Below are 57,422 nucleotides of genomic sequence, written 5' to 3'. Positions count from 1 at the left end.
CCACGCCCTGCACGAACTGCGTCTTGCCCGCGCCGAGGTCGCCCGACAGCACGATGACGTCGCCGGCGCGCAGGTAAGGCGCGAGCGTGGACGCCAGCTGCTTGGTCGCCTCGGGCGAGGTGGTCTTGCGCAGGTATGTCAGTCCGGTTCCCATGGCCCGTATGATACGCCAATCGGGCGGGCGCGCGGCCCTCTTCCCGAATTTCCCCGTATCTGACGCCCCTCTGGCGAACGAACGCGAGCGTCGGAACGCGTTAAACCAAGATTGGCAGAGCGCTGGATGGGATCCTTCGACTCCGCTCCCTTCGGTCGCTGCGCTCGGATGGCAAAGCGCACATTGACCTGCGGGAGATCAGAGGCTACTTGCCGCCGAACAGGCCGCCCAGCTTGCCCAGGATGTCGCCGTCGCTCAAGAAGTCGCCGACGACCTCCATGACCTTGTCCATGTTGAGGCCCTCGCCCTCGAGCATGGGCTCGACGGCGGCCACCACGTCCTTGATCTCCTCGTCGTTCAGATCGAGTCCCGTGGCGTTCTTGATGGCGGCGCTCGGATCCACGCCGAACGACTTCAGCTGCGACGGATCCTCCGCCGCCGACTTCATGAGCTGGCTCACGATCTCCTGCACGTCCATTTCGCGCTCCTCATCCCCGCGCGCTCGGCACTATCCTTCAACTAAAGGTTGATCAGGGCCGATCGCTTCCTCATACCGTCCCGCGTACCTTATCATATCGATGTGTTTTTCACCGAGCATCCTTCAGAAGGATCCGCACGGGTCAAAGGATGGTTGAAACGTCGGCAATAGAAGGGGACGATGCGTTCATGACGACGGACAAGCAGGCTGGCGAGCACGACGACAAGAAGCGTCCGGCCGCGAAGAGCCACGCGAAGAAGGCCGCCGAGCCGAAGGCGGCCGCCGAGCCGAAGAAGGCCGAGGAGAAGGCCGAGGAGAAGCCGGCCGAAGAGGAGCCGAAGCCGGCTCCCGAGAAGAAGGAGCCGAAGGAGCGCCACTTCGTCGACGCGAAAACCGGCAAGACCATCGAACACGCGAAGCAGGGCGGCACGGGTGCGGCCACCAAGGCCGTGCGCGAGGAGATGCACGCGGAGCGCAAGGGCAACGCGCTGCCGTTCCGCATCGGGGCAATCGTGCTGTGGGTGCTGGGCATCGTGGCCGAGGTGTTCGCCATCCTCACCATCAACGGCACGCTGTATCTGCCGAAGTTCCCGGCGATGACCTGGGGCATCATCTTTCTGGTCATCGACTTGATCGTGGTCGTGATAGGCTCGCAGCTGTGGAAGCGCGCCAACCACATCAACCCGGCGTCCAAGGAGAACAAGCTGGCGTACTGGGTGCAGACCGACCTGGGCATCATCGTCGCGGTGATCGCGTTCGCGCCGGTGATCATCCTCATGCTGTCGAATAAGAACCTGGACAAGAAGACGAAGCAGGTATGCTCCATCGTGGCCGGCATCGCGCTGGTCGTGGCGGTGGGCAGCGGCATCGACTACCACCCCACCACGCAGGAGGACAAGGACGCGGCCGAGGCGGGCGCCGCGGTGCTCTCCGACGACGGCCTGGCGTACTGGACGCCGTTCGGCGAGGTGTACCACTTCAATCCCGATTGCCAGTACATCAAGAACTCCGGCACCATCTACTCGGGCACCATCCAGGACGCGCTTGAGGCCGGGCGCAACCGCGCCTGCTCCGGCTGCGCGGTTGAGGACGGCACCGACGTGCTGGCGAACGCCGACCCCGCCGCCGTGGAGGCTGCGGTCGAGAACGTGGTGAGCGTGATCGAAGGCGGCGCCGGCGGCGAGGACGGCACGGAGGCCGAGGACCAGCAGGAGGAGCTGCCCAAGGCTGCGTGATCGTTCGTCCGCATCCGTTCGCAGCAGTGGAGGGCCGGCGCAGACGCGTCGGCCCTCTTGCGTTGCGCGAGTGGTATCATCGCTGCGAACAATCGATCACGACAGGAGAAGCATATGTTCGAAGAGCGTCTTGAAACCGTCATGGACAACCTGGCCGCGCGAGGGCTCTCGCAGATGCTCGTGTGCGACCCGCGCTCCATCCAGTACCTCGTCGGCGCTTACGTGGAACCGGGCGAGCGCTTCCTGGGCCTGGTGCTTCGCGCGGGCGAGCAGCCGACGCTCGTGCTGAACGAGCTGTTCGCGGTGCCGGCCGACCTGCTCTGCCGCGTTGCGTCGTACCGGGACGGCGGCGACCCCCTGGCGCTCGTCGCCGACGCGCTCGATGCCGCTGCGGCGCTCGGCTGCGACAAGAACCTGGCCGCGCGCTTTCTGCTGCCGCTCATGGAGCGCGACGCGGCGAGCGGCTTCCAGCTGGCGTCCGAGGCCGTCGACGACGCGCGCGCCCACAAGGACGACGCCGAGCGCGCCGCCATGCGCGCCGCCTCGGCCACGAACGACGCGGCTATGGCGCGCTTCCGCGAGCTGGTGCGCGAGGGCGTGACCGAGGCCGAGGTGGCCGGCCAGCTGGAGGGCATCTACCGCGAGCTGGGCGCGCAGGGGCATTCGTTCTCCCCCATCGTGAGCTTCGGGGCGAACGCGGCCGACCCGCACCACGAGCCCGACGGCACGCGCCTGGCCCCCGGCGACGTGGTGCTGTTCGACGTGGGCTGCCGCCAGGACGAATACTGCGCCGACATGACGCGCACCTTCGTCTTCGGCGAGCCCACCGAGCGCCAGCGCGAGGTGCACGACGCGGTGCGGCGCGCCAACGAGGCGGCCCGAGCGCTGGTGGCCCCCGGCGTGCGCTTCTGCGACCTGGACCGCGCCGCGCGCGAGGTCATCGAAGAGGCCGGCTACGGCGCGTACTTCACGCACCGGCTGGGGCACCAGATAGGCCTGGACGTGCACGAGCCCGGCGACGTGTCCGCCGTGCACGACGCGCCGGTGGAACCCGGCATGTGCTTCTCCATCGAGCCCGGCATCTACCTCCCCGGCGAGTTCGGCGTCCGCATCGAGGATTTGGTGCTCGTCACCGAAGACGGCTGCGAAGTGCTCAACAGCTACCCCCGCGAGATCGAGGTTCTGGCGTAGCTGAAAATGTCCCAAATGGGGACAGTCCCCATTTGGGACATTTATGCCAATCGTCTCATCCCGGCGCGACGGCCGGCGGCTTTGGCGTCGTGGAGGCGCTTGCAGTCGGGGCAGATGCCGGTGAGGGCCAGGGCGCGGGCGGCGTCGGCGTGCTCATCCTGCTCGAGCAGGGCGTTCGCGAATGCTATCTCCTTGTTCGTAGCGTAGTAGCGCCCGCACGATTCGCACTCGGCCAGCGTGAACAGGCAGCGTTTGGGCAGCTCGGGCTCGTCGGCGAAGTCGGCCCCTTCGATGACGTCCATGGCCCCCGTGGGGCACACGGGCACGCAGCGGCCGCAGTGCGTGCAGTCGAACAGGTCGAGCGTCCACACGAGCAGCCCCTCGTCCTCGTCGATGAAGATGCGGATGGCGTTCGCGTCGCACGCAGCCGCGCAGGCGGCGCACGCGATGCAGGCGGAGAAGTCGTGGCGCGGCTTGCCCTCCACCACGCTCGAGACGCGCCGCGCCCCCGCCGCGCGGTCGCGGGCGGAGATGGGATTCGACGTGCGAGGCTTCACGGCCATCAGCGATCGACCTCCTCGAACAGATCGAACATGCCAGCGAAGGCGTCGTCGGGCAGGTCGGCGCGCATGGCGGCATCGGCCCGCACGGCGGCCTCGATGCGGCGGCTCTTCCCCAGCGCCTCGAGCATGTCCTCGTCCACGAGCTCGAGTGCCTTGGTCGGGCAAGCCTGCACGCAGCGCGGGCCGTCGGGCGACTTCGCGCACAGGTCGCACACCACCACGCTCGTGTACGCGCCCGTCTCCTTCTGGCGCAGAAGCCCCGATGAGCGCGCCGACGACGCGCGGCTGTACGGCGCGGCCTTCACGTGCGCGGTGGACGGCGCGGAAGGATAGATGGCGCCGAACGGGCACGCGAGCGCGCACAGGAGGCAGCCCGTGCAACGGCCCTCGTCCACTTGCAGACGGTCGCGCTCCTGGTAGATGGCCCCTTCCGGGCACACCGACAGGCAGGGCGAGCCCTCGCACTGATGGCAGGTGACCGCAGCCGACACCTCGCGCGTCTTCACGAGCGAGATGCGCGCTGCCGGGCGCAGCGCGCGCTTGCGGTGCGCCTCGCTGCACGTCACGCGGCACGCTCCGCAGCCGATGCAGCGCGCGGGATCGGACACGACGAAGCGGTTCATACGAGCGTCTCCTCCTCGCCGTTGGCGTAGAGGGCGCGGCCGGCGATCTCGGCCTCGTGGGGGGCGAAGGCGATGGCGGGGGCGGAGGCTGGGGCGTTGTCGGCTGACGCCGCGGGGGATCCTTCGACTGCGCTCACTTCGTTCGCTCCGCTCAGGATGACAGAGGGGGCGCTGCCTTCGCCGCCTTCGCTCAGGATGACAGGAGGCTCGGGCTCGGGCGGGTTTTGGCGGTCGGCTTCGGCGGCGAGTTCGGCCTTCAAGGCGGCGTAGCGTTCCACCAGGTAGTCCTCTGCCCAGCGCTGGTCGGCGATTGCCTCCACCTCGCAGGCGCTGTACTTGTCCTCGGGCGTGCCCGACTCGCCGTCCACGGCGTGCAGCGTGAGCTCGTTGCATTTGCCGATCCACCACTGGTAGGTCATGTACACCACGCCGTCGTTCACGCGGTCGTCCACCTCCGCGCGCGCGAGCACCTTGCCGCGGCGCGAGCGCACCCACACGAGTTCCTCCTGGTCGATGCCGCGCGCGTCCGCGTCGTCGGGGCTGATGCTCACGTAGCCCGGCTCGTCGGCCAGCACGGCCAGCGCCTTGCAGTTGCCGGTCATCGAGCGACACGAGTAGTGCCCCACCTCGCGCACCGTGCACAGCACGAGCGGGAACGCGTCGTCGGGCTTCTCGGTGGGGGGACGCCAATGCGCCGCCATCAGGCGTCCCTTGCCGTCAGGCGTGGTGAACGCCCCGCCGACGAACAGCTCGGGCGTGCCGCGGTCCTCGGGATCGTCGGCCGCCTCGGCGAAGATGGGCCACTGTGCCCAGCCCGTGCCCGCCATCTTCTCGTAGGTTGCGCCGGCGAACTGCGGGCATAGCGCGCGCACCTCGTCCCAGATCTCGCGCGTGCTCTCGTAGCGCATCGGGTAGCCCATGCGCGTCGAGAGGCCGGCGAAGATCTCCCAGTCGTGGCGGCACTCCCCCTTCGGCGGCAGCGCGGCCGTCGTTAGCTGGAACGAGCGGTCCGACGCGGTGTACACGGCGTCGTGCTCGGCCCACGACGTGGCAGGCAGCACCACGTCGGCGAGCGCCGTGGTCTGCGTCATGAAGATGTCCTGGCTGATCAGCAGGTCGAGGTTCTCCAGCGTGCGCCGCATCTGCGCCGTGTCGGGCTCCGTTTGCAGCGGATCCTCGCCGAAGTTGTAGAACGCGCGAATCCTGCCCTCCTCCACCGCGTGCGGCAGGTCGGTGAGCTTCCAGCCGGGTTTGAGCGACAGCTTCTCCTCGGGAATGCCCCAGGCGGCGGCGAACTTCGCGCGCACGGCGGGGTCGTCCACGCGCTGGTAGCCGGGATAGAGGCTCGGCCACATGCCCATGTCGCAGCTGCCCTGCACGTTGTTCTGCCCGCGCACGGGCGCAAGGCCGCTTCGGGGACGGCCGATGTGCCCGGTGATCAGCGCCAACGCCGCGATGGCGCGCACCGTCTGCACGCCCTGCGCGTGCTGGGTGACGCCCATACCCCAGCCCACCACCGCCGTCTCGGCCGTGGCGTAGCGGCGCGCAGCCTGGCGGATGAGCTCGGCGGGAAGCCCGGTCACGTCTTCCACGTCCTCGGGCGCGTAGTCCTGCACGACGTCCCACCAGTCGTCGAAGCCCTCGGTGCGCTCGTCGATGAAGTCGAAGTCGGCCAGCTCCTCATCGATGATGGTGTAGGCCAGCGCGTTCACGAGCGCGAGGTTCGAACCGTTCCGCAGCGGCAGGTAGAGGTCGGCGATGCGGGCGCTCTCGATGATGCGCGGGTCGCACACGATGAGCTGGGCGCCGCGCTCCTTCGCGCGCACGATGCGGCGCGCCACGATGGGGTGGCTCGCCGCCGGGTTGTAGCCGATGAGCAGGATGCAGTCCGTCTCCTCGAGCGTCGGGATGCTCACGCTCATCGCGCCCGAGCCCACGCACTCCATGAGGCCGATGACGCTGGCCGCGTGGCAGGTGCGCGCGCAGTTGTCGATGTTGTTCGTTCCCAGGCAGGCGCGCGTGAACTTCTGCATGACGAAGTTGGCCTCGTTGCCCGCGCCGCGCGAGGAGCCGGTGAGCATGACGGCCTCGGGGCCGCTCTCCTCGATGATGGCGCGCAGGCGGCTGGCCGTGAAGTCGAGCGCCTCATCCCAGGTCACGCGCTCAAGCGGCGCGCCCTTGGTGCGGCGGATCATCGGATGGTAGATGCGCGGCGTGAGGATTTTCGTGTCGTTGACGAAGTCGTAGCCGTAGAGGCCCTTGAGGCACAGCTCGCCCTCGTTCGTGACGCCGGGCAGGCCTTCCACGTCGATGACCCGGCCGTTCTCCACCATCAGGTTCATCTTGCAGCCGGCGCCGCAGTACGGGCACACCGCCATATGCTTCTCCATGAGGCTACTCCCCCTCGTCCAGGTCTGCGTTGAGCTTCATGCGGGCGAACGACGCCGTGGCGCGAGCGGCCGCCTTGCGCTTGCTCTGCCGCGCGCGCTCCATGAACTGCGCGTCTATCAGGCGCAGCGCGTCGGTCGGACACGCCTTCGCGCACGCCGGGCCGCCGGAGCATCCGATGCACAGGTCGCACTTGACCACCGTCGACCGCGTGCGCTTGCGCTTCTTCGCCCGAGCCCGCGCCCGCGCGCCCTTGGCGGCCTTGTCGTCTTTGGCCGCCGTCTCGGCTGCGGCCGCCTCCTCGGGCGAGGGCTCCGGTTCGGGCGGCAGCTTCTCGGTCACTATCTCCACGGCGCCGTAGGGGCAGGCCAGCACGCAGTTGCGGCAGCCGATGCACTTCTCGGGATGCACGCCCACGTGCTCGTCGTCGCTGAACAGGCAGCCCGTGGGGCACGCGTCCACGCACGGGGCCTCGGCGCAGTGGTGGCACCCGACGGGCGCCGAGATGGTGCGCGTCGTGACCAGCGTGAGGCGCGGCACGGCCACGTCGCCGGGCACGTCGTGGCGCATGAGGCAGGCCGCCATGCATGTCTTGCAGCCGATGCAGACGGACGGATCGGCGATGATGAACTTCCTGCCGGCGGGCGTTGCAGCGCGCAAGCTTACCGCCCTCCCGCGCTTGCTGCGAGCGCGGCCTCGGCGGCGGCCACGGTGTGGGCCATCGTGATGCTGGTGGTCACCGTGCCCAGGCCGCGCGGCACGGGCGTGACGGCGTCCAACACCGGCTCGGCCGCCTCAAAATCCACGTCGCCGCAGAGGTTCCCCTCGGCGTCGAAGTTGATGCCCACGTCGAGCACCGTCTGCCCGGGGCGGAAGAACTCCGCGCCGAACATGCGGGCGCGCCCGGTGGCGCAGATCACGACGTCGGCCTCGCGCACGACGTCCGCCAGGTTCTCGGTCCTGCTGTGACAGAGCGTCACGGTGGCGTTGCGGCGCAGCAGCATCATGGACACGGGCTTGCCCACCACCAGGCTGCGGCCGACCACGGCCACGCGCTTGCCCTCGAGCGGCACCTCGTAGTGCTCCAGCAGCTCGAGGCACGCGGCGGCTGTCGAGGGCGGGAAGCCCGTGGTGCCGTCGGTGAACACCGAGGCCAGCGAGGCGAGCGTGATGCCGTCGATGTCCTTCTCGGGAGCCAAAAGCTCGCAGGCGCGCGCCTCGTCGATGTGCGCGGGCAGCGGGCGGAACAGCAGGCAACCGTGGATGGAGGCGTCGGCGTTCACCTCGCGCAATGCCTCTTCGAGGGCCTCCTGCGGGGCATCCTCGGGCAGGACGAACGGGCGCACGGCGATGCCAAGCGATTCGGCGCGTTTCTGGGCGGTGCGCTCGTAGGATAGGTCGTCGGGGCGCTCGCCCATGCGCACGATGGCGAGCGCGGGCACGATGCCGGCGCGCCCGAGCGCCTCGATGCGCGGCGCGAGCTCCTGCGCCAGGCGGTCGACGACGGGCTTTCCGGTGAGGAGGGTGGCCATGGGGGTGATTCGCTCCTTCGGGAGTTTACGAGACGGATGTTTTCACGAAGTCGAACAGCTCGTCGCAGCGCTCGCGCGTGCGCGCGGCCAGCGACTCGGTCTCGCCGCGGTAGCGCGCGGCCTGGGCCGCGTCGTCCATGGAGGCGGCGTTGATGAAGATATTGAGGCTCGCACCATCGGAAGCGGCCCGGGCGAAGGCGGCTGCCACGCCCGCGTCGGAGCGCGCCATCTTGGAGCCGTGATGGGCCAGGTAGTCGGCCTCGTCCACCACCTCGGCCACGACGCGCATGATGGCGAGGGGAATGTCGCTCGCGCCGATGAGCGCCTGCTGGAGCGCCGCGTTCTTGACGGCCTGCTCCTCCGGCGTGGCCTTGGGCAGGCGGTAGGCGGCGGCCAGGGGCTCGAACGCGCGGGCGTCTTCGTCCACGAGCGCGATGAGGCGGGAGCGCAGCGCGTCGAGACGATCGAGCGAGGCGCGCACCTCGTCCTCCACATCGGCGTAGGTCTTCTTGCCCACCGTGAGGTTGCCCACCATGGAGGCGAGCGCCGCGGCGAGCGCGCCCGCATAGGCCGAGGCCCCGCCGCCGCCCGGCGTGGGCGCCGCGCTGGCCAGCTCGTCGATGAATGAGGTGTCGTACATGGCGCCTCCCTTTGCGCGAGCGTCAAGTGTGATCGGGATGGCCGGCCGCCGCGGACATGCCGCGCGCCGGCATTCCGTATGATAGCCCACCGCCCGCAATAACCCCATACGCCCCGCGAAACATGCACGAACCCTCGACGTGCGGCCGGAGCGCCGCCGTTCCCCGATCTTCGCCCCAAAACAACGCCTCGTGCGCTGAGGCGTGCTCTTGGGGCGAAAATGCGTCAAAAGACCGGGATGTCGCCTTGGTACGCGCAGGCCTTCTCCACGAGCGGGCCTTTGGCTCCCATAGTGAAGGCGATGTCGCTGCTGCGGATGCACAACAGCACATCGCCCGGCACGATACCGAGAAAGGCCAGCATGTCTTTCGTCAGGGTGATCTTCCCGTCCTCGGACATATCGGTCCAGTAATAGGAGCGGCCCTTATACTTCAAGAACCGCCCACACGCGGATGCGTAATCGCGCAGCTCGGGAACCTCTGCCAGGATGTGGCCGAGCTTGGACGGCTCCAGCAACCCTCGACGCGTCACGCAGAAGCCGCATGCTCTTGCTTCCGGTGAAGAGGTACACCTTGCCTTCGTCGGCGATGCGGTACTCGTCCGCCGCCTGAGGAGGAATGCGCACCGTGCCGTCCTCGCGCACGATGGATGTTCCGAACACGAACTTCCCGCCCTTGCTGATCTGCGGCATGTCGCACCCCTCCTCGCCTTAGCGTGTCTTTCGCTCGATGATCAGCCCTTGGCGCATGCGAAGCAGGGCCGCAAGCCCCTACTCCGCCGCCCCATCCCGCAGCCAGTCGACTACGTTCACGATGCGAATGCCCTCCTCGGTCGTTCCCACGCGCAAGCGGTCGGACGTGAGGACGATACGCGGGAAGGCGTCTTCGAGCGAGCGAAGGGGCTCGAGCTCGCGCTCGTATGTCGCAGGATCAGCCAGCGAGTCGACCACTTGGATGTAGCGTCGCATGTCGCGCTTCTGGGCGACGAAATCCACCTCGCCCCGCTCAAGCGCGCCAACCGACACTTTGAACCCGCGCCTGAGCAGCTCCAAATACACGACGTTCTCCAGCTGAAAGCCCACGTCCCGACCCGAGAATCCCCCGGGAAGGTTGCGCAGGCCCGTGTCGACAGGGTAGAACTTCCTCAACGGCCGGAGCAGCTGCTTGCCCTGCACGCCCACTTGAGGAGCACCATGCAGGATGAGGGCCTGCTCCAGCGCGTGCAGGTATCCATCGATCGTCTCGTAGGACGCCTTCATGCCCGCGCTTTTCAAGTAATTCATGATGCTTTTGACGGAGAACAGGTTGCCGGACGTCGAGAACACATAGGCGACCAGCCGCTCGAGCAGAGCGTAATCGCGAATCTGATACCGCTGCGCCACGTCGTTCACGATGACGGAGTTGAATATGCCGGCGAGCTCGCGTGCGATGTCTTCCTCGCGAGGCTCTTTGAGCGCGAAGAGGCTGGGCATCCCCCCGTAGCGCAGATACTCGGCGAACAGGGCGTCCGCGTTGCCGCTCGCCTTTTCTCGAAGCCTCGAGGAGAACTCAGCATATTCGCAGAACGACAGCGGGTACACGGGTATCTCCACCGAGCGCCCGGCAAGCAGCGTCGCGAGATCGGAGGATAACAGGTAAGCGTTCGACCCGGTCAGGTACACATCTACTCCGGATCGCGTTTGGAGACCCCGCACAACCCGCTCCCACTCAGGCACCATCTGGACCTCGTCAAGAACGACGTAGAACATGTGGGAAGAATCGGACGCTGCGAGCTCGACCGCGATTTCCGCCTGAAGGTCTTCCGCAGTCGGGTTGAGCGGCAATCCGAACTCGTCGAAGCGCTTGCGAAACACGTTCGACTCCGGAACACCTTGGTCGCGCAGATCCTCGATGAACAGGTCGAGCAATGTGGATTTGCCGCAGCGGCGCACGCCCGTGAGAACTTTGACGAACTCCGTATCGCGATATCGTTCAAGCAACTGCTGATAATACGGCCTCGGCACACGGTTGTTCATGCCAGCTCCTTCCATTTAGTCGATTATACTCTATGATATAGCTAATTTCAAGAGTATCGTAGAGTATAATCGACTAAATGTTACCGTCGCTCACGGGCGGCCGCAGCATGTCGGGTGGTTCCGGCGGTCGGCAGACCGCCGGAACATGTTAGAACAATCCCGAAATCTTGCCATCCTCGTCGACGTCGATCTTGAACGCGGCCGGGGTCTTGCCGAGGCCGGGCATCGTCATGATGGAGCCCGTGAGTGCCACCACGAAGCCGGCGCCGGCCGACACCTTCACCTGGCGCACGGTCACGGTGAAACCGCGCGGAGCGCCGAGCTTGGCAGCGTCGTCGCTGAAGGAATACTGCGTCTTGGCCATGCACACCGGCATACCGCCGAAGCCGAGCGCCTCAAGCTGCGCGAGCTCCTTCTTCGCGGCGGGCTCGAACGTCACACCGTCGGCATGGTAGATGCGCTTCGCGATGGCCTCGATCTTCTCGGCGAGCGAAAGGTCATCCTCATAGGAGAACGCGAACGTCGCGGCGCTGCGGCCATCGGCGTCGCCCGCCGCACACAGGCGCGCCACCTCGGTGGCCAGCGCCTGGCCGCCCTCGCCGCCCTTGGCCCACACCTCGGACAGCGCCACGTTCACGCCCAGCTCGCGGCACTTGGCCTCCACCAGGTCGAGCTCGGCCTTCGTGTCGGTGGGAAACGCGTTGATGGCCACCACGCACGGCAGCCGGTACACCTGCGTGATGTTCTCCACGTGCTGCAACAGGTTCGGCAGACCGGCCTCCAGCGCCTCGAGGTTCTCCTCGTTGAGGTCGGCCTTCGCCACGCCGCCGTGGTTCTTCAAAGCGCGCACCGTGGCCACCACCACCACCGCGTCGGGCTTCAGGCCCGCCAGGCGGCACTTGATGTCGAGGAACTTCTCCGCGCCCAGGTCGGCGCCGAAGCCGGCCTCGGTCACGCAGTAGTCGCCGAGCGCCATGGCCATGCGCGTGGCCATGATGGAGTTGCAGCCGTGCGCGATGTTGGCGAAGGGACCGCCGTGCACGAACGCCGGCGTTCCTTCGAGCGTCTGCACGAGGTTCGGCTTCAGGGCGTCCTTCAAAAGGGCCGTCATGGCGCCTTCGGCATGCAGGTCGTGCGCCGTGACCGGCTTGTCGTCGAAGGTGTAGCCCACCACAATGCGTCCCAAGCGCTCCTTCAAGTCGGTAATGCTCGTGGCCAGGCAGAAGATGGCCATGACCTCGGAGGCCACCGTGATGTCGAAGCCGTCCTCGCGCGGCACGCCGTGGGCCTTGCCGCCCAGGCCGTCCACGATGTTGCGCAGCTGGCGGTCGTTCATGTCCACCACGCGCTTCCACGTGATCTTGCGTACGTCGATGCCCAGCTCGTTGCCGTTCTGGATGTGCGCGTCCAGCAGGGCCGCCAGTAGGTTGTTGGCCGCGCCGATGGCGTGGAAGTCGCCCGTGAAGTGCAGGTTGATGTCCTCCATGGGGATGACCTGGGCGTACCCGCCGCCGGCCGCGCCGCCCTTGATGCCGAACACGGGGCCGAGCGACGGCTCGCGCAGGGCCACGACCACGTTCTTGCCCTGCTTCGCTAGCGCGTCGGCCAGGCCCACCGTGGTGGTGGTCTTGCCCTCGCCGGCGGGCGTGGGGTTGATGGCCGTGACCAGGATGAGCTTGCCCGGCGTGTGCTCTACGTCCTTGAGCAGGTTGTAGTCCACCTTCGCCTTGTTCGTGCCGTACATCTCCAGGTACTTCTGCGGCACGCCCGCCTTCTCGGCGATGGCGCTGATCGGCTGCGGTTCGGTCGCTTGGGCAATTTCAATGTCGCTCAACACGTCGGGCCCTCCCTTTTCCTCGTCGGTACGCTTTCCCTGCATTCTACTGGTTTCACGCCCCTTGACCACCTCTTTTCCCCCAAGGGCCATCAAATCCCACCAATCGGAATCACCGGAGCTTGATAGCAAGTAATCCCATATAATGCTATACTGATATCATCGCATTAAAGCAGTTCGGCGGCAAACGGATGCCGGGGGAGTAGAAGAGGGGGCTGCCATGACAATGACGCAGTTCAATACTCGCATCGATTCGGTTATGAAGGAGCGCGGCGATGCTGTTTTGAAGCAGGCCGGGTACTCGCCTTCGCATGCCGTTCGCGCACTCTGGACGTTCGCCGCATCGCATGCACACGAGCCGAGCGCGGTCAGGGAGTTCCTTGAGAAGGCCGAAGACACCCGGGATTCCTCGCAGTCGGCTATCGCCAGGAAACTCGAGGTGCTGGAGCACAGCCTGAACCTGCACTCACAACTACAATCCGAACTGGGCTTTTGCACAGATGCCGAAATAACGCTCGACGACCGGCAGCTCCGAGGAGAAGCCCTGTTCTCGCGCTGGGAAGAGCGGGGGCTGCTATGATCACCGCATCTACGAGACTGCTTCTGGACTCGAACGTATGGCTTGACCTTTTCGCAAGCGACCGGCCGGGAAGGGACGATGCCGTAGAGCTTGTCACGCTTGCAACGAGCCAGCAAACGACGTTGCTTTTTGCAGCCTCATCGATAAAGGATGTCTATTACCTGCTCAATGAACGGGAGAAGCGAAAGATCCGAGCGAAGAACGTAGAGGTTACGGCAGGCGTCGCCGCAGCCATCAACGAGTATGCATGGGGCTGCGTGCGCGCTATGGAGGAATTGGCGACTGTCGTCCCCATCGACCAGGCGGATCTTTGGATTGCCGCGAAATACCGCGCCGTACACAACGACTTCGAGGACAACCTTGTGCTTGCCGCCATGGAGCGCTCGAAAGCGGACTACCTCGTTACCAGCGACGAGGTGCTTCTGAGCAAGTCGCCCGTAGCCGCCCTCGCGCCTCACGACGCAGTAGCCCTGATGGCGTAAAGCAACAGCGACGTCGCTGCATCGAGAGCACCCTGCCCGAGGACGCCTTTATCCCCGCAGCGCTCAAAATGGCATAAAAGGGGACTGTCCCCTTTTATGCCAAAATATCCCCGTTTGGGACAGCTACGCCTCGCGCGCGGCGTATATGAGGCGGAGGCCCTCGAGGGTGAGCTCGGGGTTGGTGGCGGTGATGGTGCTCGACTGGGCCGCCACACGCGAGGCGAGGCCTCCCGTGGCCACCACCGGCGCCTCGTAGCCCAGCTGGCCGAAGATGCGCCGCACCAGGCCGTCCACGCGGTCGGCCTCGCCGTAGACGATGCCCGCCTGGATGGCCTCTTCGGTGTTGCGCCCGATGGCGACCCCGGGATCCACCAGATCGATGGCCCCGAGCTTGGTGGCATGCGAGAACAGCGCAGAAGCCGACGTCTCCACGCCCGGCGCTATCACGCCGCCCACGAACTTCCCTTCCGCGTCGATGACCTCGATATTCGTAGCCGTACCGAAGTCCACCACCACCACCGGCGCGCCGTAGAGCGCCTTGGCGGCCACGGCGTCGGCCACGCGGTCGGCGCCCACCTCGCGCGGGTTCGGATAGTCCGCCTCGAACAGTCCGCCCGCCGCCTCGGCCGTGCATACGAGCGCCTCGCGCCCGATCATGCGGCGCACCGCCGCGCACCACGAAAGCGTCAGCTGCGGCACGACGGAGGCCAGCGCCACGCCGTCCAGATCGCCCACCGCGATGCCCTCGGAGCTGAGCAGCGGCACCAGCTTCACGCGCAGCTCATCGGAGGTGTGCTTCTTATTCGTGGCCACGCGCCACCGGTGCAGCAGGCTTTCGCCCTGGTAAACGCCCACCACCGTCTGGGTGTTGCCCACGTCGATAGCAAGTAACATGTTTTTGACAGTCTCCTTTGCAGGCAGCGCGGATGTTTATAGTTGCACTCGTCATTATAACAACCCGCCCACGAGCATCTGTCAGGCACCGGACACGGGACCCCATCTGATAGAAAGGCAACACATGAACGACACGCCGCATCGCATCCTCGTCGTCGACGACGAGCCCTCCATCACCGAATTCGTCAGCTACGCCCTGAAGAAGGAGGGATTCTTCACCGACGTCGTCGACAACGGCGAAGACGCGCTGGCCCTCGCCACGAAGAACCCCTACGACCTGTTCGTGCTGGACATCATGCTGCCGGGAATGGACGGCTACGAGCTGTGCCGCCGTCTGCGCTCCAAGACCACCGTTCCCGTGCTGTTCCTCTCGGCGCGCGACACGGAGCTCCGGAGTTTGAGCGCATAACCGCCTGGTTTCCCGTCGTACCCGCTGGTCAGCGGGTATTCTTTTGTCAAGTTTAAAGAATATTTCTCGTTCTGGACGGTTATGTTTTATGATATAATCAGGGGTGATGAAAAGCAGTGCGAGAAGGTTGGGGCGATGTATCTCAAGAAGACCAAGACGCGCGAGGGGCGCATCTACCTTTCCATCACCGAGGGATTCCGGAAAGACGGCAAGGTGCGCACCCGCACCGTCGAGAGCTGCGGGTACCTCGACGAGCTCGAAGAGGCGTACGAGGACCCGATCGCCCACTTCGAGGCGCGGGCGAGGGCCCTGACCGAGGAGAAGAGGCGCTCGGAGGCGCCCGTCCTCATCGAGGCCCGTATGTCCGAGAGGATAGACAAGCGAGCCTCTGCCACCCGGCTCAACATAGGCTCCCTGGTTCTCTCCCGCTACTACCACGCGCTCGGCATCGGGGCGTTCTGGGACAGCCGCAAGGTGCACGCGCACCTGGGCTTCGACGCCAACGCGGCGTTCCGCATGCTGACCTACATGCGCATCCTCTCCCCCGAGTCGAAGAAGGCCTCCTTCGAGAAGCGCGGGATGCTGCCCGACCGCTGCGAGTTCTCGCTCGACGACGTCTACCATGCCCTGAGCTTCTTCGCGCGCTACGAGGACAGGTTCAAGGCGCACCTCGACTCGGCGGTGGAGAGCCTGCGCGAGCGCGACCGCAGCCGCACCTACTACGACGTGACCAACTACTACTTCGAGATCGAGGACGAGGACGACCTGCGCCGCCGCGGCGTCTCCAAGGAGCACAGGCCCAACCCCATCGTCCAGATGGGGCTGCTCCTCGACGCCGACGGGATACCGCTTGACTACGAGGTGTTCTCGGGCAACGTGAACGACTCGCTCACCTTGCTGCCTGTCATGAAGAAGATGCGCTCACGACACCCCCATGAGCGCACGGTCGTGGTGGCCGACAAGGGCCTCAACACCTCGAACAACATCGCCGCAGCCGTGCTCGACGGCAACGGGTTCGCGTTCTCGCAATCGGTGCGCAAGGCGACAAGGTCCCTGAAGGCGTGGGTGCTCGAAGACGGGGGCTACGCCGAGAACGAGGCGGGGACCTTCAAGGTCAAGTCCCGCCAGTCCTACAAGGAGGTCGTTGTGGAAGGCGAGGACGGGGCGACCCGCAAAGAGCGCATCCCCGTCAAGCAGGTGGCCTTCTGGAGCAAAGACTTCTTCGAGCGGGCGCGCCGCGAGCGCGCCAAGGTCATCGAGAAATCGAAGGCCGCCATCGAGCGCGGGGGCATGGCGAGCGCGAAGGCCCGCTCATCGGTGCGCTACGCCAAGGACACCCCCTGCGTGCCTTCCACCGGAGAGGTGGCCGAGCACCTCTGGTCGCTCGACGAGGAGAAGATCGCCGCCGACGAGGCGATGGACGGCTACTACTGCATCGTCACGAGCGAGACCTACATGGACGAGCGCGACGTCATCGAGCTGTACCGGGGCCTGTGGAGGATCGAGGAGACGTTCAGGGTCACGAAATCGACCCTGGATGCGCGGCCCGTCTACGTGTCGAGGGAGGACCGCATCCGCGCTCACTTCATGATCTGCTACGCGGCGCTCGTCATCATGAGGCTCATCCAGGCCGACCTCGGCTGGAAGCACTCCGCCCAGGCCATAGCCGATGACCTCGCCGCCATGACGGGCGTCAACGAGGACGCCAACGTCTATCTGTTCGGACACAGAACCGATCTTTCTGATGAGCTGGGGAGGGTCGCGGGCCTCGACCTCGCGCGCCGCCGCTACACCCGCAAGCAGATCAAGGACATGCTCGCCTCTACGAAGAAAATGTGAGCGAGGCTGTTCCACAACATAAAACCAGCAACGCAAAGCGGTCGTTTCCCAAGGTGAACCCAGGAAAACAGCCTCTTTTGCTGTCAAAGTCGGGTTATAACAACCCGCCCACGAGCATCTGTCAGGCACCGGACACGGGACCCCATCTGATAGAAAGGCAACACATGAACGACACGCCGCATCGCATCCTCGTCGTCGACGACGAGCCCTCCATCACCGAATTCGTCAGCTACGCCCTGAAGAAGGAGGGATTCTTCACCGACGTCGTCGACAACGGCGAAGACGCGCTGGCCCTCGCCACGAAGAACCCCTACGACCTGTTCGTGCTGGACATCATGCTGCCGGGAATGGACGGCTACGAGCTGTGCCGCCGTCTGCGCTCCAAGACCACCGTTCCCGTGCTGTTCCTCTCGGCGCGCGACACGGAGCTCGACAAGGTGGTGGGCCTCGAGATCGGGGGCGACGACTACCTGGCCAAGCCCTTCGGCGTGCGCGAGCTCATCGCCCGCGTGCGCGCGCTTTTGCGTCGCGGAAGCGGCGGCGACTTCCCCGGCGCGAACCACGCCGTCACCGCCAGCGGCATCACGCTCGACGAGGACGCCCACACGGCCTCCGGCGAGCACGGCGAGATCGACCTCACGCCGCGCGAGTTCGAGCTGCTGGCCAGCCTGATGAAGAACGCCGGCAAGGTGGTTTCGCGCGAGGACCTGCTGCGCGACGCGTGGGGTTGGGAATACTTGACCGAAACCAAGACGGTTGACACCCATATCAAGCGACTCCGTGATAAGATTGAGTCCGCCGGATACGACCCCGGTCTGGTGGAAACTGTTCGCGGCTACGGATACAGGTTCAAGCAATAAAGAGACTGCAGACATACTTCTCGCTGCTGGCAACGCTGCTCTCGCTCCTCGCCGGCGCGGTGATACTCCTGGTTTGCCTCCTCGCCTTCGACACTCCGCCGAAGGCGTTTTTGCTGCTCGTGCCAGTGGGCATCGTCGTGTTCGCGCTCAGCCTGGTCATCGGCCATTTCCTCTCCGAGCCGCTGCGCATGCTGGCGAAGAAGACCGCCGCCTACCGCTCCGGAGCCGACGTGCCGTTCGAACCCGACGGCAGGCTGCGCGAGGCCGACGAGCTGGCCGCCGACTTCAAGGCGCTCGTGCAGACCACGAAATCCCAGCAGCGCGACCTGCAGCTGAAGGAGCGCCGCCAAGCCGCGTTCATCAGCGACGTCGCCCACGAGCTGCGCACGCCGCTCACCGCCATCCGCGGCAACGCCGAGATGCTCGACGACCCCGACCTGCCGCCCGAGCTGCACACGAAGTTCTGCGACATCATCATCAACGAGAGCGAGCGCCTGAGCCGCCTCACGCACGACCTGCTCACGCTCCAGCGCATCGAGGACGACGCGGCCCCGATGGAGCTCGCGCGCGTGAACCTGCGCGAGCTCTCGTCCGGCGTCATCGACGCCCTCGAGCCCATCCTGCGCGCCCGCGACGCGCACACCGAGATCGTGGGCGAGGCCCCGGACGTCCTGGGCAACCTCGACCGCCTCAAGCAGGCCGTCACCAACCTCGTGGAGAACGCGAGCCGCTTCATCGCCCCGGGCGGGCGCATCACCATCGAGCTGTTCGGCCTCAAGGGCAACTCCATCCTGGCCGTCAAGGACGACGGCTGCGGCTTCGGCGACGTCGATCCGAAGCTCCTGTTCGACCGCTTCTACCGCACCGACGCCTCGCGCAGCCGCGGCACCGGCGGCACGGGGCTGGGGCTCGCTATCGTGAAGTCCATCGTCGAGGCGCACGACGGAACGGTGGAGGCCATCAACCTGCCCGACGGAGGCGCCTGCTTCATCATCGCGCTGCCGTCCATCCCCTCCGACCGCTGAGGCCGTCCGCGCGCCTAGCGCGACGCTGCGTGCGCATGCCTCTTCCCGCCGCGGAACAGCGCGAACGCGAGAACTGCCACCACGACGAGGCTCGTGCCGATGGCGCAGACGGCGTTGAGATGGATCATCGGGATACCCACGAGCATGCCGATGATGTAGGGCACGAGCCATGCCAGCCAAACGAACGTGCTGAACGTGTGGAAGCGCCTCATGCCCTGCTCGTTGCGACGGACGAAGGTGACGGTGGCCCACACGGCGTGCACGAGCATGAGCCCGATGGCGACGACCCCCGTCGCCGCATGGATGCCGAAGCCTCCCGCGGACGATTGCTGGGCGATGTTCGTCATGATCATCGTGCCGGTGGTGTCGCACACGAGGCCGCCCCAGAACAGCAGCACATGGCGCAGCGACAACGTGCCCGAACGCCTCTCCCCGAACACTCCGAAGGTGTACAAGACCAGCGCGCAGGTGATGGCGATGCTCGCCACGATCAATTCAAAACTCATGACCCGCTCCTTTCTTCCTTAATATGAACGATGTTCGTTAATGAACATCGTTCATATTAAGCCGCAGAAGGGCGCTGCGCAAGGGGATCGGCCGCCGCCACGGTTTCTCCACGGAGATGCTAGGACATTCGACTACAATGAACGGCGTCACCGCCAGCTTGTCACACGGAAGGCGATCATGGGCAACAAACCCGTCATAAGCAAGCAGCAGATACTCGACGCCGCCTACGACATCGCGCGCACGAAGGGGCTGTCCGGCCTGAGCATCCGCGAGGTCGCGCGTGCGTGCGACGTGGCCGTGGGCACCGTGTACCACTCCTACCCCACGAAGTCCGACCTGGTGAACGACGTGGTGGGCCGCTTCTGGAACGAGTCGCTGGCCGACCGCATGCCCCTTGCGGCCTCGGGAACCGACTTCGTGGAGTTCTGCCGCGAGCTGGCCGCCGAGACCTCGCGGGCGTTCGCGCGCTTCCGCAGCGATTGGCTGGCCGAAGTGTCGGCGCTCAACGCGCACGACCTGGCCGCGGCGCATCGGCGCGAGGAGGCCACGTTCTCGCACATCCGCAGGGGCCTGATGATGGCGCTCGATCGCGATCCCCGCATCGACCGCGCGCGTCTGACCGGCCCGCTTGCACCCGAACCCCTCAGCGCGTTCGTGTGGACGAGCATGCTCACGTCCGTCAAGCGCGGCGAACCGTCGTGCGAGACGCTGCTCGCCCTGCTGCGCACGACGCTGTACTGAGGCAGCGGCATGATAGTCGGCATCACCACCACCCACGTGGTCGAAGAGTTTGAGGGGGAGCGCGTCCCCGTGGAGCGCGCCACGGTGGAGTACGTGCGCAGCGTGGCGGCCGCAGGCGGGACGCCCCTGCTCATCCCATCGACTCCGGGAGGACGCGCGCCGAACGAGGCCGCGGCGCGCGAGCTTGCGGGCCGCATCGACGCCCTCGTGCTGGCCGGCGGCGGCGACATCGATCCCGCGTTGTACGGGCAGGGCGTGCGGCTGGCCGAGACGACCTCGGTGTCCGCCGATCGCGACGCCCTCGAGCTGGAGCTCGCCCGGCTGGCCCATGCGCGGGACCTGCCCACGCTCGGCATCTGCCGCGGCATGCAGGTGATGAACGTGGCGCTGGGCGGCACGCTGCACCAGGACCTGCGCGCCTGCGGGCTGACCCGGTCGGAGCACCGTCAGCAGCCGCCCTACGACGAGGTGCGCCAGCGCGTGGACGTCGCCGAGGGCAGCGTGCTCGAGCGATCCCTCGGCGCGAAGGGGCCGTCGATCCTCGTGAACTCGATGCACCACCAAGCGGCGGCGGCCATCGCACCGGCCCTGCAGGTGACGGCCGTGAGCGACGACGGCGTGGCGGAGGCGCTCGAGGATCCGACCCGCCGCTTCTTCCTGGGCGTGCAATGGCATCCCGAGTACTTGGACGACAACCTGGGCCTGTTCCGCGCCCTCGTGCGCGCCGCGTGCTGACACGTACGGATGTTTCACGTGAAACATCGCGCGGGCCGGCGAGGGACGGACGGCTGACGCCCGACGGCGCGCGCTTTGTGGAAGTCCCTTTCGGATCGCCCCTCCCCGGCGGCCCGGTGCTATAATCGAAATAGTTTGATTATCTAAGCATTTGCAGGCCGTTGCGACGCTCAGACGGAGCGCGACCGAGGACGGAGCGACATGGGCACCACGATCATCGGATGCGGAAAACGCCTTCCCCAGCTGGAGGTTGAGAACGACGCGCTCAAGGCGCTGGTCGACACGAACGACGAGTGGATCAGCACGCGCACGGGCATCAAGACCCGGCGCATCGCCGTCGCCGAGACGAACACCGACCTCGGCGAGGCCGCAGCGCGCCAGGCTCTCGGCTGGGAGGCGGGCGGCTTCGCCGAGCGCCGCGTCGAGGCCGCCGAGATCGACCTCGTGATCTGCGCCACCATCACGCCCGACGCTGTAACCCCCTCGCAAGCGGGCCTGCTGCGCCGTCGGCTCGGCCTGGACAACGCCATCGCCTTCGACGTGAACGCGGCGTGCTCCGGCTTCGTCTACGGGCTGACGGTGGCCGAGTCGCTCATGGCCGCCTCCTCCCCCGCGACGGCCGGCGCGCAGGGCCGCAACCCGGTCAAGCGCGCGCTGGTGGTGGGCGCCGAGCGGCTGACCCGCCTCACCAACTGGGCCGACCGCAACACCTGCGTGCTGTTCGGCGACGGCGCGGGCGCGGCCGTGCTCGAGTGGAGCGAGGAGCGCGCCGGCATGCTGAGCAGCTTCATCGTGAACGAGGACGACGTCACGAACGCCCTCACCTGCGCCATGGGCTACGATGCGCCCCAGCCCTTCGACGCCGAGGGCGTCTCGCCCGAAGCCGCCGCCACGGTCGATCCCGGCCTGCCGCGCATCGACGCGGAACTCGGCATCGACGAGGCCGTGCGTGCGGGCGAGCTGCGCCAGGCGCTGCGAATGGACGGGCCCAAGGTGTTCAAGTTCGCCGCCGAGGCCATGACCGTGGCCATCTCCCGGGCCCTCGAGCGTGCAGGCCTCGAACTGGACGACGTCGCCTGCATCGTCCCGCACCAGGCCAACGAGCGCATCATCAAGTACGCCGCCAAGAAGCTCGGCCGGCCGATGGACTTCTTCCAGCTGTCCATCGCCAACGCGGGCAACTCGTCGGCAGCGAGCGTGCCGATGGCGCTCTCCGACGCCTACGCGAGCGGCCGCATCGAACGCGGCGACAAGGTGGTGCTCGTGGCCTTCGGCGGCGGCTTCACCAGCGGCGCCGTGGTGTTCGAGGCGTAAGAAACGCCCCGGCAGCCGGAAGGTTGCCGGGGCGTTTTCGCATTCGGAGCGGTTCGCTACTCCGCCATGCGGCGACGCACGAGCGCGATCGCGGCGGCGGCCAGGCAGGCGAGCGCGGCGGCGGCGGGCACGGCCGCGCCCAGGGGGTCGCCCGTGGGGGCGAGCCTCGACCCGCCGTCCTTCGACCCGCCGTCCTTCTCCTGATCGCCGCCGTCCGTCGGGACGATGGGCTGCTGGCCGCCGGCCGGCGGGGGCGCGGGCTGGCCGCCCTCGTCCTTCGGCGGGACGCCGGTGACCACGTAGTCGCTGAAGTGGTCGGTGACGAAGCAGAGGAAGCCGTCCTCGACCCACGTCTGCTTGTCCTCCACCGCGCCGTCGTCGCCCACGTAGTGCACCTGGAGCGCCATGCCCTCGTCCAGCAGCGCGCGCATGGCGTCGGTGAGCTTGACCTTCACCGTCAGCTCGACCGCGCCGCCCTCGCCGGCCGAGAGCACGATCTCCTCGCCGCCGTCCTTGGCGAAGTGGATGTCGAACGCCTCGGCCACCTTCGCGCCGCCGGCCGTCAGGGACTCGATGGCCTCCCTGGCCGGGGCCGTGAGCTCTTGGATGGCCTGCACCACCAGGTTGAGGCCCCCTTCGTCGCCGAGCTGCTCGAGGCGCTCCACCGTGGCGGAGTCCGTCGCCGTCACGCTGGCCGCGAAGCCCGAGCCCTGCGGGGTCTGGGCCACCTCCTTCGCGTTCACCGTGAGCGCGCAGGCCGCCGACATGCCGCACGCAGACGCCGTGATGCTCGCCGAGCCGGCGGCGTGCACGGTCACCTCGCCGTCGGCGGACACCTCGGCAACGGCCGGATTCGAGGACGACCACGTCACCTTGGCGTCGTCGGCATCGGCCGGATCGACCGTCGCCGTCAGCGTGAACGGGGCGTCGCCCACGGTCGCGCTCTTGGACGCGTCGGAGATCGCCACCGCGCGCACGGGGTTCGTCACTGCCACCGCGCACGTGCCCACGACCTTCGCGCCAGCAACCGCCGCCTCGTACGTGACGGTTGCGGAGCCGCTGGACATCGCCGTCACCGTGCCGTCGGCCACTGCGGCCACCGACCCGTCGCTCGACGACCAGGCGGCGGCATCCACCGCGTCCACCTCGCCCGGCAGCTCGCCGGAGAGCACGGCGGAGACATCGGCCGCCTCGCCCTTGACGAGCGCGAGCGACGACGGATCGAGCTCGACGGCCGTGGCGGGGTTCTTCACCGTCACCGCGCAGGCATCGGAGAACGCGCCGTCCTCGGAGGTGGCGGTGACGGTCGCCGCGCCCTTGCCCACCGCGGCCACGTTGCCCTCGGCGTCCACCGTGGCCACGCCCTCGTCGGAGGAGGCCCAGGACACGCCCTTGTTCGTGGCGTTGTCCGGCTCCACCGTCGCCTTGAGCGCCGCCGTCTGCGCTCCGGTCAGTACGAGCTCGTGCTTGTCGAGCGCGATGCCGGTGGCGTGCTGCTTCACCGTCACCTGGCACGAGGCGGAGAACCCGCCGTCGGCCGTGGTGGCCGTGATGGCAGCCGTGCCGGCCGCGACCGGGGCCACGTTGCCCTCGGCGTCCACCATGGCCACGCCCTCGTTGGACGAGGCCCACGTCACCGCCTTGTTCGACGCCGTGGCCGGCTCCACCGTCGCGCCGAGCTTCGACGCCTGCGCGCCCGCGTACAGCTCCAATGCGGAGGCGTCCAGCGCCACACCCGTCACCGGCGTGGTCACCGTGATGGCGCCTGTCTCGCCCTCGGCGGATCCCGCGCGCGCCAAGATGGTCGCCGTGCCGTTGCCCACGGCCGTCACCAGGCCGTTCTGGTCGACGGCCAGAACCTTCTCATCCGAGGACGACCACTCCACCGCATCGGTGGAGTCGGCCGGCTCGACCGTCGCCGTCAGCTGCTGCACGTCGCCCACGTCCATGGCGTCGTCCGCCGCAGAGATGCTCACGCCGGTCGCCGGGATCGTCTTCTCCACCACGGTCACCTCGAACGTGCCGGACACCGAGCCCACCGTAGCCGTGATGACGGCCGTGCCGGGCGCCACCGGAGCCACCTTGCCCGAGGCGTCCACCGTGGCCACGGCCTCGTCGGAGGACGACCAGGCCAGCGTGCCCACGTCGGTGGCATCCGCCGGCGTGATGGCGGCGGAAAGCTGCAGCGAGGAGCCCATCTCCACCGTGTCGGACGCGCCCGTCACCTCCACCGCCGTGGCCGGGTTGCTCGGCGTCTCAGCCGGAACCACGTGCACGGTGAGCGTACCGAATCCGGTTGTCTCCCACTGATCGAGGTATTCAAGGCTGCCGCCCATGTCGTTGCCGGTCAGCATGCCGGCCTCCACCGTCACGTCGCCGACGTTGCGCGCCAACAGCATGGTCACGTTGTGCTTCCCATCCTCGGAATACTTGATGGGGGCGATGTAGCCGTTGGCCGACTTGAACACGAGGAGCTCGACGCCGCTGGTCAGCCACGTATCGAGGTTCTCCGTGCCGTCCACCAGGGAAGCGAGGTCGAACGTCTCGCCCACCTTCACCGTGAGCTCGCTTTGCTTGAGCGACAGCTTCTGCGCCTCGGCTGCGCGGTCGAAGATGGTCACGACGCAGGTGCCGCTGTTGCCCCACACGTCGGACACGGTCACCCGCGCCGTGCCGGGCCCCTTGATATCCAGGCGGGCGCCGTGCTCGTAGGACACGGACGCCACCGCCTCGTTGTCGCTCACGGCGGTAACCACCTGCACTTCGCCGTTGGCCGTCGACACGGTGTTCCCAACGGCGAATCCGTTGCCGCCGTGCCACTGCTCCATGTTCTTGAACGCCTCGTCCTGGATGTAGGAGGCAAGCGCGGTCGGCCCCTCGCCATCTCTGCTCATCCCGACGATGGCGACGGAGTTGCCGCCGCCGCTGTAATAGGCGGTCTTGAAGCTCTCCGCCACCCGCATCTGGGGAGTCGCGCTTTCCACCACGTTCACCTGCATCGTCACCGGATCGGTGCGCACCTCTTGACCGTCGACGTAGGTGACGCCCGTCAGGGTCACCGTCGTGGAACCCACCTTGTACGGGTTCAGGCGAACGGCGTACTCGCTATCAACCCCGTAAGGCTCCACTTCGAAATTGCCGATGACGATGCTCGGGTCGGCCGATGTTATCTCGACATGCGCCGATTGCGTGGGCACGCGGCCGGGGTCCTGTGCGACGATGTCGAGCGGAACCATAATACCGCCGCCCGTCTCACGATGGCTCTGATGATCGATCGCGCACTCCGTCACGAAGGGCACGTCCGCCGACGACGCGCACGACACCGACGCGATGGGATTGGCGCTCGCGGCCACTGTGTAGTCGACCACCTGGGTCGCGGCATAGGTGCCGAAGGAGCCTTTGAACGAGTAATCGATGGTAAGCGTGGTGGTGCCGGCCTTGAGAGCGTTCACGCGCAGCTGCGGGTTGCCCTCGTCCACGATCTCGACCGTGGCCACGCTCTTATCGCTTGAGTCCGCCTTGAAGTTCGCGGCGGCGTTGCGCTCCATCCAACCTTCCTTGTAGAAGGCGTCGCTCTCGGAAACGGCAGGATAGTACGAGTCCGCAAGCCCATGGCTGAAGTTCTCGCCGGGAATCAGGACCCCGCGCGCCAGCCGCTCGGGGATCACCGTCAGGCCAGAGGGGCGGGACGCCGAGTTCTGCGGCAGCACGTTGCTCTCCCCGAAACGCTCGACGAGCGCATCGGTGTCGGAGATGTTGTTGTACGCGCAATAGAGCCTCGTGACGTTCGCGGGGATCTTCGCCACGTCGAGCTCCGTCAGCCGGTTGCCATGCAGGCTGAGGCTTTCCAGCTTGAGGTTGCGCGACACGTCGATCTGCTCGAGATAGGATCGCTGGATGGTGAGGGAGGTGAGCTCGGGCAGAACCGAGGCGTCGAACGACGTGAGGTCCTCGTACAAGCCGGTGATGGAGAGGTCGGAGAGCTTCGACCATTGCGGCTGGGAGAAATCCGGGAGGGACAGCGCATCGCACATGCCCAGAGAGAAGCGCTCCATCGCCGAGCGGTCGTCCGTGCTCACCGTACGCAACGACGGGCAGCTGCTGAACGAAGCAGCGCGCAGATTCGAGAGCCCGCTCAGATCCACGGATTCGACGGAGGAGAGCTGGGAGAAGTACGCGCCTTCGACCGTGGCGCACTGCGACATGTCGATGGAGGTGACAGCCGCGTTCTTCCAGCTGTCCTCGCTTTCGCCCACGCCGGGCACGTACGTGCGCCCGCCGAAGGTGATGCTCACGGGCGTCACGTCGCGCTCGACGGTCTCGGTGCCGTCCTCCGCGCGCACCACCACGTCGAACGAGGCGGGGATGACGAGCGTGCCCGAGGCGTTCTCGACGTTTGCCAGCGTGACGTAGGGGTTCCCGCGCTGGAAGGTGCCGTCCTCGTTGTAGAGGGGGTAGCCGTTCTCGTCATATTGCACCGGGTAGTGCACGCTGCCCACGAACGTCGGCTCTGCGGCGAAGGCCTGATCCACCGCCACGGCCGGCACGAGCGCCAGCGCCATCATCGCCGCGACCAGCACGCGCAGCACCTTCGATCTCACAGCGCCCGAAGCTGCGCCCTGCCTGCCTACCGTCAACCCGTCCATCGCTCGACTCCCTTGAACCTCGTCTTCCTGCCCATAGCACCTGCGACAGCGTGCAATCCCGATAATTTTCATCATCGCAGAAGGCAGATTCAAGACGAACGATTCAAACGCAGCTGCACATGTCGCAACCGATTGCGGCACAGCGCGTCAGGCGCGCGGGAGCTCGAGCGCGACCGACGTGCGGAACACCCCTTCCTCGCGTTCGAACGAGCACGTGCCCGCATGGCGCGCGGCGATGGTCTGCAGGATCCTCAGCCCCCAGCCGTGCCCGCCCACGACGGGGCGCTTCGCCTTCGCGAGCGGGCCCTGCGCCGTAGCGTCCGCCGTACACGCATTGGCCATGTCCAGCAGGAAGAACCCGCCCGCGCTCCGTGCGCGAAGCTCGACGAACCGCCCTTCGGCGGGCACCTTCGCGCAGGCATGGAGCGCGTTGTCCAGCGTGTTGGAGAACAGCGCGCACAGCTCCACGTCGGGCAGGGGAAGGTCCTCCGGCACGTTGAGCCGCGCGTCGAAGCGCACGCCGGCATCCGCGAGCGTCCGCGCCTTCGCGGCCACGAGCGCGTCGACAACGGGATGCTCGCACCAGCGCCCCTCCGCGCCCTTCATCGCACGCGCCGCCCGGTCAAGCTGGCCGGGCACTTCCGCCAGCTCGTGCGCCTGTAGCAGCTCGTCCACCCGATCGAGCTCTGCCGCGAGCTGCTCGCGCACTCGCCCCGCGTCGCGCAAGTCGGCCTCGAGTCGGGCCCGATGCTCGTCCTGCATGGCCACCTGCTCCTCCAGCAGGCGGGCTCGCTCGGCTTCCACATCGGCGCGCTCGGCCTTCCAGAGCGCCCTGAACAGCACCACGTCGCCCAGGGCGCACGCGAAGCAGGTACCCGCCACCAGCGCGAACAGCCATTCGGGGAGGCCGGATGCCACGATGTGGTGGAACATGAACGCAGCCAGGGCCAGCTGGGATGCCGGCAGCAGGAGGTTCGACCACCTCCGGGGGCCCGCCACGTCGCGACGGGGCAGCATGAGCACCACGGCGGCGGCCGCGAGCGCTCCCAGGGATGCGGCCGCTATCAGCTGCTCGCCCGTCATCGGATATCGCCCGCTTCCCGCTTTCCCTCGGCCAGCGCGCCCCGCAACGCCGCGACGTGGCTCCGCGCGCGCTCCACCTGGCCTTCCGCAACCAGCGCCTCCACCACCTGCATGTGGTTGAGCAGATCGTGGCGAATGCGGCCCGTGCGCTCCATCTCGTCCACCACCTGGCTATACGAGGCGAGCGACGCCTCAAGCTGACGCTCGAGCACGTCCCCCCGCTCGCGGTCGAGCAGCAGGCGCTCGTAGCGGCCCATCCCTGTGAGCAGGAGCCAATCCACCACGAGGCAGCCGACCAGCAGAAGGCACGTGGCCGTCGCCATTTCCGCCGAGACCTCGAAGTGCGCCTCCACCATCAGCAGCTCCACCATCATGACGACCTGGCTCAGCAGGAAGCTGAAGGAGATCCATCCGTGGACGAAGGCCTCGCCGCCGCGGAACCGGCGCACCACCGCGGCGAGCAGCACGAACATGCCGACGGCGGCGACGATGCTCACGACTTCGGACACCGCGAACGAAGCGGGGTTGGCGCGCACCGCGTCGTAGTACGGCCCTATGTCGTCGGGCACCGGCGCTTCCATCAGCGCAGCCCACACGGCGAATGCCAGGCCGTGGACGAGGCTGTCGCACACGTTGCCCGCCACCACAACCACGGCCCTCAACAGGGGCGATCCCCGATACAGGGCAAACGGCAGCACGAAGCACACCGCGAGCAGCAGCACCAGCCCGGCCCACACGTCGACGAAGCGCTCGCCGATCGCATTGAGCGCCGTGACCACCGCCGCGTTCGCCACGACGAACAGGGGCGCGCAGCGCATGGGGAGCACGCGCGTGAAACCCCAGGCGATGGCCACCTGCGGCGGAAGCGTGATGAGCACTTCGAGCAGCGCGTTGGACATGGGACGGCCGTCCTCCCGGCGTCAGCGCCGGCCCTGCAGATGCGCGATGAACGATTCGCGCACGGCAGGACGCCTTCGCTGGCTCAAGGGGACGAGCTCGCCGGAGCGCAGCAGCACGTCGGAGCTCTGCAGCTTGGCGATATGGTCCATGTTGACGAGGAAGCCCTTGTGGCAGCGCACGAACGAGGCCGGCAGCTTCTCGGCGAGCTCCGCGAGGGAGGCGTACGCCTCGATCACTTCCTGGCCTTGGTGGATGCGCACTTTGCGGCGGTCGCTCTCGATAAAGTCGATCCGCTCCGGCACGAGCGCGTGCACCGTGCCGCCCGTCTGCACCGCGATGGGGCGACTTGCCGCGCGCTCGAGGTTGGCCAACGCCTTGCCCAGGGCGTCGTCGAGGTGCGCCTGGGCCACCGGCTTGGTGAGGAAGTACACGTGCTCGGTCTGGTACACCTTCGTGCAGTATTCGGGATGCCCGGTGACGTACACGACCTGCGTGCCGCAGCCGTCGGGGGCGAACCGCTTGACCGCCTCGATGCCGTCGCACGCACGCGAGCCGAGCACGATATCCATCAGCAAGATATCAGCGAGCCCCCCCCCGTGTACGATTCCAGCTCGGGCAGGCTCGAGAGCCGCGTGACGGACAGCTCGTCGCGACGGGGGAAACCGTCGATCATCCGCGCGAGGGCCTCGGCCTGCTCGGCATCGTCCTCCACCATCGCCACTCGGTACATGCGCCCACCCGAACTTCCGTCTCGCCGTCTCGTGGACGGAAGTTTACCCCATAGCGCATCCTTTCGCCAAGCGAAATGAGCCAAAGGGACGGGGTAATTGTCTCTTTTTTGGTGTAGGCGCGGGGAAAGGGCGTGACGAAGGGACGGGGTAATCGTCAGATGGCGCGGGTGACGGCGCGGGCGCATGCGACGGCTGCCACGGCCTTCACCAGATCGGGGATGGCGAAGGGCGCGATGGTGACCGCCAACGAGGCCGCGAGGTCTACCCCGACCACGGCCGCGTACTGCACGCAGCCGCACGCGTACGTCGCCGCGATGAACGCGAGGCACGCCGCGAGGTCGGCCGCCCACGCGCGCTTTCCCCCGCCCATCACACGCCGCAGCCCCGCGCGCACGGCGAGCGCCGCGACCGCGCCCACCAGGTAGCCCCACAAATAGCCGCCCGTCGGCCCCAGCAGCATGCCGATGCCGCCGCGCATGCCCGAGAACATCGGCAGCCCGATGGCCCCCAGCGCCAGATAGCCCGCGATGGCCGCCACGGCCTCGCGCGGCTTGAGCGCGAGGAGGGCGAACATGAGCGCGAACATCTGCAGTGTGAGCAGGACGGGGCCGAACGGGATGGCCACCCACGCCGAAACCCCCATGAGCGCGATCGTGAGCCCCACGAACGCGATCGAGCGCGTGCGCCCCCGTGCCCCCGCTATCGTCTTCTTGCCGCGCACCGCTCGCTCTTCCATGCGACCTCCTCGTTTTCGTCCAACGCAGCGTCGCAGTATAGAAGAGCCCGCCGGTTCGCGTAAACCGGCGGGCTCTTCCCAGGGTGACAATGCGGGTGACGATCGCCCCCCCCCCCGGCAGACGCTAGAACCTCGCCTTCACCTCGCCGCGCTCGAGCTTCTTCAAGCGGCCCATCTCGATGATGACGAACACCACCGTGGTGAAGATGGCCAGGAAGTCGGAGATGGGCGTGGCGAAGTACAGCGCATCCAGGCTGGTGAACTGCGGGAACCACGACGGCAGTACCATCGGCAGCACGACGAGCAACGGCACGAGGAACAGGATCTGGCGCGTCAGCGACAAGAAGATGGACTTGAGCGGCTGCCCCGTGGCCTGGAAGTAGTTCGAGCCCACGATCTGGAATCCCACGATGGGCAGCATGAGCAGCTGCACCTTGAGCGCGAACACGGTGAAGTCGAGCAGCTCCGGATTCGTGATGCCGAAGAACCCGACGATCTCCTCTGGGAACAGGTGCACGAGCGACCACAGCACCACGCCGATGCCGGTGGCGCCCACGATGCCGCACCACAGCGTCTTCTTCACGCGCTCGAACAGGTGCGCGCCGTAGTTGAACCCGAGCAGCGGCTGGATGGCGATAGCCACGCCGATGAGCGGCAGCACGGTGAACATGGACACGCGCTGCACCACGCCGATGGACGCGAGCGCGCCCTCGGCCCCGATGGCGCTTTGCGCGCCGTACAGGTTGAGCAGGTTATTCAGCACGAAGTTCACCACGGCCATGCCCGCCTGCACGGCGAAGCTGGCCAGGCCGAGCGACACGATGAGCCCCACCGTGCGCGGATGCAGCGGCAGGCAGCGGCGGCGCAGCTTCATGGGCACGTTCTTGGTGAACACGAAGTACCACAGCACGAAGCCGCACGAGAGGGCCTGGCCGCACACCGTGGCCAGCGCGCTTCCCTGCACGCCCCAGCCGAGCACCATCACGAACAGGAAGTTGAACACGGTGCACGCCACCGCGCCGATGATCATGGTGGTGAGCGCGCGGTTGGGCGCGCCGGCCGTGCGGATGAAGTTGTTCACGCCCATGCCGATGCACTGGAACACGAAGCCGAGCGAGATGATCTGTATGAACGAGCGCGCGAAATCCCAGTCCTCGGGCGTGGCGCCAGAGACGCCCAGCAGGCCGTCGATGCACGCAGGGATGTGCGCGACCACGGCCACCACCAGGGCGAACACGAGCGAGAGCGACACCGTGTTGCCCAGGCTGCGCTCGGCCTCGTCGCGGTTGCCCTCGCCCATGCGCAGCGCCGCGAGCGCGTTGCCGCCGTTGCCCACCAGCATGGAGATTGCCATGAACACGGTCATGATGGGCATGGCGACCGTAGCCGTGGCCAGGCCGATCTCGCCGAGCGCCTGCCCGAGGAAGATGGAGTCGATGACGTTGTACGCGCCGTTCACCAGCATGCCCAAGATGGACGGGATGGCGAACTCCACGATGAGCTTGGGGATGGAGGCCGTGCCCATGCGGGTGACCTTGTCGCCGCCGGGGCGGCCGGGGCCTCCGGGCGCGCGGCCGGGTGCCTCACCCTGAGGCTGTTCGTCCTGGTCGATTGCGGGGTTCGTCGTCGCTGCCATACCTGCGGTGCCTTTCGCGTCAGTGCCTTTTTGCGGAACGCCATATTGTACCCCCGCAACCGCGACGCACGCCGCGCCAATAAAAGACACCACAAGTTGCCCGACAGCGGGATGCCGGGCGCTCGACCCCAATCTTCGCTCCGTCGTCGCACGATTGTCGACCCAAACACACGCTTGAGGGCGCTGTGGCGTGTGTTTGGGTCGACAATGCGCCCCTGGGACGCTCGATTCTTAGGCGAGGTGGGCTTCTCCGGAGGCTACGGGGGTTTCGACGCCGGCGGCGTCGCGGAGGATGAGGCGGCCGCTGGCGTCCACGCGCTCGACCGTGCCGGCGGCGATGGCGGTGCCGTCGCGGTCGACCATCCGCACGTCGCAGCCGGTCAGGCTCACGTGAGCGTTGAACTCGTCGACGAGCGGGGCGAAGCCGTCGCGCGTCCATTCGCCGTAGAGCGGGGCGAACGCGGCGAGGAAGGCGGCGAGCACGTCCTCGACCGACACGGCGGCGAGGTCGGCGACGTAGGCGGCGCGGTTCTTGCCGCCCACGTCGGGGCGCTCGGCCGGCGGCCGCACGTTCACGCCCACGCCGACGCACACCCCGCCCGCATGCCCCTCGAGCGAGATGCCGCAGAGCTTCGCCGGCCTGTTGTCATCCTGAGCGGAGGCGCGCAGCGCCGCGTCAGCTGTGGCGCTTACGGCTGGCGCCGCGGGGGATCCTTCGACTCGCTTCGCTCGCTCAGGATGACAGAGGGGGGCCTGCGCTCGGCCGGGATGACGGAGGGAGGCCTGCGCTCGCTCAGGATGACAGAGGGGGGCCTGCGCTCGGCCGGGATGACAGAGGGGGCCGGAAAGCACCACGTCGTTGGGCCATTTTACTTGGATGCGGGGGGCAACCTCGGGCGCGAGGCCGGCCAGCGCGCGGCGCACGGCCAAGCCCACGACCAGGCTCAGCGTGGGCAGCTGAGAGGGCGGCGCCTGCGGGCGCAGCAAGAGCGAACAGTACAGGCCGCCTTCGGGGCTCGTCCAGGTGCGGCCCTGCCGGCCGTAGCCTGCTGCCTGCCGACGGGCGCGCACCACAAGACCTTCGGGCTCGCCTGCTTCGAGCGCGCGCTTGACCTCGTCGTTCGTCGAAGCCACCTCGTCGAGAAGGCGCACGCGGAACGCGAGGCTCACAGCCGGACGGCCTTCCCCACGCTCACGGCGTCGGCGCTCACGGCAACCCCGTCGGCCAGCACATGGCCCGGCCGCAATTCCATCAGGGGCTTCACCACGAAGTCGCGTTCAAGTAGGCGCGGATGCGGCAGCGTGAGCACGTCGGACTCGGCCACGTACAGCTGGTAGTCGAGGATGTCCAGATCGCAGGTGCGCGGGCCGTTCTCCACGGTGCGCACGCGGCCGAGGCTGTTCTCGATGGCGTGCAGGTAGCCCAAAAGCTCCTTGGGCGCGATGCCGGTGCGCAGCAGCACGACGGCGTTCACGAACGCATCCTGGTCGAGGTAGTAGGCCGGCTCGCTCTCGTAGAAGCTGGAGATGTCGACGATCTGCGAGTCGGGCAGCGCGCACAGCTCGGTGATGGCCTGGTTGAGCATGGCCAGCTTGCCCTCGCGCTCCTCGCCCGGCTCGGCCACGAGCGGCACGTTGCAGCCCAGGCCGAGGAACACGTAGGGCCGCAGGTTGGCGAGCGCCTTCGCCGTGGCGGCCACGTTGTGCGTGCGCACCACGCTCGCGCCCAGCTCGCAGGCCATGAGCGCCTCAGTGGCGGACGCCTCGTCGCGCGCGGCCGGATCGTCGATGCCGTACGCCCAGCCGATATAGCTCTTGCGCGACACCGCCACCATCACGGGATAGCCCAGGCGCGCGAATTCCTGGAAGTTGCGCACGAGCTCGAGCGTCTGCGACGGCGTCTTGCCGAAGCCGGGACCGGGGTCGATGCAGATGCGCTCGCGCGCGATGCCCGCGGCCTCAAGCGAAGCGGCCTGGTCGCGCAGCCAGTCGCGTACCTCGGCCACCACATCGTCGTAGGCGGGCGCGTCCTGCATGGTGGAGGGCTCGCCCTGCATGTGCATGACCACCAGGCCGCAGTCGCCCTCGCGCACGGCCTCCACCATGGCGGGATCGCGGAATCCGGACACGTCGTTCACGATGGCCGCGCCGGCCTCAAGGCACGCGCGCGCCACCGGGGCATGTCGCGTGTCGATGCTCACGCACACGCCGCGCTCGGCCAGCGCGCGCACCACGGGCAGCACGCGGGAAAGCTCCTCGTCCACGCTCACGGGCGCGGCGCCGGGGCGCGTGGACTCGCCGCCCACATCGATGATGCGGGCACCCTCCTCCACCATGCGCTCGGCGTGGGCGAGCGCCGCTTCAAGGCCGTCGTGCTGGCCGCCGTCGGAGAAGGAGTCGGGGGTGACGTTGAGGATGCCCATGATGATGGGCATCCTCGTGTCGAATTCATAGGTTGCGCAGTGCCAGGTCATCGGGCGGGGCCGTCGTCTTTCGGGTCGTCGTGCGGCTGGGCGTCTTCCGGCTGGCGCCGCTCGGGATCCTTCGACTCCGCGCCTTGCGGCGCTCCGCTCAGGATGACAGGTTGGTCGCCCTGCTCGCTCAGGATGACATTCTGCTTGTCGTCCTTCGCAGCGGCGTCAGCCGCGTCGCTTCCTTCGCCTTCGGCGGGCTCGCGGTAGGGCGGGTTGGGGTCCTGGTCGCCGGGCTCGACGGGCTCTTCCTTCCAGTTGGGATCGGCCAGCTGGGCGTCGCGCTCGCGGGCGGCCTGCTCCTCGGCCTCCTTGCGGGCGATGATCTCGTCCTCGTGCTTGAGGTACTCATCCCATTCGTTATCCAAAAGCGCCAGGCAGGCCTCGCCTTCCACGGTCTCGCGCTCCAACAGAACGCTGGCCATGAGGTCCATCTGCTCGCGGTGGTTGACCAGGATCTCGTGGGCGCGGTCGTGCGCGTCCTTCATGATGCGCGCCACCTCGTCGTCGATGCGCTTGGCCGTCTCCTCGGAGTAGTCCTGCGTGTTGCCGTAGTCGCGGCCCAGGAACACCTCGTGGTTGGGCTGGCCGAACACCTGCGTGCCCAGCTCGGCGCTCATGCCGTACTGTGTGACGATGGCGCGGGCCATCTTCGTGGCGCGCTCCAGGTCGTTCGAAGCACCCGTGGTGATGTCGTCGCAGAAAATCTCCTCAGCCACGCGGCCGCCCATGAACACGGCCAGCTCGTCGCGCATCTCGCCGAGCGAGTTCAGCACCTTGTCCTCCTTGGGGATGGACAGCGTGTAGCCCAGCGCCCGGCCGCGCGAGATGATCGAGATCTTGTGCACCGGGTCGGCGTGCGGCAGCAGGTGCCCCACCAGGGCGTGGCCGCTCTCGTGGTAGGCGATGGTGTGCTTGGTCTGCTCGTCGAGCACACGGCCCTTGCGCTCCGGGCCGGCGATAACGCGCTCCATCGACTCGCTCACCTCTTGCTGCGTGATGATCTTCTTGCCGCGCCGCGCGGTGAGCAGGGCCGACTCGTTCATGAGGTTCGCCAGGTCGGCACCCGTGAAGCCGGGTGTGAGCTTGGCCACCTTCGACAGGTCGACGTCGCTGCCCAGCGGCTTGTCCTTGGAGTGCACCTGCAGGATCTTCTCGCGGCCCTTCACGTCAGGCGCGTCCACCACGATCTGGCGGTCGAAGCGGCCGGGACGCAGCAGGGCCGGGTCCAGCACGTCGGCGCGGTTCGTGGCGGCGATGAGCACCACGGAGTCGTTAGCCTCGAAGCCGTCCATCTCCACCAGCAGCTGGTTCAGCGTCTGCTCGCGCTCGTCGTGCCCGCCGCCGAGGCCGGTGCCGCGCTGACGGCCCACCGCGTCGATCTCGTCGATGAAGATGATGGACGGCGACGCCTCTTTGGCCTGCTGGAACAGGTCGCGCACGCGGCTCGCGCCCACGCCCACGAACATCTCCACGAAGTCGGAGCCCGAGATGCTGAAGAACGGCACGCCCGCCTCGCCGGCCACCGCGCGCGCCAGCAGCGTCTTACCGGTGCCCGGAGGGCCCACAAGCAGGCAGCCGCGCGGGATCTTCGCGCCCATGGACTGGTACTTCGCCGGATTCGCCAGGAAGTCCTTGATCTCCTGCATCTCCTCCACGGCCTCGTCCACGCCGGCCACGTCGGAGAACTTCACGTCCGGGCGCTCCTCGGTGGACTTCTTCGTCTTGGCCTTGCCGAAGCTCATCTGCGAGTTGTTCGCCTTCTGCATGGAGTTGAAGAAGAACAGCAGGATGCCGCCGATCACCAGGATGGGCAGAAGCGTGCCGAGGATCTCGAGGAAGGGGCTGGGCAGCTGCACCTCGTAGGGGATGTTGGGGTGCGCGGCCATGAGGTCGCCAAGCGACCCGCCGTAGTAGGTGGACGTGTAGTTGTGCTCCGTGCCCAGCGTGGCCGCGTCGACCTCGGCCGTGCTCACGCCGGGCAGCGCCTTGCCGGTGTCGGGGTTCTTGATGGTGGCCATGCGCGCGTTGAGCGCGTTGAAAGCCTCGTTGAACGCGTCGGTGGCGGTGGAGCCGGCGGTGATGGCCGGATAGTACGAGCCGGACACCGCGTAATCGCCCGCGTTGTACACCACCTTCGTCACGCGGTCCTGCTCCACGGCCTGCACGAACTCGGACGTGATGAGGCGGTCGGTCTGCGTGGCGCCGGCCGACGACATGTTCATGAACTGCTGGCCCACGAAGAAGGCGATGATCATGAACAGGATGACCGAGATGATGGTCGTCCGTGGATTCGGCTGCTGGAATTGCGACTGTTGTTTATTTTGCTGTGCCATTGAGCCTTACTTCCTTTTCCATACGGCCTTGCGGCGTCGGCGGGCTGCCGAAACCGCGTCGCGCGCGACCGGCCGCCGCCTTCGCCTTCGAGCGGCCCCGCCGGACAAGCGCGTCGCGCGCCAGGCCGCTGTGCTAGTAGATCTCCGGCTTCAAGACGCCGATGTAGGGCAGGTTGCGGTACCGCTCCGCGAAGTCCAGCCCGTAGCCCACGATGAACTCGTCGGGGCACTCGAAACCGATGTATTTGCAATCGATCTTCGCCTGGGCCCGCGTCTGCTTGCGCAGCAGCGTGGCCACCTCGAGGGAGGCCGGGTGGCGCGAGGCCAGGTTTTTCAGCAGGTACTTCAGGGTAAGGCCGGAGTCGAGGATGTCCTCGGCCACGACGACGTGACGGCCCTCGATCTCCGACGAGAGATCCTTGAGGATGCGCACGACGCCGGAGCTCTTCGCGCCGTTGCCGTACGACGAGATGGCCATGTAGTCCATCTCAACCGGCAGGTCGATCTGCCGCGCGAGGTCCGCCATGAAGATGGCCGCGCCGCGCAGCACCGAGATGAGCACGATGCCCTCGTCCGCGTGATCAGCGTAATCGCGCGTGATCGCAGCGCCGATCTCGCCGACGCGCCGGGCGATGTCCTCTTCGGTGAACAGTATCTCCGCAATGTCGTTGTGCACGGTCCAGGCCTCTTCGTCGTTTCCGCGCCGTCCGCGCTGCCCGACCGCGTGCGATCAGTGAGCGAAGGCGTCACGCTTACCTTGAGTCCGGTAAGTGTACCATTGCGCCTTCGGGAAAAGGCGACAAGACGGTAACGCCGCCCCACATGCCACGATTTTTACATTTCGCCACGGGAACTGGGCCGATAGGTTTCGGATCGCCCCCGTCGCCGGAACGTTTCGATGCCGTCGGAGACGTATCGGCGGCTAGCGCGTTGAGGCGAGCACGTCGGGGAACTCGCGCAGCAGGCGCTCCACGGGCAAGCCGATGACCGTGTCGAGGTCGCCTTCGACGCGCTCGACGAAGTCGGCCGCCGCGCCTTGGACGGCGTAGGCGCCCGCTTTGTCGAACGACTCGCCTTTGCGCAGGTAGTCGGCTATCTCCTCGTCCATGAGGTCGCGGAACGTCACGAACGAGCTGTCGACGAAGGTGCGGAAGCCGAGCGAGATGTCCTCGGGCGCGGGCGCGGCCACCATCCACACGGACACGGCCGTGAGCACCTCGTGCGTGCGGCCCGACAGGCGGCGCAGCATGCGCTTGGCATCGGAGAGGCTGACGGGCTTGCCGAAGATCTCGCCTTCGCAGACCACCATCGTGTCGGCGCCGAGGATGGCGGCCATGCCGCAGTAGTCCTCGGCGAGCACCTCCTGCACGACGGCGCCGGCCTTGCGCTCGGCCAGCTTCTTGGCGGCTTCGTGCGGATTCGCCAGCAGGTCGGGCTCGAGCGACTCGTCCACGTCGGACACGCGCACGGTGAAGGCGATGCCCGCGTCCTCCAGCAGCTGCTTGCGGCGCGGCGAGCCGCTGGCCAGGATGACGTCGAGGGCGGGCGCTTCCTGGGATGGGGTGTTCTGTTCGTTTTCCATGCCGAGCATTGTAGCAGACGAGTGTCTCAATTGGGGACAGGCACCGATTGGGACATTTTGGCATAAAAGGGGACTGTCCCCAATTATGCCATTTTGCGGCGGGCGCGGTAGGTTGCCATGGGCTCGAGGCGGACGCCGCGCTTGTTGGCGCTGACGGCCAGGTCGCCTTGGATGTTGGCGACGTAGCCGCCGATGGGGCGGCCACCGTCGTCGAACGCGGCCAGCACGGCCTCCACTGCGGCCGTCTCCACGCGCGCGTCGGGCCCGAGCATCCCCTGCAGCACGCGCACCACCACGCGGCGCGCGAGGGGCGCGGGCTCGCCGCCCAGCTCGGGCGCGAGCAGCCAGCCATCGTCGAGCGCGCGCGCATGGCGGCCCGCAAGCTCCTCGGCCATGCCGTCCAGCAGGTCGTCCTCGTCGGCGATCAGGTTCATCGTGCGCACGAGCACGTCGAGCAGCTGAGGGTTGCGCTCCTTCGCGCGCGGCACGATCTCGTGGCGCACGTAGGCGCGGAAGCGGTCGGTGTGCGCGTTCGTGGCGTCCTCGCGCCAGAGCGCGCCCTGCTCGTCGCAGGCCGTCGGCAGCCCGGCGCGCTCGCGCGCGACCACGTAATCCCGCAGCTCCTCGCGGCTCGCGTCCAGAAGCGGGCGCACCACCGGCCCGTTGCGGTAGCGCATGGCGCGGAAGCCCCCCGGCCCCGTGCCCACGATGGAGCGCATGTAGAAGCTCTCCACGCGGTCGTCGGCCGTGTGCGCCGTGAGGATGCGCCCGTCCGCGAGCGGCGCGGCGGCATGCAGGCACAGGCTCTCGAGCGCCTCGTTCGCGGCCAGGTAGCGCTCGCGGCGGGCGACGGCCTCCACGTTCTCGCCCGAGCGCTCGGCCAGGGCGGCCACATCGACGGAGCACGAGAACAGCGGCAGGCCCAGCAGCTCGGCCAGCTGCGCCACGAAGCGCTCGTCGGCGTCGGCGTCCTCGCCCCGCAGCCGATGGTTCACATGCAGCACCGCAAGCTCCCCCAAAAGCCCGCGTTCGCGCAGCTCGCAAGCCGCATAAGCGAGCGCAGTGGAGTCCGAGCCGCCCGACACCATGAGCAGCGCCGGCGTGTCTGAGTCGGCCAAGCCGCGCGCGGCGATAGCGGCCGCCGCGCGCTCGACGAGCGTCGCATCCTCAGCCACGGTCGCCCTCCTTCCCCAAGAAGCGCTCCTCGAACTCCTCCGGCAAAAGGGGGCGGCCGAACAGGAAGCCTTGGATGTAGTCGAGTCCCATGGTGTTCACCGCGCCGTACTCCTCGTCGGTCTCCACGCCCTCCAGGCACACGCTGATGCCCACGTCGTGGCACAGCTCCACGACGAAGCGGATGAACGTGGCGTCGAACGTGCTGGTGCGGATGTCGCGGATGAACGCGCGGTCGATCTTCACGATGTCGGCCGGCGAGGACTTCAGCGCGCCGAGCGAGGAGTACCCCGTGCCGAAGTCGTCCATGGCCACGCGCACGCCCAGCTTCCTGATCTGACAGAACAGTTCACGCGCCCGGTCGTCGTCCTCGGCGAAGCGGCTCTCGGTCATCTCCACCACGAGGCTTCCCGGCGGCAGGCCCTCCTCTTCGAGCACGTCCATGATGAACGGCACGAGCCCGTCCTCGTCGAGTTGGCGGTACGACAGGTTCACGCTCATGGAGAACGTCGGGTCGAGCACGCGCCACCGCGCGCACGTGGCCGCCGCCTCGCGCAGCACCCAGGCGCCCACCGGCACGATGAGCCCGCTCTCCTCGAGCAGCGGGATGAACTCCAAAGGCGACAGGTCGCCGAACCGCTCGCAGCGCCACCGCGCGAGCGCCTCGGCCCCCTTCACGCGCCCCGTGGACGCCTCCACCTGGGGCTGGTAGCGCAGGCTGAAGCCCTCGAAGCCGTTCTCGACGCTGTCGCGCAGAAGCTCCATGAGCTCCAGCTCGCGCGTGCGCCCGGCCAGGATGGCGGCCGAGAAGCTCACGCAGCGCTTCTTGCCGTGCCCCTTCGCGAACTCCAGCGCGTAGTCGGCGTACTTGACCAGCTCCTCGTACGAGCCCGCATCGGAGGGATAGCGCGCGCAACCGCCCGAGAGCGTGCAGTAGAACTTCTTCCCCTCGTGCTCGTGCTGGTGGTCGAACGACACGCTGAGCACCGCGTAGGCGCTGCGCAGAACGTCAAGCTCATCGTTGATGGCGACGGCGAACTCGTCGCCGTCGAGCCTGAACACGCGCGCGCGCTCCGGGACCGCGCTCTGGATGCGCTGCGCCACGAACCGGATGACCTCGTCGCCGAACGCGCGGTCGTAGCGGTCGTTGATGTGGCGCAGATCGTCGATGCCGATGACCATGAGGCTCAGGCCCTCGTCCGGCGTGATCTCCATGCGGCGGCGGACGACGTCCTCGAACTCGAACTTGTTGAACAGGCCCGTGAGCGGGTCCACCTTGCTCTTCTTGCCCAGGTTGGCGATGAACCCGGCGAACAGCGAGGGCTTGCCCCGCGCGTCGAGGATGAGGCGGCCGCGGCAGCGCAGGCGCACCCACTCGCCCTTGCGGTTGCGCGCGCGGTACTCCACCCAGTGGCGGGTGGTGCGCCCGTCGACGATCTCCTGATTCGACTCGAGGAACGCCTGGCGGTCGTCCTCGTGCACCTTCGAGCCCCACACGGCGACCGCGTTCTCCACCACCTCGGAGGGCAGGCCGAACTCCTCCACCATGGCCTTCGGGTAATGGAACACCCCCGTCTTCATGTTGCACACGTACAGGTAGTCGTCGGTGCTCTCCACGAGCGCGTCGTAGAGATGGGCGGTGTCGTAGCTGAACGCGGCCGCGCTGCCGGCCGGAACGCTGCCCGCCTCCTCGGCCACCCTGAGCGCGTCGATGCTGGCGTCGATGTGGAAGCTCCGCTTCTCCACGTACATGCGCTGGTCGGCGAGCGCGAGCATCTCGTACATCTCGAGCGGCGACTCCGGATAGGACTCGGCGATGCCGAAGCAGAAGCCCATCTCGTACGGAGGGTCGACGTCGGTCGGCTGCGCGGCGAGCGCGAGCTGGGCGCGCTCCATCTTCTCGCGCGCGAGAGAGGCCTCGCCCAAAAACACGCACACGAACTCGTCGCCGCTCAGGCGGAACCCGTAGTCGTTCGGGCCGAACTCGCGGCGCACGGCGCTTGCCGCCGAGCGGATGAGGCGGTCGCCCTCGGCGTGGCCGTAGCGGTCGTTCACCTCTTTGAGCTGGTTGATGTCGTAGAGCGCGATGGACACCGCCTCGCCCTCGGCCGCGCCGCGCGCGAGGGAGGCGCTCAGATGCTCCTTGCCGGCGCGGCGGGACAGCACGCCGGTGAGCTCGTCGGTGTTTGCCGACACGAGCTCGGTCACGTCCACCGACTGCTGGAGGTGCACGAGCGAGCCGTCTATCCACCTGACCAGGCTGTCGTAGTTGCGGTAAGTGCGGCCCGTGACCGGGCTTTCCTCGTCCCATTCCACCAGGGGCGCGTCGTCCTCGCTGCGCAGCAGGTCGTCCACCGGGCAGAACTCGCAGCGCGCGGTCATGCCGCGCTGCAGCACCTGCCAGCACACCTTGCCCTCGGGGTCCTCCACGCCGAAGTCGTGCTTCATGAAGCCGTTCATGTAGAGGATCTCATCGGTTTCCGGATCGGTGACGTAGATGCTGGTGCGCATGCCCTCGAGCACGGTGTCGAACACGAACGAGCGCAGGTCGCCTCCCTCTCCTCCGGCCTCCTCGGCTGGGCCGGGCGCGTTGCGGCGCAAATGCGGCTCGGCCGGCTCGCGGTTCTCGTTACGTCGCGCGCCGTACGGCGTTGCCTGGGACGCTGCGTCAATCTTGTCCATGCGGCCCCTCCTGCCCCTTCGACTCGCCCGCCGACGCGGGCCCCTCCACGCGCTCCGCGAGCGCGATCGTCTCGATGTGGTCGGTGTGCGGGAACATGTCCACCGGCTGCACGGCGCGCACGGCGTAGCCGCGCTCGCGCAGGCGGGCGAGATCGCGCACCTGGGTTTCCGGATTGCACGAGATGTAGACGATGCGCCTGGGCGCGAGGACGGCCGCGGCCTCGAGGAACTCCTCGCTCGCGCCGGCGCGCGGCGGGTCCATCAGCAGCACGTCTATGCGCTCGCCGGTCGCGGCGGCCTCGCGCATGAACTCACCCGCGTCGCCCACGACGAAGCGGGCGTTTTCCACGCCGTTGTGGCGGGCGTTCTCGCGCGCGTCGCGGATGGCCGAAGCCGTCGTGTCCACGCCGGTGACCTGCGCGGCGCCGCGCTTGGCGGCCACGAGGCCGATGGTGCCCGTGCCGCAGTAGGCGTCGATGGCGCGCTCTTTTCCCGTGAAGCCCGCCAGCTCGATAGCGGTTTCGTAGAGCACCTCGGTCTGCACGGCGTTCACCTGGTAGAACGACTGAGAAGAGATGCGGAAGCTCAGACCGCACAGCGTGTCCAGGATGAAGCCGGGGCCGTAGAGCCGCTGCTCGTGCTGGCCGAGGATGACGTTGGTCTGGCGCTCGTTCACGTTCTGCACGATGGAGGTGATGGCCGGACAGCGCTTGACCAGCTCGCGGCAGAACGCGCGCGATGCGGGGAACGCGCGGCCGTTCGTGACGAGGGTGACGAGGATCTCGCCGCTTTGGTGGCCGACGCGCACCACGGCGTGGCGCAGAAATCCGGTGCCCACGTCTTCGTTGTAGGGCTCCATGCCGAAGCGCGGCATGAGGTCGCGGACGGCACGGATGATGCGCTTGGCCTGCTCGTTCTCCACCAGGCAGCCGTCGGTGGACACGATGCGGTGCGTGCCGGCGGCGTACATGCCGCAGAGGATCTCGCGGCGGGCGGCGTGCGGGCGCGCCTCGCGGCCCGAGCGCTTGCTGTTGCGCGGCGCGCCCCCCGGCAGCTTCCGGCCCGGCGCGTAGGGCGACACCACCTTGTTGCGGTAGTGGAAGGGCTCGTCCATCCCCAGGATGGGACGCAGCGCCTCGGGCGGCGCCACGGGGGCGAGCAGCTCTGCCACCCGCGCATCCTTGCGCGCGAGCTGCTCGGCGTAGGGCTCGTTCACATGCTGGCACGCCCCGCATTCGCGGGCGTGCGGGCAGCCGGGCAAGGTGGCCGGGCGCGCGCCCTTCTCGCCGCGCGCGCTACCAGACGAGGAATTTCGCATTGTCGATGCTCCAATGCACGTCGCGGATGTAGCGCTGCAGGGCCTCGCCGTCGCGCTGCTCGAACAGCCGCACGATCTCCTCGTGCTCGTCGTTGGCCTTGCGAAGAAGCGCGCCGAGCTCGGCTTCGTCCACGTTGGCGTACTCGCGCTTCATGAAGTAGCGGTTGAGCTGATGGATGAACCCGATCAGGCGGGAGTTCCCGCATTTGACCACGTAGCAATCGTGGAAGTCGCGCTGAAGGTCGTCGTACTTCTTGTAGAGGCCCTTGTCGACGGCCAGCTGCATGCTGCCGTGCAGAAACTGCAGCTGGGCGATGTCGTCGTCGGTCATCGCGTCCACGGCCAGCAGGGCCGCGCGGCCGTCGAGGGGCCCGATGATCTCCACGATCTCGCGCGCGCTGTCCTCTGTGACGCGCTTCACGTAGAAGCCCTTGCGCGGCACGTTCTCCAAATAGCCGTCGGCGGCCAGCTGGATGAGCGCCTCGCGCACCGGCGTGCGGCTCACGCCCAGCGCGTCGCAGATCTGCTGCTCGCTTATCTTGTGGTCATCGGCCAGGCTGCCCCCGTCGATGAGGTCGGCGATGTAGTCGTACACGTGGTCCTTGAGGGACCGGAACTCGTTTGCCATGGACACCACCCGTCACGCTGGAATACGCGTTGCTTCATGTATACCAATATACCATGACGAAGGCGGGGGCGTGACAAAGGGACGGGGATAATGTCACCGATGACAGCGCGTGACATTATCCCCGTCCCTTTGTCACGCCCCCGCCCACCTTCGTCCCCTCGTTTTCAACGTTTTTGGAAAAACTTCCTGCACCCCCTTGATTGTATACAATATACAGAATACAATGTGCAGCACAAGGAGCACCGACAACGAACACCCTGTCAGAAAGGATCCGCACCATGACCAAGTTCTCCAACGTCATCGTCCGCCGCCCCGCCAAGTCCATGGTGGAGGGTATCACCTCGGCCCCTGAGCTGGGCAAGCCCGACTACGAGCTGGCCTGCAAGCAGCACGACGACTACATCGCCGCCCTCAAGCAGTGCGGCGTCGAGGTCACCGTCCTGCCCGCGCTCGAGGAATTCCCCGACTCCTGCTTCGTGGAGGACCCGGCCGTCATCACGCGCTGCGGCGCCATCATCACGAACCCGGGCGCCGACAGCCGCAACGGCGAGAAGGACGAGATCGAGCCCGCCGTGCGCAAGTTCTTCGACGACGAGCACGTCAAGCACATCCAGAATCCCGGCACGCTCGACGGCGGCGACGTGATGATGGTGGGCGACCACTTCTACGTGGGCCGCTCCGCGCGCACGAACGAGGAGGGCATCCGCCAGTTCTTCGAGATCCTGGAAGGCTGGGGCCTCGAGGGCTCCGAGGTGCCGCTGGAGTTCGTGCTGCACCTGAAGACCGGCGTGAACTACCTGGAGGACGGCAACATGCTGGTGTCCGGCGAGTTCGTGACGAAGCCCGACTTCGAGCAGTACAACCGCATCGAGATTCCCGAGGACGAGGCCTACGCCGCCAACTGCATCTGGGTGAACGGCACCGTCATCGTGCCCGAGGGCTACCCCACGGTGCTGAAAGCCGTGCAGGACGCCGGCTACAAGACGCTCACGGTGGACACGTCCGAGTACCGCAAGCTCGACGGCGGCCTGAGCTGCCTGTCGCTGCGCTTCTAACCTGACGAGGGCCCTGCGTCGATCGGGCGCAGGGCCCCGCTTCCCCCTCCTCCCCTATTCCACCGCTGCCATATTCCTTGTTCGCACCCTCGAAAGGAGGGGCTATGTCTCGTGCTGTCTCAACCACGTCCGACGACAAGGGCCTCATCATCGACCCGAACGGCCTGGGCCTGTTCCGGCTCACCATGATGGTGATCACCGCCAGCATCTGCGGCGGCATCTTCGCGCTGGCCGGCGACATGGCCGCCGGCGGTGCCAACACCGGCGCCGTGCTCATCAGCTGGGCCATCTGCTTCGTGGGCGTGTTCGCGCTCATGATGTGCTTCAACGGGCTGTCGCAGGCGCGGCCCGACCTCACCGGCGGCATCTACGCCTACGCGGCGGCCGGCTTCGGCGACTTCGTCGGGTTCAACTCCGCGTGGGGGTACTGGATATCCGCGTGCCTGTCCAACGTGTCGTTCGCCATCCTGCTGTTCTCGGCGCTGGGATACTTCTTCCATCCGTTCGAGAGCGGCAACAACCTGCTGTCGTGCATCTGCGCGTCGGCGTTCCTGTGGCTGCTGGTATACCTGGTGTCGCGCGGCGTGAAGGAGGCGGCAGGCATCAACGTGGTGGTGACCATCGCCAAGCTGGTGCCGCTCGCGCTGTTCGTGCTGTCCATCGCGCTTCTGGGCAAGTTCGACCCGGCCATCTTCATGGAGAACTTCTGGGGCGAGCCCGGCGGCCCCGACTTGGGCACGCAGATCATCTCCACCATGATCGCGCTCGTGTGGGTGTTCACCGGCATCGAGGGCGCCGTGGTCATCTCCGGCCGCGCGAAGTACGCCCGCGACGTGGGCCGCGCCACCGTCATCGGATTCGTGTCGGTGTTCGTGCTGTACCTGATCATCTCGCTGGAGAGCATGGGCGTCATGCCGCGCGCCGAGATGGCGCAGCTGGCCACGCCGTCCATGGCCGGCATCCTGGAGCACGCCATCGGGCCCGTAGGCGCGGGCATCGTGAACCTGGGCGTGGTGCTGTCGCTTCTGGGCGCGATGCTGGGCTACGTGATCATCGCCGCCGAGACGCCGTTCGAGGCCGCGCGCCAAGGCGTGTTCCCCAAGTCGTTTGCGCGCACGAACAAGAACGGCGCGCCCATCGTGACCGTGCTCATCTCGGCCGGCATCACGCAGCTGTTCCTGGTGGTGTCGGTGTTCTCCGAGTCCACGTACCAGTTCTTCTACGCATGCGCCGTGTCCACCATCCTCATCCCCTACGTGTGCTCGGCCGCCTACTACATGAAGATCGCCTGGAAGCGGCAGCATCTGGCGCCCGAGCAGGTGAAGAAAGCGCGCGTGCTGGGCACGGTGGGCTTCGTGTACACGGTGTTCCTCGTGTGGGCGGCGGGGCTCGTGGGCATCATGATAACCACCATCCTGTTCGCTCCCGGCATCATCGTGTACGCGATGGGCCAGCGCGAGCGCGGCGAGAAGGTGCTGCCGCAGCTGGCCGACAAGGTGATAGCCGCGGTGATCGTGGTGGTGATGGTGGCGTCGATCGCGCTCATGGCCACCGGGACGATCTCGGTGTTCTAGCGGCGCCGGCCCGGGAGAGGGAGGGACGGCTGGCATCCCCCTCCCTTTCCCCGGAATCGTGCATAACGCGCGGCAGAAAATGCACGTTATGCACGATTCGCCGCTTGCATTTGCCGGCGCGCCAGCGGTAACGGCTTCATGACTTTTGCACGCCGCGCGCTTTGTCGCGCGGTATAGTGCTTCCGAGAGAAATCGCGCGAAAGGACGCCCCATGAACTTCATCATCCGCTGGCTTGTGACCGCCATCGCCGTGGGCGTGGCCGTGTGGCTGGTGCCGGGCATCGAGGTGGTGGGCGGCACCGAGGCCTGGGCGGCCATCGCCATCTTCGGGCTCATCCTGTCGCTCATCAACATCAGCATCAAGCCCATCATGCAGGTGCTCAGCCTGCCCATCACGTTCATCACGCTGGGCATCTTCTACCTGGTGGTGAACACGTTCATGCTGTACGTGGCCGCGTGGCTGGCCAACGGCATCTTCCAGGTGGGCATCGACATCGCCACCTTCGGCAGCGCCTTCGTGGCGAGCATCGTGATCAGCATCGTATCCGGCATCATGAACGCCATCGTCGGGAAAGATTAGCGGCGCTGCAAGCACGACATCGCGGAATCGGCTGCCCCGATGCACAGTTTTCGCCGTTCTGAAGCTCGCACGGGCTAACATCGCGAGGGGAGCTTCTCGCGAGCTGGGAAAACGCCTTCACCCTTCGCTTGATAGCGGCTGGAAATCACCCCAACCGCCTGAAATCGCTTCAGAGCGGACAAAACTGTGACTCGAGCACCTCGTTTCGTCGAAGAACCGAGTTGGCGCGCCGTGTTTGTCGTCCAGCGAGAATGAAGCCCCCAATTTCTCGGGTTGCACGGAATTTGCGTCTGTGCGAGGTGTTAGCTGGGGGAAACTCGTCTTTTCTCGCGTGAAGCTCGCATCGTGCCTGGTCGCGTGAATCACAGAAAGCCCTCCAACGAGTTAGCCTCATGCAACAGCTCGCACAGACGCAAATCTGGTGCATAGCTTCGCGAGTCCCTCTCCCGAATACGCGTTTGTCGGACTCAAGGCTCGCGAAGATTCGCTCCGTGCTCCTTCATGCGTTTTTCGACGAACAGGGCGAGTTCGTCTTTCGAGTGCAAGTCGAGCTTTTGATATATGTGGGCGGCATGGGTCTTGACCGTGTTCTCCGACACGCCCATGCTCGAGGCTATGGCCTTGTATCCTTTTCGCGAGACGGCATGCCGAAGGGTTTCGAGCTCCCTGTTCGTGAGGCCGTACTCATCGGCTATGGATCTCAATGCGCGCTCGAAGCCTTCGCCCTCATACGCGCCCCGCCACCTCGGCGTGCCCTCTTCCCCACGCCGCACGCCCAAGTAGTCCAAGCGCGACAATACGAACCCCGCCACAAACACCAAGTACGCTATGCAAAGCGACACCACGAGGCTCGAAGTCTCCGGCAGAGCAAGGGTCACATGCGCGGCGACCGTTCCGAAAAAGAGTCCGCAAGCGTTCACGGCGAATGCAACCGCCATGACGCCTACCCGGTTGGACGACCCTCGCGCATGATCGGCGGCGATCCTCCAAAGAAGCGTCACATAATAGAAATAGCCCGCCGCGGCAAACGCCGAAGCGACTCCGAACAGCGGACGGACGCGCATCAAAACGCAAAGCATCGCGAACGTGATCAGGGTGATGAGGGCCAACGGCACCGCAACGGAAGCCGGTTTTTTGAAAGCGAACTCCATGACCGTTATCACTGCGAGCACAAGCGCGATCTCGGCAAAACCACCCGCTCGCCCGGCTTCGGCAGTTCCCGTCGAACTTTCCACGGCGATGCGTATGAAATTCAAGGACAGCGCGAAGACGAAAATCATGGCAAGTGTCTTCAGATAGCCGGGCGCAGGCCGCCGCGACCGCGTTTCGATGCAGGGCTCCCCCTCGACCGGATCGCAGGCAGGCACATAGCGCAAGAGAACAAGCGCCGACAGCGCGGGGAAGGCGAGTGCAAGCACCCGACCGATCGAAGCGTCGAGGCTTGTCGCCGCCAGGCAAAAGAAAAACGACATAAGCGTGCCGAACAGCATTGCGAAACGCCTGTCGGAGGAACCCTCCAGGCAGCAGAACCTATCAAACAGCACCATCGCATAGCCGGCCGTCCCAAGGGCCATCAAGGCGTGCTGCGCGAAAAAGAGAGGCACGAACAAGGGGTCTCCGTCAGATGAAGCGACGGGGAAGCCCGACCGCAGGAGGATGGAAGCGATCTGGAGCGCCACAACGACGCAAACGAACCGTGTGGAAGCCAACCGCAGCTGAAGCTTTTTGGAGAAGACGATGGCGACGACGTAGACAACGCACATGAAAACGTTGCTCACGTACCAGGAGCCGCCGGCCGCGTCATCGCCGACCATGGGAACATAGTTCACGACGGTGTGCCCAGCCCAGAACAGCGCAAACGACAAGGTGAGCGCAAGCACACGTACGTCGTAGACACGCCCTGTCGGCGCTTCGCATCCCTCCCGCAAACTCCTCACCCCTTCTCATTCTTATCGCATGACAAGGGAACGCATGAGAAAAATCATCCGCCTTGCATGAATACACGCTCCCCCTCTCCGAGAAGAATAGCTGTTGCCCGCAAAGGAGGCAAATCGCACAGCCGGAGAGGAGACATCATGCAAAGGGGATTCACGAGAAGGACGTTTGTAGCAGGCGGCATCGCGTCGCTCGCCGCCATGGGGCTGGCCGGGTGCGCGCCGACCACGCCGACGAAAGGGAGCGACCCCGCGCCGCAGAAAGCCGAAGCCACGCCGCAGCCAGCGGGAATGCAGGGTATGGCCACGGGGGTCCAGTACGAGTACTTCCCTCCACCGGCGGGAACGGTGGCGTACGTGAGCGACCCCGTGCAAGACGACCAGATCAGCTCAACCGAAGAGTACGACCTAGTAGTGTGCGGAGCAGGCATCGCCGGGCTGACGCTGGCGGCAGCGTCGGCGCAGAACGGGCTGAAAACGGCGCTCCTCGAAAAAACGTCGAGCTTCAACGTGCGCGGCCATGACATCGGCTCCATCAGCTGCAAGCTCGTGAAGGAAGCCGGGATCGAGTTCGACGAAGACGCATACTTCAACGATGCGCTGAAGTCCTCGCTGTATCGCTGCAACATCGACCTGTGGAAAACGTGGATCAAGCACAACGGGGAAGCTGTCGACTGGCTCGTCGACGCCGTGAAGGGCAAAGCGACCGCCTACCTCAACCAGCCCGGCGGCGCGACAGACGTTTTCAACGGAATCGTCACCTACAACGACCAGATCCAGTTCGAGGAAGGGCTCGAAGCGATGATGCAGGCCCTCCTCGAACTCGCAGAGGCGAACGGGGCCGTTGTTCGCTTCGACACCCCGGCTTGTCAGCTCACGCAAGATGGCGACGGAAAAGTCACCGGCGTAATTGCCAAAGACAAAAGCGGGAGCTACAGCAAGCTGCTTGCAGGTAAAGGGGTGGCCCTTTGCACGGGCGGCTACGAGAACAACTGGGAGATGCTCCAGAAGAGCATGAGGCCCGAAGACCTGTGCGTTGTCGCATGGCGCCTCCCCAACACCGAGAACACCGGCGACGGCCACCTGATGGGCGAATCCGTCGGAGGAGTCATGGATCCCTACCCGCACGTGATGATGCGCGATCCCGGCGGTTCGGTCGTGGCGAAGAAATCGTCCCCGCTTCTTTCGCTCAGATTCCCCCGCGTCAACATGGCCGGACAACGATTCGTGAACGAGTGCACAGCCCCGAACTACGTCGCGAACGCGATCATGCGCCAATCGGGAGGACGCGATTACATCGTGCTAGCCGGAGAAACCCTCTCAAGCGCGATAGAGAGCACTTCATACCGGAGCTACACCATGTCAGCTGCAAAACGCGAACCAGATGATCTCGCGAAAGACGCCGAGGACATCATCATCCAAGCCGAAACCATCGAGGAGCTTGCCGAGAAAACGGGGATCGACGCCGCCAACCTCAAAGCCACATTCGAGCGGATGACCGAACTCCATGAGCTCGGAGAGGACCTTGATTGGGGAGCCGACACCGGCATGATGATGTCCTTCGCAAAGGGCCCGTACTACGCGGCGGAAGAGGGCGGTGCCAACCTTGTAACTGTTTCCGGCCTGCGCGTAACCTCGCAATCCGAGGTCATTAACGCCTCCGGCCTACCGATTCCCGGGCTTTACGCCCTCGGCAACTGCTCGGGCGACATGTTCAGCGATTCGTACCCTCACGAGTTCAGCGGCATAAGCCATAGTCGATGCGTCGTCTTCGCCTACCTGCTGGCTAAGCGTTTGGCCGAATAATCGTCAGTCTAGAACCGCCCGCCGCCGCATCGCGTTGCGGTGCGGCGGCATGGCTGACCAGCAACATCTTCCGGGCAGACATCGCCGAGGTCCTCCGATTTTACCGCTTCCTCGTTTGCTCAACATAGTCGATCAGTTCCTGCTTGGAATGGATTCCGAGCTTGGCGTAGATTCGTTTGGTGTAGCCTTTCACTGTGTTGCGAGCCAAATACAGTTCTTTGCACACGAACGGTACGTCACGCCCGCGCGCAAGCAGACAAAGCACCTCTGTCTCTCGTTTTGTAAGGCCGCACGTCCTCCCGATTTCGCGACAGGCTGCATCGCGCTCCTCGTCGGACGAACCCACGATGGTGCGGCGAAAGTCCTCCTGCTCTTCGCGTTGACGGCTCAGCTCCTCTTCAAGTCGGTGGAACCTGTACCTCTCCCTCTGCCGTATCACGAGGAGCAGCACTCCGAACACCGCATAAGCCAGAAAGATGACGAGCGGGGTTGAGCTCATAAACGTTTCGTGCGACGTGATGTCGAAACACCCCGGAAGGAACAACCCGATCAAAAATGAAAGATGAACCAACGCATAACCGGAGGCGACAAGAGCAACGGCAAGCTTGCGGCGATTTGAAAACTCATCGATAACAAGCGAGTAAAACAGCAGCCCGCATACCTGATATCCCATGGCCAGGCCGAAAACCATACTATCGAACGAAGCCAGAACAATCACCAAGGCAAGCACGCCGAACACCGCCTGCAAAGCCACCTCGTATACTCGCGTTTTACTGAAACGCGCCCAAAGGAGGAAGGCCGTTGCACCGCAGGGGGATCCCCATACAACCACAAAGTACGCGGAGGGAGAGCCCAGCGGCGCGGGAGCCATGGCCACTGCGGTCAGGGCGCCATACAAAAAAGAAACGATGACGAAACCAACCGCCGGCGGCAACGTTGCCTGGACCGATTCAAGCGAGCCGAAGGAAGATGCTCCGCGTGCTCCAGGATCAGCCCAAGGCGATTCCAAGACTTGGCACCTCGCCACCCGCCACGCCGCAACGACGCACCCGCACGAGATGACGATGCACACTAGAACCAAAACCCGCATAACCTGAAGTGGAAAGAGGTGGACCACCCCAAACAACAACCCACCCAATAAAGCTTGCCAGCCTTGAGCAAACATCGCCCGCCGTTCGGGCAAGAACGTGAGCATTCCGAACCAGAACACCATCGCGCACGCCAGACCCACGCCGCACAACCCGCCCGCTAGTGCCGCGTACGAAGAGGTTTCCTCACTAGGTATGAGGGTCATGAGAACCACACCCGCAAGCGTTAGCAGACAACCGCACAGCGCCCCTGGGAAAAATACCTGACAGGGAGCCTTGAGCGTTCCGAGACCATAGACAACTGCGGCAAGCGAGGAAGATATCCCCGCCGCGAAGTTATACGAGCGATATGCTTCGGTTGAGACGCCCTGCGCCAAAATTGATTGAGGGAAGAAGCACGCAACGTTGACAAAACAAAGCAAACCGAATCCGGCAATCATCGTGATGAATAGCGTGCGTCCGCGACCATTGCCGATAAATTCTTTCAGCATAGACCGTTCCCCTTCTTTGAACCCCCTTGCCATGAGGCCAGTATAGCGATGGCTTTTCCTAAAATCGATAGGCCCTTCAAGCTTCTCACGTGGGAAAACTTCAAAACCCCACCAGCGGGGTCTATTGCAAGAGCGGCGATAAGAGCACTATGCGCTGCGTTGGATCGTGTCGGATGCCCGCAAGGAAGGGCAGCCAGGCAACCAACATCAAAACAGGCACGACGCAAGGAGGAACCATGCACAGCAAACTTACTCGCCGCAGCTTCTTGACAGGTGCGGCATCCGCTGGCGTTGTGGCAGCGCTCGGTTTGGCCGGATGCGCGCCAAATGACAAGACGACTGCGGCAAACTCAACGTCTTCATCGGCATCCGCCTCGCCTGGCAGCGTCGATGCACCGGACTTGGCCCAACTCCTCAATGTTGACCTGGCGTCAACGCTGCCGGGGTGCACATCGGAAAGCATCGACGTAGCCACTACAAAGTCGTGCGACGTCGTGGTGGTCGGCGCGGGATGCTCGGGGGCAAACACGGCCGCTCGCGCAGCTGAACTGGGCCTTAAAGTTATTCTCGTCGAAAAGACAGACACGATCGGCGGAGCGAGCAACAAATCGTGGGCTCCGTCAGCTTACAATAGCGCCTACGCCACCGAGGCGGGCGACGTAACAGACACCGAACCCGTCATCGAGAAGTGGGTGGCAGACGCCCATTGGCGTGTAGACGCCGCCGCTATTCGCCAGCTGGTGAACTCTGCAGGACAGGCCATCGACTGGATGCGCGACAATGGCTGGAACTTCACCTACCTCGGCATGGGGGCGGGCATGACCGCGCTTCCCGACTACGCCGAACGTCCCAAGCTGTTTGAGTCCATGCTTGAGCGCACCGTTGTGAAAAGCGGAGAGGTTCTGAAGGGAACCACGGCTAAACAACTGGTTCTTGACCAGGAGGGGGCAGTGACGGGCATTGTAGCAGTCGACAATTCCGGCAAGGGAATCCAGATCGACGCAAAGGCCGTGGTCATCGCAACCGGAGGATATGGGGCAAACGCCGCCATGGTGAAAGCCGCATTTGGCTTCGAGGGCGTGTTTGCCGGCCTTCCCCAGAATATCGGAGAAGGGCTTGAGATGGCATGGGCGGCTGGCGCGCAGAAACCCGGGAACTTCGGTGGACAGATGCTGCACCAGACGCTCGCACGAGCTACCGATAAAATCATCAATGAGTTCGATGCTTTCCCGGCAAAATATCCCATGATCGCCACCTATGTTGCCAACTTCCTGAATGTGGGCGCCACAGGTGCTCGTTTCCGCAACGAAGCGCTCGTGCTTGATGCGGTTCCCGCCGCGAACTCAAGCGCGTACCAAGGGTCTTTCCATTACGTCATCGTCTCTCAAGACATGATGAACACGCTGGAAAGCGAGGGTTTGGCAGGCCTGAACGTCGATTACAGCCCCGGCCTGCCCCCGGAATACAAGCCGCAGTTTGAACTTGATACACCTTGGACCAAAATTACCGAAGTGTTCGACAAAATGGTTGAAACCGGAACAGGCTTCAAGGGCAGCACTCCTGAAGAACTTGCCCAAGCGGCCGGTATGGATCCCGATATTTTCGTTGCGCAGTTCGAGCAATACGAGCAGTTCTGCGAAAGCGGATCGGACACCCAATTCGGCAAAAGCGGCAAGTACCTGGTGCCGATGGGCGCAGGACCGTATTACGCCGTCATCGCCGAGGAGAACAACCTGTGCTCATGGGGCGGGCTCCTGGTCAACGCCGACTACGAAGTGCTTGATGAAAACCGCATCCCCGTACCTGGTTTATACGCCGTGGGCAACGAGGCAGGAAGCAGCCTATTCAACGACACCTACGTAGGCTTTGGCATAGGCATGTCCAATACCATCACCTCCGGCTATCTTTGCGGGAGCAAGCTGGGCGAGAAGCTCAAATAGCGCCGAACAGCTGAATATGTGCCCGAATTCCTATGCAAAACGGGGAATTCGGGCACAGGCCTGCAGCCGCTTAGACTGAGGACATCGACGAGGCGCGCTTCTACCGCGGCAGGTCGAGCGAAGGAGTAACTCGACCTGCTGGCATTTACCTTGATGGCAGAAACCTGTTACTTATCAAGGCTTTCAAACTCGAAAGACCAACGGCACTTTACAGCGCAATGCGGTAGATCTCCCTCGCGTCGTCCATGGTGAGCTTCTTGAAGGTGCCGAAGGGTTCGCCTTTGTTAGCTTTGAGCGTGGGGATGAGCTTCTCGATGTCGTCCTCGGCCACGCCCAGCTCAGCCAGCGTCGTGGGCATGCCAAGCGAGGCGAAGAAGCTGCGCGTCTCGTCGATGGCGGAAAGCGCGTCGGCCTCCACGTCGCCGGTGGGTGCCAGGCCGAACACCTCGCGGCCGTAGTAGGCGAAGCGCGCCGGGTTGGCGTCGTAGACGAACTCCATCCACGCGGGGAACATCACGGCCAGGCCCGCGCCGTGCGTGATTTCGGGATACAGCGCGGAAAGCTCGTGCTCCAGGCCGTGCGTGGCCCAATCCTCGTGGCGACCGACGCCGGCGAGGCCCTGATGACAGAGCATGCCCGCCCACATGACGTTGGCGCGCGCGTCGTAGTTCTCGGGCTCCACCAGCACGCGCGGCGCCTCGGCGCGCACCGTTTTCATGAGCGACAGGTTCAGGTTGTCCGTCACCGGCACGGCGCCCACGTCGTCGAAGAAGCGCTCGAGCAGGTGGCAGAACATGTCGGTGAGGCCGGCGGCCGTCTGGAACGTCGGCAGCGTGAAGGTGAGCTCGGGGTTCATGAACGCGAGCTTCGGGCGCTGCGCGTTGTTGGGGTAGCCCGACTTCATCTGCAGCTCGTCGTTGGACACGACGGTGTTCTTGGACGCCTCACTGCCGGCGGCCGGGATGGTGAGCACCACGGCGATGGGCAACACGTCGGTGGTCTGCTGCTTCGTCTCGAAGAAATCCCACACGTCGCCGTCGTAGTGCGCGCCCACGGCGATGGCCTTGGCCGAGTCGATGACCGAGCCGCCGCCCACGGCGAGCACCCAGTCGACGCCGTGCTCCTTGCACAGGCGGATGCCCTCGCGCGCCAGGTTGATCTCGGGGTTCGGCCGCACGCCGCCCAGCTCCACGTGCTCGATGCCCGCCGCGTCAAGCGACGCCTTCACGCGGTCGATGAGCCCGCTTGCAAGAGCGCTCTGCCCGCCGAAGTGGATGAGCGCGCGCTTCGCCCCGCGCTCGGCCAGCTTCGCGCCCACCTGCTCTTCCGCACCGCGGCCGAACACGAAATGCGTGGGCGAGACGAATTCGAAATTCTCCATAGGGCCAATCATCTCTCTTTCAACTTGGCAACAGCATCGTTGTTATTCGCATCATATCGTACTATATCGCACGTAATCATTTTGATCCTTCCTTGAAAGGAGTCCGTCATGTACAGCTCTGATGCGCGAATGGTGCGCGGATTGAGCATAGCGGTCATCGTCTTGTCGTCGCTGGCCATCGCGGGGATGCTCGTGGTCATGTTCTTCCTAGGCGTGGGAGGGGCCGCGCTCAACGATCCGTACGTGCTGAACGAGATCGCCACCATCGATTCGGACCCCGCCGTCGTCGACGAGCTCAACCGCTACGACATGGATTCCCGCGATGTGGCGGCCCTCGGGTCGTTCGCCATCGGCTTGGGCGTCGTGCTGACGCTCGGCAGCATCCTGTGCTCGGCCGTGACGCTGGTGGCGGGCATCCTGGGAATTCGCCGCTACGGCCAGCCGGACAAGATCGGCGCCGCATTCGGATGGTCCATCGCCGGTGCGATCGCCGCGCTTCTGACCGGCCGCATCGTGACCGTCGTGCTGTTGGTGGTGATGGCCGTGTACCTGAACAGGCTGCGGAACCCCGTGCAGCCCGCCTACCTCCAGCCGGGATACTACGCGCCGCAGCCCTATCCGGGCCAGCCTTACGCGGGCCAGCCGTACCCGCCTCAGGTGCCGCAGCAGCCCGCGCCGCAGGCTCCCCAGCCGCCGGTTCCGCCCGCGCCGCCCGAGCAGCAGTAAAGCCACCTGCATCCGAAACGCCCCGGTCAAGCGCCGGGGCGTTTCTCGTCTGCCGGCCTTCCCTACCCCAGCGCCACGTCGAGCACCATCATCACCAAAAAGCCCGCCATCACGCCCAGGGTGCCGGCGTTGGTGTGCTCGCCCAGGTGCGCCTCGGGAATGAGCTCCTCCACCACTACGTACATCATGGCACCCGCCGAGAACGCCAGCATCCACGGCATGTACGGCGAGATGAGTCCCGCGAACAGCACCACCAGGATGCCGAACACGGGCTCGGCCAGCCCCGACAGCGCGCCTAGGCCGAACGCCTTCAGCGGGGCCATCCCCTCCTGCAGCATGGGCAGCGCCACGGCCGCGCCTTCGGGCACATTCTGGATGCCGATGCCGATGGCCAGCGCCACCGCCATGCCGAACATGGCCGGGTCGCCGCCGTTCTGCGCCGCCATGGCGAACAAGAGGCCCACGCTCATGCCCTCAGGGATGTTGTGCAGCGTCACGGCCGTGAACAGCAGCGTGGGGCGCTCCCACTTGCTGGGCAGGCCCTCGGGCTCGTCCTCGCCGGGGTGCAGGTGCGGGATGAGCTGGTGGAGCACCATGAGGAAGGCGACGCCGATGGCGAAGCCGCCCGCCGCGGGGATCCACCCTATCTGCCCGGCCTCCTCGGCCTGGTCGATGGCGGGGATGAGCAGCGACCACACCGACGCCGCTATCATGACGCCGGCGGCGAAGCCCAAAAACACCTGCTGGAACAGCTTGCTGTCGCGCTTGCGGAACAGGAAGACCGACGCCGCGCCCAGCGTGGTCATGAGGAACGTGAAGCCGGTTCCCCCGGCGGCCCAAAGAAGCGCGGTCTGCATGCGCCCTCCTTGCGTGATCGCCGCATCGTAC

At 66.1% G+C, this 57,422-nt stretch carries 50 protein-coding genes and 1 pseudogene (1 of these 51 cut by a window edge); 17 read left to right on the top strand and 34 right to left on the bottom strand.

Going from position 1 to position 57,422, the window contains the following annotated elements; translation table 11 throughout:
- Both tsaE and FX134_RS10860 read right to left on the bottom strand, forming a co-directional pair.
- Positions 1-154, bottom strand: the beginning of a protein-coding gene (tsaE, locus tag FX134_RS10865; protein WP_232050924.1) for a tRNA (adenosine(37)-N6)-threonylcarbamoyltransferase complex ATPase subunit type 1 TsaE. 362 nt of this gene lie to the left of the window's left edge; only the first 154 of its 516 coding nucleotides appear in the window; its start codon is at positions 152-154; the stop codon falls past the left edge of the window.
- Between the two features lie 205 nt (positions 155-359).
- Positions 360-632 carry a homocitrate synthase gene (locus FX134_RS10860; RefSeq protein WP_080801655.1) on the bottom strand — a complete coding sequence of 91 codons (273 nt, stop codon included), beginning with the start codon at positions 630-632 and terminating at the stop codon, positions 360-362.
- A gap of 188 nt (positions 633-820) precedes the next feature.
- Between FX134_RS10860 and FX134_RS10855 the strand changes: the two genes are divergently transcribed.
- Together FX134_RS10855 and FX134_RS10850 are read left to right on the top strand one after the other, a co-directional pair.
- Positions 821-1,867 carry an ABC transporter permease gene (locus tag FX134_RS10855; protein WP_080801652.1) on the top strand — a complete coding sequence of 349 codons (1,047 nt, stop codon included), beginning with the start codon at positions 821-823 and terminating at the stop codon, positions 1,865-1,867.
- A gap of 114 nt (positions 1,868-1,981) precedes the next feature.
- A complete protein-coding gene (locus tag FX134_RS10850) occupies positions 1,982-3,058 on the top strand; it encodes a M24 family metallopeptidase (RefSeq protein WP_080801649.1) in 1,077 nt (358 codons plus the stop codon).
- 41 nt (positions 3,059-3,099) lie between these two features.
- Here the strand turns inward: FX134_RS10850 and FX134_RS10845 are convergent, their stop codons facing one another.
- The 10 genes from FX134_RS10845 to FX134_RS10805 all read right to left on the bottom strand — a co-directional run bounded on the left by FX134_RS10845 (position 3,100) and on the right by FX134_RS10805 (position 12,654).
- Positions 3,100-3,621: a 4Fe-4S dicluster domain-containing protein gene (locus FX134_RS10845; RefSeq protein WP_080801646.1), complete on the bottom strand. Its 522-nt coding sequence runs from the start codon at positions 3,619-3,621 to the stop codon at positions 3,100-3,102.
- A complete protein-coding gene (locus tag FX134_RS10840; protein WP_080801643.1) occupies positions 3,621-4,244 on the bottom strand; it encodes a 4Fe-4S dicluster domain-containing protein in 624 nt (207 codons plus the stop codon). The genes FX134_RS10845 and FX134_RS10840 overlap by 1 nt, the downstream gene beginning before the upstream one ends.
- Complete coding sequence (gene fdhF / locus FX134_RS10835) at positions 4,241-6,634, bottom strand: formate dehydrogenase subunit alpha (RefSeq protein WP_080801639.1); 2,394 nt, start codon at positions 6,632-6,634, stop codon at positions 4,241-4,243. Before fdhF ends, FX134_RS10840 begins: the two co-directional genes overlap by 4 nt.
- 4 nt (positions 6,635-6,638) lie before the next feature.
- Entirely contained in the window at positions 6,639-7,292 is a 654-nt protein-coding gene (locus FX134_RS10830; RefSeq protein WP_143412185.1) for a 4Fe-4S dicluster domain-containing protein, read from the bottom strand.
- A gap of 2 nt (positions 7,293-7,294) precedes the next feature.
- A complete protein-coding gene (locus tag FX134_RS10825; RefSeq protein ID WP_080801634.1) occupies positions 7,295-8,164 on the bottom strand; it encodes a bifunctional 5,10-methylenetetrahydrofolate dehydrogenase/5,10-methenyltetrahydrofolate cyclohydrolase in 870 nt (289 codons plus the stop codon).
- A 25-nt stretch (positions 8,165-8,189) separates the two neighbouring features.
- Complete coding sequence (locus FX134_RS10820; protein WP_080801631.1) at positions 8,190-8,804, bottom strand: cyclodeaminase/cyclohydrolase family protein; 615 nt, start codon at positions 8,802-8,804, stop codon at positions 8,190-8,192.
- 224 nt (positions 8,805-9,028) lie between these two features.
- The gene (locus FX134_RS14830; protein ID WP_232050923.1) at positions 9,029-9,238 is read right to left on the bottom strand and encodes a hypothetical protein; all 210 of its coding nucleotides are present in this window, start codon (positions 9,236-9,238) and stop codon (positions 9,029-9,031) included.
- Positions 9,228-9,494, bottom strand: a complete 267-nt coding sequence (locus tag FX134_RS14825; RefSeq protein WP_232050922.1) for a hypothetical protein — start codon at positions 9,492-9,494, stop codon at positions 9,228-9,230. Before FX134_RS14825 ends, FX134_RS14830 begins: the two co-directional genes overlap by 11 nt.
- 78 nt (positions 9,495-9,572) lie before the next feature.
- Positions 9,573-10,817 (bottom strand): ATP-binding protein, encoded by a 1,245-nt coding sequence (locus FX134_RS10810; RefSeq protein ID WP_232050921.1) that lies wholly within the window; start codon positions 10,815-10,817, stop codon positions 9,573-9,575.
- A gap of 148 nt (positions 10,818-10,965) precedes the next feature.
- Positions 10,966-12,654: a formate--tetrahydrofolate ligase gene (locus tag FX134_RS10805; protein WP_080804008.1), complete on the bottom strand. Its 1,689-nt coding sequence runs from the start codon at positions 12,652-12,654 to the stop codon at positions 10,966-10,968.
- 217 nt (positions 12,655-12,871) lie between these two features.
- On the opposite strand from FX134_RS10805, the gene FX134_RS14690 reads away from it, so the two are divergent.
- Entirely contained in the window at positions 12,872-13,231 is a 360-nt protein-coding gene (locus FX134_RS14690; protein ID WP_080801626.1) for a hypothetical protein, read from the top strand.
- Positions 13,228-13,713 (top strand): type II toxin-antitoxin system VapC family toxin, encoded by a 486-nt coding sequence (locus tag FX134_RS10795; RefSeq protein ID WP_080801623.1) that lies wholly within the window; start codon positions 13,228-13,230, stop codon positions 13,711-13,713. The genes FX134_RS14690 and FX134_RS10795 overlap by 4 nt, the downstream gene beginning before the upstream one ends.
- 123 nt (positions 13,714-13,836) lie before the next feature.
- On the opposite strand, the gene FX134_RS10790 is transcribed toward FX134_RS10795, so the two are convergent.
- Positions 13,837-14,607, bottom strand: a complete 771-nt coding sequence (locus FX134_RS10790; protein WP_080801620.1) for a type III pantothenate kinase — start codon at positions 14,605-14,607, stop codon at positions 13,837-13,839.
- A 124-nt stretch (positions 14,608-14,731) separates the two neighbouring features.
- On the opposite strand from FX134_RS10790, the pseudogene FX134_RS10785 reads away from it, so the two are divergent.
- The 4 genes and pseudogenes from FX134_RS10785 to FX134_RS10770 all read left to right on the top strand — a co-directional run.
- Positions 14,732-14,998 (top strand): annotated as a pseudogene (locus tag FX134_RS10785) (response regulator); the annotation flags it as partial.
- A gap of 153 nt (positions 14,999-15,151) precedes the next feature.
- Entirely contained in the window at positions 15,152-16,855 is a 1,704-nt protein-coding gene (locus FX134_RS10780; protein ID WP_172623459.1) for an IS1634 family transposase, read from the top strand.
- A gap of 164 nt (positions 16,856-17,019) precedes the next feature.
- Positions 17,020-17,715: a response regulator transcription factor gene (locus tag FX134_RS10775; protein WP_080801612.1), complete on the top strand. Its 696-nt coding sequence runs from the start codon at positions 17,020-17,022 to the stop codon at positions 17,713-17,715.
- A gap of 110 nt (positions 17,716-17,825) precedes the next feature.
- Complete coding sequence (locus tag FX134_RS10770) at positions 17,826-18,740, top strand: sensor histidine kinase (protein ID WP_080801610.1); 915 nt, start codon at positions 17,826-17,828, stop codon at positions 18,738-18,740.
- 14 nt (positions 18,741-18,754) lie between these two features.
- Here FX134_RS10770 and FX134_RS10765 read toward each other — a convergent pair whose 3' ends face one another.
- Positions 18,755-19,246 (bottom strand): HsmA family protein, encoded by a 492-nt coding sequence (locus FX134_RS10765; protein WP_080801606.1) that lies wholly within the window; start codon positions 19,244-19,246, stop codon positions 18,755-18,757.
- 178 nt (positions 19,247-19,424) lie between these two features.
- On the opposite strand from FX134_RS10765, the gene FX134_RS10760 reads away from it, so the two are divergent.
- From FX134_RS10760 to FX134_RS10750, 3 genes are all read left to right on the top strand, one after another.
- Positions 19,425-19,988: a TetR/AcrR family transcriptional regulator gene (locus tag FX134_RS10760; RefSeq protein ID WP_080801603.1), complete on the top strand. Its 564-nt coding sequence runs from the start codon at positions 19,425-19,427 to the stop codon at positions 19,986-19,988.
- Positions 19,989-19,997: 9 nt separating this feature from the next.
- Positions 19,998-20,723 (top strand): gamma-glutamyl-gamma-aminobutyrate hydrolase family protein, encoded by a 726-nt coding sequence (locus tag FX134_RS10755; protein ID WP_080801598.1) that lies wholly within the window; start codon positions 19,998-20,000, stop codon positions 20,721-20,723.
- 201 nt (positions 20,724-20,924) lie between these two features.
- A complete protein-coding gene (locus FX134_RS10750; RefSeq protein ID WP_080801594.1) occupies positions 20,925-22,037 on the top strand; it encodes a 3-oxoacyl-ACP synthase III family protein in 1,113 nt (370 codons plus the stop codon).
- 56 nt (positions 22,038-22,093) lie between these two features.
- On the opposite strand, the gene FX134_RS10745 is transcribed toward FX134_RS10750, so the two are convergent.
- The 16 genes from FX134_RS10745 to FX134_RS10675 form a co-directional block, all read right to left on the bottom strand.
- Positions 22,094-26,683 (bottom strand): Ig-like domain-containing protein, encoded by a 4,590-nt coding sequence (locus FX134_RS10745; RefSeq protein ID WP_143412184.1) that lies wholly within the window; start codon positions 26,681-26,683, stop codon positions 22,094-22,096.
- A 147-nt stretch (positions 26,684-26,830) separates the two neighbouring features.
- On the bottom strand, positions 26,831-27,766 hold the full coding sequence (locus tag FX134_RS10740; RefSeq protein WP_080801588.1) for an ATP-binding protein: 936 nt from the start codon (positions 27,764-27,766) through the stop codon (positions 26,831-26,833).
- Positions 27,763-28,665 carry a Spo0B domain-containing protein gene (locus FX134_RS10735; protein WP_080801584.1) on the bottom strand — a complete coding sequence of 301 codons (903 nt, stop codon included), beginning with the start codon at positions 28,663-28,665 and terminating at the stop codon, positions 27,763-27,765. Before FX134_RS10735 ends, FX134_RS10740 begins: the two co-directional genes overlap by 4 nt.
- Before the next feature lie 21 nt (positions 28,666-28,686).
- Positions 28,687-29,235: a LytR/AlgR family response regulator transcription factor gene (locus FX134_RS10730; RefSeq protein ID WP_143412183.1), complete on the bottom strand. Its 549-nt coding sequence runs from the start codon at positions 29,233-29,235 to the stop codon at positions 28,687-28,689.
- Entirely contained in the window at positions 29,235-29,396 is a 162-nt protein-coding gene (locus FX134_RS14605; RefSeq protein WP_172623458.1) for a hypothetical protein, read from the bottom strand. Before FX134_RS14605 ends, FX134_RS10730 begins: the two co-directional genes overlap by 1 nt.
- 155 nt (positions 29,397-29,551) lie before the next feature.
- Positions 29,552-30,133, bottom strand: a complete 582-nt coding sequence (locus FX134_RS10725; RefSeq protein WP_080801582.1) for a biotin transporter BioY — start codon at positions 30,131-30,133, stop codon at positions 29,552-29,554.
- 124 nt (positions 30,134-30,257) lie between these two features.
- Positions 30,258-31,769, bottom strand: coding sequence for an MATE family efflux transporter (locus FX134_RS10720; protein ID WP_080801579.1), 1,512 nt, complete (start codon positions 31,767-31,769; stop codon positions 30,258-30,260).
- A gap of 231 nt (positions 31,770-32,000) precedes the next feature.
- Positions 32,001-32,939, bottom strand: a complete 939-nt coding sequence (locus FX134_RS10715; RefSeq protein ID WP_232050919.1) for a biotin--[acetyl-CoA-carboxylase] ligase — start codon at positions 32,937-32,939, stop codon at positions 32,001-32,003.
- Positions 32,936-34,243 (bottom strand): dihydropteroate synthase, encoded by a 1,308-nt coding sequence (gene folP, locus FX134_RS10710; RefSeq protein ID WP_080801574.1) that lies wholly within the window; start codon positions 34,241-34,243, stop codon positions 32,936-32,938. The genes FX134_RS10715 and folP overlap by 4 nt, the downstream gene beginning before the upstream one ends.
- Complete coding sequence (ftsH, locus tag FX134_RS10705) at positions 34,240-36,576, bottom strand: ATP-dependent zinc metalloprotease FtsH (protein WP_232050918.1); 2,337 nt, start codon at positions 36,574-36,576, stop codon at positions 34,240-34,242. Before ftsH ends, folP begins: the two co-directional genes overlap by 4 nt.
- Before the next feature lie 133 nt (positions 36,577-36,709).
- Complete coding sequence (gene hpt / locus FX134_RS10700; RefSeq protein WP_080801571.1) at positions 36,710-37,252, bottom strand: hypoxanthine phosphoribosyltransferase; 543 nt, start codon at positions 37,250-37,252, stop codon at positions 36,710-36,712.
- Positions 37,253-37,498: 246 nt separating this feature from the next.
- Positions 37,499-38,158: a Maf family protein gene (locus tag FX134_RS10695; RefSeq protein ID WP_080804006.1), complete on the bottom strand. Its 660-nt coding sequence runs from the start codon at positions 38,156-38,158 to the stop codon at positions 37,499-37,501.
- Between the two features lie 83 nt (positions 38,159-38,241).
- Positions 38,242-39,333 (bottom strand): tRNA lysidine(34) synthetase TilS, encoded by a 1,092-nt coding sequence (tilS, locus tag FX134_RS10690; RefSeq protein WP_080801568.1) that lies wholly within the window; start codon positions 39,331-39,333, stop codon positions 38,242-38,244.
- A complete protein-coding gene (locus FX134_RS10685) occupies positions 39,326-42,013 on the bottom strand; it encodes a bifunctional diguanylate cyclase/phosphodiesterase (protein WP_080801565.1) in 2,688 nt (895 codons plus the stop codon). Before FX134_RS10685 ends, tilS begins: the two co-directional genes overlap by 8 nt.
- A complete protein-coding gene (gene rlmD / locus FX134_RS10680) occupies positions 42,000-43,331 on the bottom strand; it encodes a 23S rRNA (uracil(1939)-C(5))-methyltransferase RlmD (RefSeq protein WP_080801559.1) in 1,332 nt (443 codons plus the stop codon). The genes FX134_RS10685 and rlmD overlap by 14 nt, the downstream gene beginning before the upstream one ends.
- On the bottom strand, positions 43,309-43,959 hold the full coding sequence (locus tag FX134_RS10675) for a GntR family transcriptional regulator (protein ID WP_080804004.1): 651 nt from the start codon (positions 43,957-43,959) through the stop codon (positions 43,309-43,311). Before FX134_RS10675 ends, rlmD begins: the two co-directional genes overlap by 23 nt.
- A 278-nt stretch (positions 43,960-44,237) precedes the next feature.
- Between FX134_RS10675 and FX134_RS10670 the strand changes: the two genes are divergently transcribed.
- The 3 genes from FX134_RS10670 (at position 44,238) to FX134_RS10660 (ending at position 47,168) form a co-directional block, all read left to right on the top strand.
- Positions 44,238-45,014, top strand: coding sequence for a dimethylarginine dimethylaminohydrolase family protein (locus tag FX134_RS10670; protein ID WP_080801555.1), 777 nt, complete (start codon positions 44,238-44,240; stop codon positions 45,012-45,014).
- 104 nt (positions 45,015-45,118) lie between these two features.
- Positions 45,119-46,588 (top strand): basic amino acid/polyamine antiporter, encoded by a 1,470-nt coding sequence (locus FX134_RS10665; protein ID WP_080801552.1) that lies wholly within the window; start codon positions 45,119-45,121, stop codon positions 46,586-46,588.
- 211 nt (positions 46,589-46,799) lie between these two features.
- Entirely contained in the window at positions 46,800-47,168 is a 369-nt protein-coding gene (locus FX134_RS10660; protein ID WP_080801549.1) for a phage holin family protein, read from the top strand.
- A gap of 467 nt (positions 47,169-47,635) precedes the next feature.
- Here the strand turns inward: FX134_RS10660 and FX134_RS10655 are convergent, their stop codons facing one another.
- Positions 47,636-49,048: a helix-turn-helix transcriptional regulator gene (locus tag FX134_RS10655; protein WP_143412182.1), complete on the bottom strand. Its 1,413-nt coding sequence runs from the start codon at positions 49,046-49,048 to the stop codon at positions 47,636-47,638.
- 195 nt (positions 49,049-49,243) lie between these two features.
- Here FX134_RS10655 and FX134_RS10650 point away from each other — a divergent pair, with 195 nt between their 5' ends.
- The gene (locus FX134_RS10650) at positions 49,244-50,908 is read left to right on the top strand and encodes an FAD-dependent oxidoreductase (RefSeq protein ID WP_172623457.1); all 1,665 of its coding nucleotides are present in this window, start codon (positions 49,244-49,246) and stop codon (positions 50,906-50,908) included.
- Positions 50,909-51,008: 100 nt separating this feature from the next.
- Here the strand turns inward: FX134_RS10650 and FX134_RS10645 are convergent, their stop codons facing one another.
- On the bottom strand, positions 51,009-52,487 hold the full coding sequence (locus tag FX134_RS10645) for a LuxR C-terminal-related transcriptional regulator (RefSeq protein ID WP_172623456.1): 1,479 nt from the start codon (positions 52,485-52,487) through the stop codon (positions 51,009-51,011).
- A 236-nt stretch (positions 52,488-52,723) separates the two neighbouring features.
- Between FX134_RS10645 and FX134_RS10640 the strand changes: the two genes are divergently transcribed.
- Positions 52,724-54,427 (top strand): FAD-dependent oxidoreductase, encoded by a 1,704-nt coding sequence (locus FX134_RS10640; protein ID WP_080801528.1) that lies wholly within the window; start codon positions 52,724-52,726, stop codon positions 54,425-54,427.
- Positions 54,428-54,635: 208 nt separating this feature from the next.
- Here the strand turns inward: FX134_RS10640 and FX134_RS10635 are convergent, their stop codons facing one another.
- Entirely contained in the window at positions 54,636-55,808 is a 1,173-nt protein-coding gene (locus FX134_RS10635; protein ID WP_080801525.1) for an iron-containing alcohol dehydrogenase, read from the bottom strand.
- A 108-nt stretch (positions 55,809-55,916) separates the two neighbouring features.
- Between FX134_RS10635 and FX134_RS10630 the strand changes: the two genes are divergently transcribed.
- Positions 55,917-56,534, top strand: coding sequence for a hypothetical protein (locus FX134_RS10630; protein WP_143412181.1), 618 nt, complete (start codon positions 55,917-55,919; stop codon positions 56,532-56,534).
- 62 nt (positions 56,535-56,596) lie between these two features.
- On the opposite strand, the gene FX134_RS10625 is transcribed toward FX134_RS10630, so the two are convergent.
- Positions 56,597-57,391 (bottom strand): ZIP family metal transporter, encoded by a 795-nt coding sequence (locus FX134_RS10625; RefSeq protein WP_080801521.1) that lies wholly within the window; start codon positions 57,389-57,391, stop codon positions 56,597-56,599.
- Between the last annotated feature and the right edge of the window lie 31 nt (positions 57,392-57,422).

Source organism: Arabiibacter massiliensis, from assembly GCF_902386925.1.
Taxonomy (GTDB): domain Bacteria; phylum Actinomycetota; class Coriobacteriia; order Coriobacteriales; family Eggerthellaceae; genus Arabiibacter; species Arabiibacter massiliensis.
This window is presented reverse-complemented; position numbering and strand designations above follow the sequence as displayed.

What these genes read in the sequence shown, in the direction of transcription:
- FX134_RS10860 (WP_080801655.1), bottom strand. Translation starts at nt 632, where the DNA reads ATGGACGTGCAGGAGATCGTGAGCCAGCTCATGAAGTCGGCGGCGGAG.
- FX134_RS10855 (WP_080801652.1), top strand. Translation starts at nt 821, where the DNA reads ATGACGACGGACAAGCAGGCTGGCGAGCACGACGACAAGAAGCGTCCG.
- FX134_RS10850 (WP_080801649.1), top strand. Translation starts at nt 1,982, where the DNA reads ATGTTCGAAGAGCGTCTTGAAACCGTCATGGACAACCTGGCCGCGCGA.
- FX134_RS10845 (WP_080801646.1), bottom strand. Translation starts at nt 3,621, where the DNA reads ATGGCCGTGAAGCCTCGCACGTCGAATCCCATCTCCGCCCGCGACCGC.
- FX134_RS10840 (WP_080801643.1), bottom strand. Translation starts at nt 4,244, where the DNA reads ATGAACCGCTTCGTCGTGTCCGATCCCGCGCGCTGCATCGGCTGCGGA.
- fdhF (WP_080801639.1), bottom strand. Translation starts at nt 6,634, where the DNA reads ATGGAGAAGCATATGGCGGTGTGCCCGTACTGCGGCGCCGGCTGCAAG.
- FX134_RS10825 (WP_080801634.1), bottom strand. Translation starts at nt 8,164, where the DNA reads ATGGCCACCCTCCTCACCGGAAAGCCCGTCGTCGACCGCCTGGCGCAG.
- FX134_RS10820 (WP_080801631.1), bottom strand. Translation starts at nt 8,804, where the DNA reads ATGTACGACACCTCATTCATCGACGAGCTGGCCAGCGCGGCGCCCACG.
- FX134_RS14825 (WP_232050922.1), bottom strand. Translation starts at nt 9,494, where the DNA reads ATGCCGCAGATCAGCAAGGGCGGGAAGTTCGTGTTCGGAACATCCATC.
- FX134_RS10810 (WP_232050921.1), bottom strand. Translation starts at nt 10,817, where the DNA reads ATGAACAACCGTGTGCCGAGGCCGTATTATCAGCAGTTGCTTGAACGA.
- FX134_RS14690 (WP_080801626.1), top strand. Translation starts at nt 12,872, where the DNA reads ATGACAATGACGCAGTTCAATACTCGCATCGATTCGGTTATGAAGGAG.
- FX134_RS10795 (WP_080801623.1), top strand. Translation starts at nt 13,228, where the DNA reads ATGATCACCGCATCTACGAGACTGCTTCTGGACTCGAACGTATGGCTT.
- FX134_RS10790 (WP_080801620.1), bottom strand. Translation starts at nt 14,607, where the DNA reads ATGTTACTTGCTATCGACGTGGGCAACACCCAGACGGTGGTGGGCGTT.
- FX134_RS10780 (WP_172623459.1), top strand. Translation starts at nt 15,152, where the DNA reads ATGTATCTCAAGAAGACCAAGACGCGCGAGGGGCGCATCTACCTTTCC.
- FX134_RS10775 (WP_080801612.1), top strand. Translation starts at nt 17,020, where the DNA reads ATGAACGACACGCCGCATCGCATCCTCGTCGTCGACGACGAGCCCTCC.
- FX134_RS10765 (WP_080801606.1), bottom strand. Translation starts at nt 19,246, where the DNA reads ATGAGTTTTGAATTGATCGTGGCGAGCATCGCCATCACCTGCGCGCTG.
- FX134_RS10760 (WP_080801603.1), top strand. Translation starts at nt 19,425, where the DNA reads ATGGGCAACAAACCCGTCATAAGCAAGCAGCAGATACTCGACGCCGCC.
- FX134_RS10755 (WP_080801598.1), top strand. Translation starts at nt 19,998, where the DNA reads ATGATAGTCGGCATCACCACCACCCACGTGGTCGAAGAGTTTGAGGGG.
- FX134_RS10750 (WP_080801594.1), top strand. Translation starts at nt 20,925, where the DNA reads ATGGGCACCACGATCATCGGATGCGGAAAACGCCTTCCCCAGCTGGAG.
- FX134_RS10745 (WP_143412184.1), bottom strand. Translation starts at nt 26,683, where the DNA reads ATGGACGGGTTGACGGTAGGCAGGCAGGGCGCAGCTTCGGGCGCTGTG.
- FX134_RS10740 (WP_080801588.1), bottom strand. Translation starts at nt 27,766, where the DNA reads ATGACGGGCGAGCAGCTGATAGCGGCCGCATCCCTGGGAGCGCTCGCG.
- FX134_RS10735 (WP_080801584.1), bottom strand. Translation starts at nt 28,665, where the DNA reads ATGTCCAACGCGCTGCTCGAAGTGCTCATCACGCTTCCGCCGCAGGTG.
- FX134_RS10730 (WP_143412183.1), bottom strand. Translation starts at nt 29,235, where the DNA reads ATGGATATCGTGCTCGGCTCGCGTGCGTGCGACGGCATCGAGGCGGTC.
- FX134_RS14605 (WP_172623458.1), bottom strand. Translation starts at nt 29,396, where the DNA reads ATGTACCGAGTGGCGATGGTGGAGGACGATGCCGAGCAGGCCGAGGCC.
- FX134_RS10725 (WP_080801582.1), bottom strand. Translation starts at nt 30,133, where the DNA reads ATGGAAGAGCGAGCGGTGCGCGGCAAGAAGACGATAGCGGGGGCACGG.
- FX134_RS10720 (WP_080801579.1), bottom strand. Translation starts at nt 31,769, where the DNA reads ATGGCAGCGACGACGAACCCCGCAATCGACCAGGACGAACAGCCTCAG.
- folP (WP_080801574.1), bottom strand. Translation starts at nt 34,243, where the DNA reads ATGACCTGGCACTGCGCAACCTATGAATTCGACACGAGGATGCCCATC.
- ftsH (WP_232050918.1), bottom strand. Translation starts at nt 36,576, where the DNA reads ATGGCACAGCAAAATAAACAACAGTCGCAATTCCAGCAGCCGAATCCA.
- FX134_RS10695 (WP_080804006.1), bottom strand. Translation starts at nt 38,158, where the DNA reads ATGGAAAACGAACAGAACACCCCATCCCAGGAAGCGCCCGCCCTCGAC.
- FX134_RS10685 (WP_080801565.1), bottom strand. Translation starts at nt 42,013, where the DNA reads ATGGACAAGATTGACGCAGCGTCCCAGGCAACGCCGTACGGCGCGCGA.
- rlmD (WP_080801559.1), bottom strand. Translation starts at nt 43,331, where the DNA reads ATGCGAAATTCCTCGTCTGGTAGCGCGCGCGGCGAGAAGGGCGCGCGC.
- FX134_RS10675 (WP_080804004.1), bottom strand. Translation starts at nt 43,959, where the DNA reads ATGGCAAACGAGTTCCGGTCCCTCAAGGACCACGTGTACGACTACATC.
- FX134_RS10670 (WP_080801555.1), top strand. Translation starts at nt 44,238, where the DNA reads ATGACCAAGTTCTCCAACGTCATCGTCCGCCGCCCCGCCAAGTCCATG.
- FX134_RS10665 (WP_080801552.1), top strand. Translation starts at nt 45,119, where the DNA reads ATGTCTCGTGCTGTCTCAACCACGTCCGACGACAAGGGCCTCATCATC.
- FX134_RS10660 (WP_080801549.1), top strand. Translation starts at nt 46,800, where the DNA reads ATGAACTTCATCATCCGCTGGCTTGTGACCGCCATCGCCGTGGGCGTG.
- FX134_RS10650 (WP_172623457.1), top strand. Translation starts at nt 49,244, where the DNA reads ATGCAAAGGGGATTCACGAGAAGGACGTTTGTAGCAGGCGGCATCGCG.
- FX134_RS10645 (WP_172623456.1), bottom strand. Translation starts at nt 52,487, where the DNA reads ATGCTGAAAGAATTTATCGGCAATGGTCGCGGACGCACGCTATTCATC.
- FX134_RS10640 (WP_080801528.1), top strand. Translation starts at nt 52,724, where the DNA reads ATGCACAGCAAACTTACTCGCCGCAGCTTCTTGACAGGTGCGGCATCC.
- FX134_RS10635 (WP_080801525.1), bottom strand. Translation starts at nt 55,808, where the DNA reads ATGGAGAATTTCGAATTCGTCTCGCCCACGCATTTCGTGTTCGGCCGC.
- FX134_RS10630 (WP_143412181.1), top strand. Translation starts at nt 55,917, where the DNA reads ATGTACAGCTCTGATGCGCGAATGGTGCGCGGATTGAGCATAGCGGTC.
- FX134_RS10625 (WP_080801521.1), bottom strand. Translation starts at nt 57,391, where the DNA reads ATGCAGACCGCGCTTCTTTGGGCCGCCGGGGGAACCGGCTTCACGTTC.